Here is a 57671-nt window from a genome sequence, read left to right as displayed (position 1 = left end):
ACTGCAGCACGGTTTCTGGAACAGACCCTCGAGGGAAGGTAGAAATAACCGCTTTACGACCAGTCGCCGCCTTGAAACGAGCAAATGCCGTTTTGGCATCGCCGTTTTTAAAATAAGGCGCCAACTTGCCCAAGGCGACCATACTGATCTGTTCAACAATATCAGAAGCAACTACTTTGATATCCGCCCCTTTGGCACGTGCGACCATCGCTGGCCCAATACCAAGATACGCAACGTCCAACTGTCCAGCCAAAAGTGCTTGTACAATCGCGGGGCCATTTTGAAATTGATACAACTTAGGGTCACTAACACCAGCCTTCTTTAAGGCATCACTTTCCAAAACGACAAACGCTTGGGAGACCGGAATAATCGGCATATAGCCAATTTCGAGGGACTTGACAGCGGCGGACACCAAACTACTCCAGCCACACAACACCAAAGCAATCAGAGTCACTAATCGACACATGGACGCTCTCCAGATAATTAAGATTTGGCTGTGGATTATATATAAACTAAAAGAATATTAAAAATGAAATAAAGATCATTTTGAACTAAAGAGCATTAAAAGCAGCTAAGACAGGCCAAAATGCAAACAATATATATAAATATCAATTAGATAGAATTTTTTAGGCATCTGCTCACACTCAGCAAGAAATGACTACAGTCGATATCCCTGAGGGTTTTGTCACAATAAAAATTAAGCATACTGACCAGCACAAAATCCGCTGGCCCACGCCCACTGGAAATTATAGCCACCGAGCCATCCTGTAACATCGAGCACTTCCCCTATAAAATACAGCCCTTTTTGTTTTTGTGACTCAAAGGTTTTGGATGACACCTCATTAGTGTTCACACCACCCAACGTCACTTCGGCGGTGCGGTAGCCTTCGGTACCATTGGGTGCAATATCAAAATTCGACAGATACTGGAACAAACTGTCGATTTGATCATTGGAAGTTTGTGCACTGCGTTCATTCAACCAAGGGAACTCAGTTTTTATCAACTCCACCAACCGTTTTGGCAATAAGTTCGATAAAACACCTTCGTAGCTTTTCTTTGGTGTGTTTTGGCGGACAGCAAGTAAACCATCTAACGATAAACTTGGGGCGATATTAATGCTTAGCGCCTCGCCGGGTTGCCAGAAGTTGGTAATTTGCAGAATCGATGGGCCACTCACGCCGCGATGTGTGAATAGCATAGGTTCTTGAAAAGTGATGCCGTTGGCGGTGGCCGTAATATCACAGGCGATGCCGGACAATTCGGCAAATTGTGCTTTGCGTTCTGGCTGTACAGTAATTGGTACTAAACTCGCCCTAGTAGGCAGAATATCATGGCCTACTTGTTTGGCAATCTCATAACCAAATCCCGTCGCCCCCATAGTGGGAATGGACAAGCCCCCTGTCGCAATTACCAAAGAATCACACGTGATATCACCTTGATTGGTTTTAAGTACCGTATATCCGTCTTGGAAATCGATATGATGGATTTTAGTATTGAGCTTAAGCTCTGCGCCAGACCACTCTAGTTCGGTCAGTAAGATCGCTAGCAAGTCTTTTGCAGAATGTTCACAAAATAACTGCCCTGGAGTCTTTTCCACATAATCCAGACCATGACGGTCAACTAGATCGACAAAATCTTGTGACGAAAAACGACGTAACGCCGAAATACAAAAATGTGGGTTGTCAGATAAGAAATGCTTGGGGGCGGCATCCATATTGGTAAAGTTACAACGACCACCGCCTGACATAAGGATTTTTTTTCCTGCTTTATTGGCGTGATCTAGGAGCAAAACACGTTTACCACGATACGCTGCCGTCGCGGCACACATTAACCCTGACGCCCCTGCTCCAATGATCACTACATCTCGTTTATCCACACTCAGCCTCACTCATTTTTATTGGCCTGCATTATAAAGATTGGCCTTAATATTGCCATTAAATCTGCATTTCGTGGAAAAATTGCTCTTTTCCTGACCACGTAATCAAAAACGAATCAGCCTATTTTTATTGTCCACAGAATCCGTGAAGAAGGCTGTGGGAATCATCAATAATTATTTGTTATTCAACAACTTACTCAAAATCAAACATTATTTTAAGAAATTTTATTTCTTTTGATTTATCAAGGGTGTTGCATTAATTCGGATAATTTTTGAACGAAATATCACTTAATAGTATACATCTTTACTGTTTTTATATACAGTACTGTATAAACAAACAGTAATTTGACTTATTGAGGTTGTGGATATGATTGGCATCGCAAAACCAAGACGCTACTTTAATCAACTCATCATTGGCACTTTAGCCCTACTCGCACTCTATGCACCGACAAAGGATCTAGTCTCTTATATTAATGGACTGTTTCAACACCAAAATATCGAGATAGTCGAAGCCTCATTTGGTGCGAACATGCCCTGGCAAACCCAAGGGATGAGCTATGTAAAAGTCTCCCAAGAGATCAGACCTAGCTTTTCCAAATCTCAGATTATTTATACTCGATTGCGTTTAGATAACCCGACCTCGCAACCACAAACCTATCGCAAGATTTGGCTCAACTTTAATCATAACAATGGCTCTCGGGAATACACGACGGATTACACCTTATATAATGCAGAAACCCGTCAACGACTCATCGGCCAAAGTGTACAAGTAGGACCACACTCCAGTGTTGATGTCATCGCAGCATATCGCTTTATTCCAAGTTATCGTCAGCAAGTTCCTTCTTCCATGAGTGTCTCTTGGGAAGGAAAAGACCTTATACGCGAAAATGCCTGCTCTTATGATTTAAAAAACTTAATGACGAACAATTTTCATACCCAGTGTAGTCAGTAGAGGCTTTTCTGACTGTTTAGACCTTTAACAAGAGAGGACTTTCCAAGCTCTCTCTTATGATCCTTCCCTAGTCATATAGATTCTGAGGCATACTGACGATAGCCAGTAGTAAAAACAAATATTGGCAAAGCACTAATCGCTTGGTTTTCAATGTCAATCACACAAAGCTCTTCCCCTAAAGCCCTCATCATAGGGAAATACCATTCATTACAGGCATAGTTTCTAAAAAATACAGTTATAAACAAAAAACATGATAGTCATTAGACTCTTTTTTCGGTAGCCTCTAATCTTATTTAGTAAATCCTTCCATCTGTGTATGAAGTTAATCGATGTTAATTGACTTTTTGAAAGCTTTTTTTTTAATTGAACCCGAAAAACAGCACCAGCATAGCAAGATAACGTTTCAGCAGAGTGCCCTTAAAATCCTGATCGTTGTGACACTACTAGTGTTCTTGTTTGTTGAAATAAACAGTCTGCTTATTCCGGAGTTTGAAGGAAAAGCGTTTTTTCTTACCATCAATAGCAGCTATTTAGCCATTTTAATTGGGCTTTTAGTATATTGTCGTCGCTATACTTTCACTGTTTCAGTACTTTTTTTAATCATTATGATGACCACTGGCATCTTGCTTATAACGACGACCACTAACAATAATGCCGTTAAGTTCGGACTGCTTTCACTGTACTCCTTGCCCCTAATAACTCGTTTATTCTTTAATTTTCGTACGACATTAGCTATCAGCATTGCCAATATTGCTTCTTTTTACCTTGTTGTACACGCGTCACGCTCTTTAGAACAAACGAGCGATGCCATGCTACCCGAATTTACTTCGTTTTATTTTCAACTGCTTACCTTTGTAACACTAAATTTTGGCTTACCCTTTGCTGTGTCGCGAATGGTGTATACGCTTGAAAGTAATACCACGCATTTAGAATCCTTGTATCGCAAACTCAATCGTAACAACACACTATATGAAGAGATTTTCGAGCATACAGGAACACCAACAATGCTCTGCAATAAGGCTGGAAAAATTTTAAAAGTGAACGAACTGGCAAGACAGCTACTTTGCAGCTCAGAAAGCCAGCAAAACAAAATTGAAAACAGTCAGGTACAACACTGGCTGACGCCCACCGAAGACCGATCGGAACGCTACTTTTGGCAATCGAACACGCGGGAATGTTCGCTAAAAGCAAATCCTAGTACGCTGATTGAAATGCATAGAGTCAGCCTGACGAATCATGGTCACTATATCTTGCATTTACAAGATATTTCACAGATCAAAGCCTTAAAACAACAACTGGAAAGCTCCCAACAAACCAACTCCCGATTAACGAATTTTGATACACTCACCCTGCTACCCAATGTGAAGTACTTTTGTCAGCAGGTGAATAACAAACTAACTGCGGAAAGGGCTCATTATTCTGGTGCTATGATCATTATACGCATTAGTCAGTTTAAGTTGCTTAATAAGCAATATGGTAAAGACAATGCCAACCGTCTCATCTTAAGTTTCGCCAAAATCCTCAAAAACAAGCTCTCTGATCAAACCTTTATCTGTCGTCTTCGAGGCGTGAAGTTCGCCTGTTTTGTCCCCCTTGGGCAAACCTATTTAATCAAACGCAATCTATCCGCCCTGATTAAGTCCACCCTACCCGATCAAATAAAAATGGATGGCAATCTATTAAATATGGATTATCAAGTAGGTGTTTCTTATTACCAAACAGATGGAAAAAGTGCGGAAGAATTGCTTGATCGCTGTGAAATGGCTTTGGAATACTCATCCAGTGCTGAGCGTATTTCTTATTACAACAACCAGCTTGAAGACAAATTAGTAGAAGAACATCAGCTTGGGCTTGAATTAAGCAACGCCATAAAATGCAACAACATTGTTTTATGGTTACAACCTCAAGTTGGACAGGACGGTTATATCTGCTCATTTGAAGCACTTGCTCGTTGGCAGAAAGCAGATGGTTCCTTTGTTTCCCCTATGGCATTTATCTATTTAGCAGAAAAGCTGGGGCTTTTACCCACGCTTGCAGAAAACTTACTTCGCTCTCTCATCCCGATTTTATCGGAATGGCACAAAGAAAAGATCTATACGCCTGTTGCCTTCAATTTAGCGGGTCAAGAGTTGATGAACGATGTATTTTTTGCCCATTTAATGTCCTTATCTGCAGACCATCCTTGGCTAGGCAAAATGCTTGAATTAGAAATTACGGAAACCAGCTCTGTTATGACCCACCCGATTGTTCACAAGCGTCTCAAAGCCCTATCGCAATATGGCTTTATCATTGCTATTGATGATTTTGGTACGGGTCTCGCTTCATTAGGACAATTAATTGATATCCCCGCAAAAATCTTGAAAATAGACCGACGCTTTGTATCACCTTTGCCTGACGACCAACGCCACCTAGATATTGTTAAGTCAACCATTCAACTTGCTCAATCGCTTAACATGAAAGTCATCGCAGAGGGAATAGAAAGCAAAGAGCAAGCGGACACACTCATCAGCTTAGGCTGCCATATTATGCAAGGCTACTATTTTGGCAAGCCAGCTCCCATGACAGAATGGACAGAAAACAATCACGCCAAAGCAAAGCACTTACGACTAGTTCGCTAACCTAACTGATAAGGGTCACCGCTTCCAAAATCTTTATCAGACATAGCTATCTTACTTTTCAAGAGAAAAAAGACAAAAAAGCCTGAGCATTATTAATACTCAGGCTTTGATCAACTTATTTCTCAACCTATCATCATTAAGGGTAAAACTCGTAAAAAGCTGAAAACAGCAAGCTTTGAACGATTATCTAAAACCTAAAACGCTTTCGTGTAAGCCAAGGAAACTACATTCGCAGAAGAGTCATAATCGGCGCTATAAGACCCTCTTGACCTATCCTCTGGCAAAGTACCATCACGATTCACACTCACATTTTCTATAGCAACATAGGTATAAGCAAAAGAAGCGGAACTGGACTCATCAATGTGGTAAGTCGCGCCCACGGAGTACCACTTACGATTACCATCTGGCGTTCTTGCTGAACGGTATTTATCTGTCACAGGTGTGTTATCCATAGCAATACCAGTGCGCAATGTCCAAGCTTCGGAATAATCGTAAGTTAAACCTGCTGAATACATCCACTCATCATCAAAGCCAAAAGTAAGGACAGAGTTCGGCTGATTACTACCAAACTTAATATTTAAACCATCCTTCATTGAACTCCAACCTGTGTGTATTGCACTTAAGCCAAGACGCAGCTTATTCGTTAAGGTTTGATCCAAACTGATGGTTAGCACATCAGGAAATTTAAGGCTATCTTCAGCGCTTGTATTTACCAACTGATAGCCCGCTCCCAGTTTAGCAAGACCTTGGTTTACCCCAGCAACATTGTCGTACTTAACCCCACCTTTGAAATCAAATTTCACTTTGCTTCGATAACCAATACCGATACGGGTTCCTTTAATGGGCTCCATTAACACCCCCAAACTGAACCCATATCCGGTGGCCGCAGCTTTAATCTTACCCAGCCCTTCACCTCCCGCATTAGGATTAGCCGTTCCCACGGCAGAGGCTAACACAACATGAGCACGATGGACTTGCACACTGGCACCAGCAGAAAACCAATCATTTACTTTATGAGCAACTGAAAAGGCTAAAGCAATGTCTTTTAAAGACGTTTCAGTCGCATGAAAACGACCAGGCCAAGTATTACCATAGTCCCCAGACAAACCAAAGGGCGCATTTAAAGAGACCCCAGCCACCGTGTCCTCAGACAAAGGCATTGCATAGTAGAAAGCAGGAATAAGGGCATTATCGACAGAATTACTGTTTGACGCTGAAGAGGTCGCTAAATTTGTTGGACCACCTACTAGAGCAGGAGCCGCATCCTTTGCCTGAATATTCGTTACGTCCATTTTTGGCATAACATACGCACCGGATACATAAAAGGTATTTTTCTTGGCATTCAGAAAAAGGGCGGGGTTCCAGTAACTAAAAGAGATATCTTCACCAGAAGCTGCAGCACCAGCTAAAGCGGTTCCTGATGCCGTCGTACTATGATCATTTAAAGCAAAGCCCGCTGAGTAAGCGCTAGAAGCCGACGCTACCGCCAAAGCGACCACACTTGCTTTAAATAAAACGCAAGAACGAGTTGATAAGGTTGTCATATTAAGCTCCATTTTTTATTTTTATTGGTGAATCTTTAGGGAAATTTGACAAATCCCCCTATACGGTCTGAGTATAGTACTCCTCGACATGATATTACCAGTAGACATCACAACTTTATTTGAATATTTACAAAAAACATTTCATAAAAATGTGTCTACCTCACGAGACGCACCAAGTTTGTTGCAGCAGATGACAATCGATATGTCATTGAGGTCAAAAAATTCAAAAAACTATTAGAGTGGTTTATTTTATAGAATTTAATAAAAACAAAGAGGATCAATGACGCTAAACTGAATTATCGAAAACAGTGAAAAAACAGAAAGACTGAATAATGATATAGCTAGAGAAAGGAGATATTTGCTTATCTAAGAGGCTATTGACAGATATTGATTTTAACTAGATGAAAATGGCGGAACGGACGGGACTCGAACCCGCGACCCCCTGCGTGACAGGCAGGTATTCTAACCAACTGAACTACCGCTCCATTTATTCTCTTTAGATAATCACTATCTTAAGGGAGATTATAGGTATTTAGCCACTTTCCTCTAAGTGGTGGGTGTGGAGAGGTTCGAACTCCCGACATTCGCCTTGTAAGGGCGACGCTCTCCCAACTGAGCTACACACCCAATAACATTTTACATCTGTTCGATGTGGAGTTCTTAACTCCCACTGAATATGCGCCTTGTAAGGAAATATTTTCCCAACTGAGCTACACACCCAATAACATTTTACATCTGTTCGATGTGGAGTTCGTGAACTCCCACTGATATGCGCCTTGTTAAGATCAATTTCCCAACTGAGCTACACACCCGACTCGTAGTTTTACATCTTGTCGAAAGATGGCGGAATGGACGGGACTCGAACCCGCGACCCCCTGCGTGACAGGCAGGTATTCTAACCAACTGAACTACCACTCCGTTGTCATAAGCTGTTTAGCCACTGTCTTATAAGTGGTGGGTGTGGAGAGGTTCGAACTCCCGACATTCGCCTTGTAAGGGCGACGCTCTCCCAACTGAGCTACACACCCAATCAACATTTTACATCTGTTCGATGTGGAGTTTGTTAACTCCTTCTGTTCTTAGCTTTGCCACACTTAATTAGCTAAGTAATGGCGGAATGGACGGGACTCGAACCCGCGACCCCCTGCGTGACAGGCAGGTATTCTAACCAACTGAACTACCACTCCGTTGTCATAAGCTGTTTAGCCACTGTCTTATAAGTGGTGGGTGTGGAGAGGTTCGAACTCCCGACATTCGCCTTGTAAGGGCGACGCTCTCCCAACTGAGCTACACACCCAATCAACATTTTACATCTGTTTGATGTGGAGTTTGTTAACTCCTTCTGTTCTTAGCTTTGCCACACTTAATTAGCTAAGTAATGGCGGAATGGACGGGACTCGAACCCGCGACCCCCTGCGTGACAGGCAGGTATTCTAACCAACTGAACTACCACTCCGTTGTCATAAGCTGTTTAGCCACTGTCTTATAAGTGGTGGGTGTGGAGAGGTTCGAACTCCCGACATTCGCCTTGTAAGGGCGACGCTCTCCCAACTGAGCTACACACCCAATCAACATTTTACATCTGTTCGATGTGGAGCTCGTGAACTCCCGCTGATATGCGCCTTGTCAAGATCAATTTCCTAACTGAGCTACACACCCGACTCCTAGTTTTACATCTTGTCGAAAGATGGCGGAATGGACGGGACTCGAACCCGCGACCCCCTGCGTGACAGGCAGGTATTCTAACCAACTGAACTACCACTCCGTTGTTATAAGCTGTTTAGCCACTGTCTTATAAGTGGTGGGTGTGGAGAGGTTCGAACTCCCGACATTCGCCTTGTAAGGGCGACGCTCTCCCAACTGAGCTACACACCCAATCAACATTTTACATCTGTTAGATGTGGAGTTCTTAACTCCCACTGATATGCGCCTTGTTAAGACCAATCTCCCAACTGAGCTACACATCCAATCAACATTTTACATCTGTTAGATGTGGAGTTCTTAACTCCCACTGATATGCGCCTTGTTAAGATCAATCTCCTAACTGAGCTACATAACCATTTTTAACATTTCCATCCGAATTATTAATGGATGGTGCCGCCACCAAGAGTCGAACTCGGGACCCTCTGATTACAAGTCAGATGCTCTACCAACTGAGCTATAGCGGCTTAACGCCAAAACATTTTCTAATTTACTAGCCAAAGCAAGTAAATGGTGCCGCCACCAAGAGTCGAACTCGGGACCCTCTGATTACAAGTCAGATGCTCTACCAACTGAGCTATAGCGGCATAATAAATACGCGCAGTTTACTTTTAAACACTTCTAAAAATGAGAAGTGGTGCCGCCACCAAGAGTCGAACTCGGGACCCTCTGATTACAAGTCAGATGCTCTACCAACTGAGCTATAGCGGCCTTAATAAAAGCAAATTGTATTTCACTCTCATAGAGAGTTTTGACCAAAACTGGTGCCGCCACCAAGAGTCGAACTCGGGACCCTCTGATTACAAGTCAGATGCTCTACCAACTGAGCTATAGCGGCAAACTCAAATTTTGGTCGGGACGGCAGGATTTGAACCTGCGACCACTAGCACCCCATGCTAGTGCGCTACCAGGCTGCGCTACGCCCCGAAACTGACAATTTAAAAGTTAAACTCTGTCCGTGTCAGCGGGTGCGTATATTACTATAACGAATTGAAAAGGGAAGAGTTTTATTCAGTTTTTTTTAAAATTAATCACGACCCGCTCTTTTACAACAAAATTGCTTAGCTATTGATCTAGATATACTTATAGCCGAACGCTCAACCGCACTCCAGCCAACGATCACCCCCCAACAGAAACAGTTCTTTAAAATCTCACTTTCTCACCTAGAAGAGGCTGAGCATAAAAAAAGCCATCCCTAGAAGGAATGGCTTTCTATCAAAACAAATTAGACATGTATCGACAGTATAGTCGCCCTACTCAGCAACCAAACAGTGTCACCTATCAATAACAGGTGGCGGGCTACGAGATAATAGGGACTATTAATACATCACCTAAGCAAAATTACTCTTGCATGTAATCTTCTACTTTTGACTTAAGTTTTTGTCCTGGACGAAAAGTCACAACAGTGCGTGCAGTAATTGGTATTTCCTCACCCGTCTTTGGATTACGGCCGGGACGCTGACTCTTCTCGCGCACCTCGAAGTTACCAAACCCAGACAGCTTCACCTGTTGTCTTTCAACAAGCGACTCACGAATGACATCAAAAAACCCTTCTACAAGGTCTTTTGCATCTTTCTTAGACAAACCGATAGAGTCTACCAAGTTCTCAGCAAGATCCGCTTTAGTCAACGATCCCATAACACTACCCCCTTACAACAGCACTAAGCTCTTCTGATAATGCAGCAACAACCTTTTCGACAGAATTGTTCACTTCTTCATCACTAAGAGTGTGTGAAGGATGCTGCCACGTCAAGCCCAAAGCGACACTTTTTTTCGTTTCATCAATGCCTTGGCCCTGATAAACATCAAAAACTAAGACATTTTTGAAGCCATCTCCAGCCGATGAGCAAATCACCCTCTCTAAGTCACTAACAGGTACGGTGCGATCAACCAATAAAGCCAGATCACGACGTACTTCCGGAAACTTAGAAATCGCTTCATATTCAGGCAAACGTGCATTAAGCACTGCCTCTAAAGCGATATCAAACAAATAGATAGGTTGATTAGCTCCAAGTGATTTCGAGAGCTGCGGATGAAGCTCACCCATCAAGCCAACGAAACACCCATCAACAAAAATATCCGCCGAACGACCAGGGTGCAAAAATTCACACGCAGAACGTTCATAGGTAGGTTTCACACCACCATTCAAAGCAAAGATCATTTCCACATGGGCTTTAAGGTCGTAAAAATCTACCTTCTCCCCATTATGATACCAAGCCTCGCCATCACGAGAACCAGCCAACAACCCTGCAATCTGTAACTGTTGATCCAGTTCTTCAAGCGCATCGACCGATCCAATAAAGCGACGTCCAGTTTCAAACAAGCGAACACGAGATTGCTGACGGTTTTGGTTATACAGATACGCCTTAACCAACCCAGGCACCAAACTTGGACGCATAACCCCCATATCGGCAGAAATTGGATTAGCCAATGGCACAGGCTCAATATTTGGCAAAAATTGCTTACTTAACACAGGATCAATAAAACTATACGTAACAGCTTCTTGATAACCCTGTGCAACCAAAACAGAACGTAAAACTTGAATCTTCGTTTTTGACTCAGATAAAGGCGTGAAATTCACCGCCGCCTGAGGCATGGAAGAAGGAAGATTATCATATCCGTAGATACGGGCAATTTCCTCAATCAAATCAGCCTCAATGGAAATATCAAAACGATGGGACGGCACTTTAGTCGTCCACGCATCATCCGTAACATCTACCATTTCCAAACCAAGACGAGTCAAAATATCCGTCACCTGCGCTTTGTCGATAGACATCGCCAAATATTGATCTAGCTTCTTACGACGCAAAATCACCGTCGCAGCTTCTGGCAAAGACGCTTCATTAACAGCATGAACAATCGGCCCTACTTGACCGCCTGCAATTTGCAACACTAGCGCCGTCGCACGTTCAATCGCCTTCTCTTGCAATGTTGCATCAACACCACGCTCAAAACGATGAGAAGACTCTGTATGTAAGCCATAAGAACGCGCCTTACCCGCCAAAGCAAGTGGCGCAAAGAATGCACTTTCCAAGAAGATATCTTTTGTCTCTGAGTTGACGCCAGAGCCTTCGCCTCCCATCACACCAGCAATGGCCAACGGCGCCTTCTCATCAGCAATCACCATGGTGTCGTCACGCAACGCCACTTCCTGACCATCAAGCAAGACGATTTTTTCGTCTTTATTTGCCATACGCACCACAATCGAACCAGACAAATTGGCCAGATCAAAAGCATGCATTGGTTGCCCCAATTCCAACATGACATAATTCGTAATGTCGACAATCGGGTCAATCGAACGAATACCACTGCGACGCAACTTTTCTACCATCCATAGAGGTGTAGTCGCTGAAACGTCAACACTGCGAATAACCCGCCCCAGATAACGAGGACAAGCGTCCGTGACGTCGATACGAACGGGAAACACATCATCAATGGCGACTACTGCTGGAGCAATCTCAACGGGCGATAAATCTATTTTATTCAAGACGCCAACTTCACGAGCCAAACCAGCAATACTTAAGCAATCACTGCGGTTAGGCGTTAAATCGACGTCAATGATCTGATCATCCAACCCCAAGAAGGAACGGAAATCCTCCCCAGCCACGGCAACAGCTGGCAGCTCCATAATGCCATCATGGTCATCACTCAACCCTAGCTCAGAGGCAGAACATAACATGCCGAACGATTCAACTTGGCGCAGTTTGGCTTTCTTGATTTTAAAATCGGCACCAAGCACAGCACCAATTTTAGCGAATGGAATTTTAATGCCAGGACGTGCGTTGGGCGCACCACACACCACCTGAAATTGCTCTACTCCATCAGACACCTGACAAACCTGCAGTTTATCCGCATTCGGATGAGGTTCGGCACTAATAATTTCCCCCACCACCACACCAGAAAATGCAGCAGAGGCAGACAATACTTCATCCACTTCAAGGCCAGCCAAAGTAATCTGAGCCACCAAATCATCGCTACTGATATTTGGATTGACCCACTCTCTTAGCCAATTCTCACTAAATTTCATATAAACATCCTAGGTCGACTGGTTACTTGAACTGTTTAAGAAAGCGTAAATCGTTCTCAAAAAACATACGAAGATCATCTACTTTGTAGCGCAACATAGCAAAGCGCTCAACGCCCATTCCAAAGGCAAACCCTGTGTATTTTTCAGAATCGATGCCCGACATTTCAAGCACTTTTGGATGCACCATGCCGCAACCCAATACTTCCAACCAAGACTCTTCACCTTTGCTATTCGTGCGCATAATATCCACTTCGATAGAGGGCTCAGTGAATGGGAAGTAACTAGGACGAAAGCGTACCTTAAGATCATCTTCGAAAAAGACATTCAAAAACTGTTGCAATATGCCTTTTAAATCTGCGAACGAAATATTTTCATCGATCAACAAACCTTCCACCTGATGAAACATAGGCGTATGCGTTTGATCCGAATCACAACGATAAACACGGCCAGGACAAATAATACGGATTGGCGGCTGGGTGTTTTCCATGGTACGCACTTGAACAGGTGATGTATGTGTTCTAAGCACCGTAGTAGGATTAAAGTAGAAGGTATCCTGCATTGCTCGAGCAGGATGGTGCGCCGGAATGTTCAACGCTTCAAAGTTGTGGTAATCGTCTTCGATTTCTGGGCCAGCAGCCACATCGAAACCAATACCACGAAAAAAGGTTTCAATTCGCTCCATAGTACGTGTCACTGGGTGCAACCCACCCACTTCTTGACCCTTACCAGATAACGAAATATCAATTGTTTCAGTCGCAAGCTTAGCATCAAGTGCTGCTTTGGCTAACGAACTCTTACGCTCAGTAATTTTTTCCTGAACTTGGCTTTTTGCCTCATTGACCATTTGGCCAAACTTCGGTCTATCCTCTGCAGAAACATGACCAAGCTGTTTCAACAAAGCCGTAAGAGCGCCCTTCTTACCCAAATAATGCACACGTACATCATCTAGCGCGGACTCACTCTCAGATGCAGCCACTGCGCTTAGCGCATCAGCAAGAATCTGCTTTAGGTTCTCCATTTATACACTCCAAAAAATAAAATAGGGGAAGAACCATTGGCTCTTCCCCTATCAAAGACTGCATTGAGTAACTCGCTCTATTAAGACAGAATCTTTCAAGATTGAATCACCCTAGGGCTACGTCAGAATTAAGCCAAGCTTGCTTTCGCTTTAGTAACGATAGCAGCAAAAACTTCTTTCTCGTACACAGCAAGATCAGCCAATACTTTACGATCAATTTCAATGGCCGCTTTTTTCAAGCCGGCAATGAAACGGCTGTAAGACAAACCGTTGATACGTGCAGCAGCGTTAATACGAGCAATCCACAAAGCGCGGAATTGACGTTTACGTTGACGACGGTCACGGTACTGATACTGACCTGCTTTGATGACAGCTTGTTTCGCTACACGAAATACACGGCTACGTGCACCGTAGTAACCTTTAGCTTGCTTTAAAATCTTCTTGTGACGGCGACGAGCCTGAACACCACGTTTTACGCGAGGCATAATATAAACCCTTTACTAGTGAAATAAATGAACTAAAAAATAAATCTAAACTTAGATGTAAGGCAACATGCGTACAATTAACGCTTTGTCGCTCTGCGCGATCTGGTTCATAGAACGAAGATGACGCTTACGCTTAGTCGATTTCTTAGTCAAAATGTGACTAGTATGAGACTGTTTATGTTTAAAACCATTCGCGGTACGTTTGAAGCGCTTAGACGCGCCACTGTGTGACTTAATTTTGGACATGATAAAACCACTCTCGCATTCGTTAATGTTAATGTAATTTCTTAATAATATGGTCTTTTAAAAAGCCTGAGCTTTCCTTAAAACATTATTTAAAATCACTTCTTCTTTTTGGGGCCTAGCACCATCGTCAATTGACGACCTTCCATTTTCGCGGCTTGTTCAACTACACCATATTCCTCTAAGTCTTGAGCGACTCGATTCATAAGCTGCATGCCAAGCTCTTGATGGGCCATTTCACGGCCGCGATATCGTAGTGATACCTTGGCCTTATCCCCGCCTTCAAGGAAACGTATCAGGTTGCGGAGTTTTACCTGATAATCCCCTTCCTCCGTCCCTGGACGGAATTTCATTTCTTTAACTTGGATCTGCTTAGCATTTTTCTTTTGGGCAGCTTTCGCTTTTTTTGCCTCAAAAATATGCTTGCCGTAGTCCATGATTTTGCAAACAATTGGATCTGAATCAGCAATTTGCACTAGATCTAGAGAAGCGTCCTGCGCTGCTTTTAGTGCCTCGTCTAGCGAGACAACGCCAACTTGTTCACCATCAGCGGCGATTAAACGCACTTCGTTAGCTCGGATGTTTTCGTTGATTAAAGGACGCTGCTTACTGGCACTACGTCCACGATTCATATTACCTTTTATAGCTATATCTCCATTTATTGTTTACGGCTACGGCGAGCAACTTCGTTTTCAAGCAATGCTTCAAAATCGGAAACACTCATCACCCCAAGATCTTCGCCGGTACGAGTACGAACAGCAACCTGCTGCTGTTCTACTTCTTTATCTCCAACGACGATCATATAGGGTACGCGTTGAATTGTGTGCTCGCGGATTTTAAACCCGATCTTCTCGTTTCTCAAGTCAAGTTTTGATCTAAAGCCGTTTGAATTTAATCTTTTTTCCAAATCAGAGCAGTAATCTGCCTGACGATCTGTAATGTTCATGATAACAACTTGTTCAGGCGCTAGCCAGAGCGGAAACGCACCTTCGCTCTCTTCAATCAAAATACCGATAAAACGCTCCAGCGAACCAACGATGGCCCGATGCAACATGACAGGTGTTTGACGAGAGCCATCTTCAGCCACATATTGCGCCCCAAGACGAGTCGGCATAGAGAAATCTACCTGAATTGTGCCACATTGCCAAATACGGCCAATGGCATCCTTCAATGAAAATTCTATTTTAGGACCATAAAACGCCCCTTCACCTGGCAATTCCTCCCAATCTAAATGAGCAGAGTTCAGTGCATCGGCCAGCGCTTTTTCCGCTTTATCCCAAACCTCATCCGATCCAACACGCTGTTCAGGACGAGTCGATAGGCGGTAGATAATATTATCAAAGCCAAAATCGGCATACACTTCATGCAACAAGTCGATAAACTCAGACACCTCTTGCTGGATCTGACCTTCTGTCACAAAGATATGACCATCATCTTGCACAAAGTTACGCACACGCATAATGCCATGCAACGCACCAGACGGCTCATTGCGGTGACAAGAACCAAACTCTGCCATACGAAATGGCAAGTCTCGGTAGCTCTTAAGGCCTTGATTGTACACTTGAATATGACAAGGACAATTCATTGGTTTAACGGCATAATCACGATTTTCTGAATGGGTAGTAAACATATTTTCATGATACTTACCCCAGTGACCAGACTTTTCCCATAAAACGCGATCCACGATTTGTGGGGTTTTCACCTCTTGATAGCCATTCTCACGCTGTTTATTACGCATGTATTGCTCAACAGCCTGATACAAACTCCAGCCTTTAGGGTGCCAGAACACCATACCCGGTGCTTCTTCTTGAACATGAAACAAATCCAGCTTCTTACCTAACTTACGGTGGTCACGCTTTTCAGCTTCTTCAATACGCGTCAGATACGCTTTCAATTCTTTCTTGTCGTTCCAAGCCGTACCATAAATACGCTGTAACATTTCATTATCGGAGTCGCCACGCCAATATGCGCCAGCCAACTTCATCAATTTGAAATGACGCAACACACGAGTATTTGGCACATGTGGGCCACGACACATATCCACATATTCTTCGTGATGATACAAGCCGACACGCTCAACAGAATCATCCATGTCATCAATCAAAGCGACTTTATAGGTTTCACCTCGATCCACAAACAGCTGACGAGCCTCTGCTATAGGGGTCATGTGTTTCACGACATCGTAATCGGTTTTTACCAGTTCACCCACGCGTTTTTCAATCGCCGCCAGATCTTCTGGAGTAAAGGGACGCTCATAAGCAATGTCGTAATAGAAGCCATCACTAATGACAGGCCCAATAGCCATTTGTGCCGTTGGATACAATTGCTTAACTGCGTGCCCAACAAGGTGAGCGAAAGAGTGGCGAATAATTTCTACACCTTCAGGGTCTTTACCCGTAATGATGTTCAATTCCGCGTCATCAGAGATCAGTTCACAAGCATCGACTAGCGCGCCGTTAATACGCCCTGCCACGGTGGCCTTGGCAAGACCTGGACCGATATCTTCAGCCACTTGCATGACAGTAACTGGGCTAGAAAAAGTACGTTGGCTGCCATCTGGCAGAGTAATTACAGGCATTTTATTCCCCTATTGGAGTCAGTGGTGCTCCATACCAAAGAGCACATGTCAATTTCAGGCCGATAAACTACCATTTTTCGCCCCATCTTGCGAATCCTTATTTGGCAGAAAAAAAGACAAACAGACCAATGAAAAAGGAATCATAAAAAATCAAGGTATTTTTCTTCCCTTTTACCATAGACATTCTTGGGAGGCAGAGTAAAATTGGCATCCGTTTCGCAACACACTTAATATCTGAAAGGCCTTATGGATCTTAATACTCTTGACAACTACTGCATTGAGACAACTCAATCAGAACCGGACCTATTAATTGAGTTGGTTGAGAAAACCTACTCAGATATGGGCTATCCAAACAAGTTGTCAGGTAAAATCGTTGGTCGTACTTTGAAACTTCTTAGCACGATCAAACAACCTAAGCGCGCATTAGAAATCGGTATGTTTACTGGTTACTCTGCTTTATCCATTGCCGAAGGTATGCCCGAAGATGGCAAACTAATCTGTTGTGAAACCAACCCAAGAGCAATCGAATTTGCTCAGTCCTTTTTTAATCGTAGCCCAAATGGACACAAGATCACGCCGATTTTTGGTCCCGCACTGGATACGATTCAAGACCTTGAGGGTCCCTTCGACTTCGTATTTATAGACGCCGACAAACGCAACTACTTGAACTATTATGAAGCAGTACTTCCTTTAGTTGCTCCTGGCGGGCTTATTATCATTGACAACTCTATTTGGCAAGGACGTGTCCTTGATCCAGTAGAAGCGAGTGACATTGCAGTCAATGATCTTAACCGTCTGATTGCGCACGATAATCGAGTCGAAAATGTCCATCTCAACGTCCGCGACGGTTTGAACCTCGTCGTAAAACGTTAATTCCTATTTTTTAGAAGCTTGGCTCGCTTGAGAACTTCCAAGGCGAGTCGAGTTTATGTGCTATTTAAAAGACATTAAGTTAAGAGGCAGCGATTTTGGTCGTTTTTAAAATCACAAATACTATTACCGGTAAACATTATATAGGCACCTCGTTCAATAGTGGCTTTCAACGCTTTGAACAGTATGTTGAGGCCGCCAATGAAGGGTTAGACTTCCCTCTATATGATGACATTCGAGAGCACGATCTAAGTGCCTTCTCTGTTGAAGAATTGTTTGAAACCGATGACAAAGAAGAGCTTTACGAACTTGAGAAAGACTATGTCTCAATTTACAACGGTGAAAGCCTTCGCGGTTACAAAATAGGTCAAACAACCACCAAAGCAGCCACGCTGAGCTTTGGCAAAAAAGCCTTGTTTGACTCTAATGGTGTGTCCACTGCAGAACAACCTAAAAAAACCAGAAAGGCCGCAACAAAAAAGTCAGTTGAGCTCCCCATCAAAAAAGAGGTAGAGCCAAAACCGACGACTCGTTCCTTTTTTGGCGAGCTCATTGGTGAAGATCGCTTGGACTCTCCTGCATCGGCCGCAAAAGCAGCAGATCCGAAAAAACCGTCTGAGGTGTCTAAAGTGGAGCGTCCTAAAAGCAAAGCCAGCATTCAACGCATGCTGCGTGAAGCGGAAAAGGCAGCCAAAAAAGAACGTGAAGACAAATTAAAAGCTCAACAACAAGCTGAAGCGGAAGAAATGGCACTGATTATGGCAAAAATTGATATTACATCAAAATCCGCCATGTCAGCCTTTCGCCGCCGTAAAGGGTAATATGGACGACAGAGCCCGTTAGCTCGACGTCTGAAACACCAATAAAAAATCCCAATCAAGATTGCTTGATTGGGATTTTTTTTAACAAAAGAGATAAAAACCCGTGTCGAGAATCAAACGCCCTAACAATTACGCTCGCGCTTTTTTCAAGGTTTCAGATATCATAAAGGCCAACTCAAGAGACTGATCCGCATTCAAACGTGGATCACAATGAGTATGGTAGCGATCACCAAGATCGGATTCCGACACTTGGAACGCACCGCCCACACACTCTGTCACATTTTGCCCCGTCATTTCAAAATGCACACCACCAGCATAACTGCCTTCTGCTTTGTGCACTTGGAAGAATTGCTGAACCTCTCGCAACACATGATCCACATGACGAGTTTTGTAACCAGAGCTGGCTTTAACGGTATTGCCATGCATTGGATCACTACTCCAAACAACCTGCTTACCCTCACGCTGAATCGCTTGAATTAATTTAGGCATACCCGCTTCGACCTTATCGGCCCCCATACGGACAATAATATTCAAGCGTCCCGCTTCGTTTTTAGGATTCAGAGTATCGCACAAACGCAATAGATCTTCAGGATCCATTGTCGGACCAGCTTTCACACCAATAGGGTTTTGTACACCTCGCAAAAACTCCACATGAGCACCGTCCAGTTGGCGAGTACGATCTCCAATCCACAACATATGCGCAGAACAATCGTACCAGTCACCAGACAAGCTATCTTGACGTGTCAAAGCTTGCTCATAAGGTAGCAACAAAGCTTCATGGGAGGTATAAAACTCGGTTTCATGCAATTGACTCACATTACCGATGCCACACGCTTCCATAAACTGCAGCGCGTCGTCGATTTTATCGGCAATACCTTGGTATTTTTCACCGGCAGGACTGGCTTGCAAAAAGTCATTATTCCATTTGTGCACCTGATGCAGATCAGCATAGCCTCCCTGAGCAAAGGCACGCAACAGGTTCATTGTCGAGGCACTTTGATTATACACTTTGATCAAGCGCTCCGGGTCTGGTATGCGTGCAGATGAATCAAACTCGATACCATTAATAATATCACCGCGATAACTGGGCAGTTCAACGCCATCAACCGTTTCCGTCGCAGCAGATCGAGGCTTCGCAAACTGACCCGCCATGCGACCCACTTTTACCACAGGACATTTACCTGCATAGGTCAATACCACGGCCATTTGCAGCATGACTTTGAAAGTATCGCGAATGTTATTAGCATGAAACTCGGCAAAACTTTCCGCGCAATCTCCCCCTTGCAACAAAAAGGACTCGCCTTTAGCGACTTTGGATAACGCTTTTTTTAACTGGCGAGCTTCACCAGCAAACACTAAAGGCGGCATTTTCCCCAGTGTATTTTCAACTTGTGCCAAATGCTCCGCATTTGGGTAAACAGGCTGCTGCAAGGCTGTCTTCGTCCTCCAACTATCTAAACTCCAGTTACTCATATTGTTTTGACCTTATAATATTTAAATTCACTCTTTTTCTATGACTGGTTATACAAGCAATAAAAACCAACATTCTTTTAAAGTCGACTATCTTTCCTTTAGCGAGCGACCACCCAAAGGATTAGCGCATCTTTACTAGAGGTAGAGACAACCACATGCCCCATAGTGGCATCATAATACACACTGTCCCCTTCTTTTAATTCAATTGGCTCATAGAACTCAGAGAAAAAATTAATTTTCCCTTCCAGCACCAATAGGAACTCTTCCCCATCATGGCGAACCCACTCCTTAAACTCGCCGAAGGAACGTGCCCGTACCGTCGTTTTAAACGGCACCATTTTTTTACGACTAATGGAATAATTCAATAACTCATGCTCATAGGTCGCCGTTGGATGAGGTTCCCCCCGACCTTTACGAGTAATGTCTCGGCGGCCAGCAATAGAGTGTTCACTTGCTTCAACAAACAATTGAGGCAAATCCATTCCCAACCCTTGAATTAACTTTTGCACGATTGTGAAACTTGGTGATACCTGATCATTCTCAATTTTCGACAATGTCGATCGGGCAATCCCTGTACGTTTACTGACTTCCTCAAGCGTCCACCCTTTTGTCAATCGAATCTCTTTTACTCGTTTACCTAATTCTAAAGGTTCAACGAATCGATCGGGGTCTGACGCGGTAGCCGTTTCTAAAGATGGTCGACTTACCATAATTCACCTATCACACTGATGTACCGAAAGTTTACTAAAAGACTCCACGTTAACCTATCCAATATTTGCACATATCATGCTTATGCATTAAAAAAACCTGCTACCGCAGGTTTTTTGTTGATATCAAAACACCATTCAACGAGCTCACTTATTGTGAGCGACTAGCGGCTGCATTACGGCTTCGCAACGAGCAAGATCAAACCCTTTAGCCGACACATAGTCAACCAAAGTCTGATACTCCTTACCCTGAGCATTATTTACTAACACCCACGCAACAGAAGAGCGAGTGCCAGTACGACAAAACGCAAAAGTTTTTTTACTCTCTTCAAGAGAGGCCATCTGTTGAGACACCTGCTCCTGCCCTAGCTCACTCAAATTAACTGGATTATAAATATATTCTAACCCTTGCGCCCGTGCCTCTGCCTCAAGATCGGCAGAAGCTGGCTGTTCCTCGGCTTCGCCATCAGGTCGATTGTTAATCACTCGCTCAAAACCCATGGCTTTTAATTTTGCAAAATCCTCAACCAAAACCTGAGGACCAACAAAATACATATCATCTAGTGCAATCGGATTATTCATAACTCTCTCCTCCAAACATCTTTCAATTAGGATCGGTACAACACTTTAATCAAATGGTAACCGAATTGCGTCTTAATCGGGCCTTGAATTTTCAACAACGGGCCAGAAAATACCGCCTTATCAAACGCAGGCACCATATCCCCCTTGTGAAACTCCCCCAAATCCCCCCCTTTTTTCCCTGACGGGCAAGTGGAGTATTGCTTGGCCAACTTATGGAAATCCTCTCCCTTATCCAGTCTCACTTTAATCGACTCCGCTTCTGCTTTCGTTTTTACTAAAATATGACAGGCGCTGGCTATTGCCATAATAATACTCTCCACCAAATAACCATGACTAAATAGCTCATTTTAACCTAACTGATGTGCTAGGATTGTATAAGATGACTAAAAAATAGGGTAACTCAACGATGATAGGCTTCACCGCAATAAAAGATCTTTCGCTACTCCTTGTCGAACCGTCCGATATGCAAAAAAAAATTATCGGTAAAGCCCTGAAAGATGCTGGCGTAAAGCAAATCGATTACACCAACAATATTAAAGAAACACTGGAAAATCTCGCCAATTTTCCACCGGATTTAATCATTTCTTCCATGTATTTGCCCGATGGCACAGCCAATGACCTAATCGACACCATTCGCAATAACCCCGAGACAGAAAATCAGTGCTTCATGCTGATCTCAAGTGAAAAAAACCGCGATCATCTAGAACACCTTCGACAATCCGGCGTACTCGCCATCCTTCCCAAACCCTTTTCAAAACGAGATTTACAACGGGCTATTTATTCAGCCGTTGATTTGATTGCCGAAGAAGAAATCGATTTAGAATTGTTCGACCCCAGAACTCTGCGCGTCCTCGTAGTAGATGACAGCAAGATGGCTCGCAAGCATGTTAGTCGCACACTGAATACGATGGGAATAGAACAAATTCAATTGGCTGAAAACGGCCGACAAGCCATTGAGAAACTCAACACAGAAGAGTTTGACTTGATTGTTACAGATTACAATATGCCAGAAATGGACGGCAAAGAACTAACCGACGCTGTCCGCCAAAACCCAGCCATTGCACACATCCCCATTCTTATGGTCAGCTCCAACTCTGAGGACAGCCAACTTTCAAACATTGCTCAAGAAGGCGTCGATGCCATTTGCGGCAAGCCTTTCGAACCAGGCACAGTAAGACAGCTACTCGCCCAAATACTAAACTAGCCTCTTTTCTGCATTCGTTTATCGGCCTGCATTTGCTTACAAGGGTTTCGAAACACTTGTAAGCATTAAACCTCACATCTATCACATACGCAGAAGATTAAAAACGCAACTAATCAAACTCTATTCTATCGCGTCCATTACTCTTAGCCTGATAAAGTTTTTTATCGGCAACTCTCACGGCGTCATCAAGACTGTCTTGATTTTTGCGACACACACCAATACTGCACGTCACTTTTATCTTAGCCCCAGTAAACTCCTTTTCACGCAAAGATACCTGAAAGCCAATGAGCTTTTGCTCAAAAATATCATCCTCTTCATTTGATACAATACAGAACTCTTCTCCACCAAATCGACAAATCAATGATTCCGGGAAAGCGAGGCCGATTTCTTTACCAACCAGCTCCAACAAAGTATCACCCACCATATGACCATAGGTATCGTTAACGCATTTGAAATGATCCAAATCCAGCATTGCAAACCCAGCCCCATTGCCTTGGGAAATTGCCTGCTTATAGAAAGACTCTCCCTCATCAAAAAGATAACGCCGATTTTTCAACTTAGTCAGCACATCAATATTAGCCAAATCCCGAATGGTTTCGAGCATTTCTTGTGATTCCAAGTTATGAGTAATACGACAATGAAACTCTTCGTGATAAAACGGCTTTTTCAAAAAATCGTTGGCCCCAGCTTTGATAAACTTTGCAGACAACGCACTATCATTACCCGTTGACAACCCAATCACCACTAAATTTTTAAAGCGGTTATTATGACGCAGCATACGCACCAGATCATGACCATTAATTATGGGCATATCATGATCGGTAATAAAAAGACGAATTTCAGGATCTTCTTCCAATTTTGCCAATGCTTGCTGACCATCTTCAGCCTCAACCACATTAAAACGGTATTGCTCTAGTAGGCTTTTCACAAATAGACGGCTGGTTGACGAATCATCTGCGACCAACGCTTTAATATGTTGATTTTTTCTTAGGCGCTCTATCACTTTTATAACATGATCAAAAGAGTAACGACTGTCTTTCGTTATATAATCCAACACACCTTTATTAAGCAATTCTAAACGAAGGTCATCATTGAAATTCCCTGTTAACACAATACAAGAAACACCTGACCCCAATACTAAATCCACTATTTCACCGTTAGGAGCATCAGGCAGATTCAAATCCACTATGGCGGTAAAAAACTCTCCTCCCTTTTGAGATGCTAAGGTTGTTTCGGCTTCCTTATAGCAGGAACAGACAGTTGGCACATAAATAGTTAACTGACTCAACAAATGCTTTAACACGTTTTGCACAACTGGACTGTCTTCAACAACTAATATTTTATATACCATGAAAAAAACGACACCTTATCAAATCACACGCTTATTTAGATTATCCTCTATGACCAACGGCCTCGATACTCTAAAATACCCATGAAATATGAAAATCTAAATAACCTTGGTCAAATGCATATTGAATGCGTCCCATCTTATTTATTAAAGAAGGTAATTTGCTTTTATGCAATGTCGTCCTCATTGTGGTGCTTGTTGTATAGCACCTTCTATATCTTCCCCTATTCCTGGAATGCCAAATGGGAAAGCCGCAGGAGAAAGATGTATACACTTACTTGAAGATTTCCGCTGTGGCATCTTTAATAGCCCTAATCGGCCAACTGTTTGCCAAGCATTCGCCGCTGAAGAAATGATTTGTGGTCACTCAAGAGAAGAAGCCTTACTCATCATATCAGACTTAGAAAACGCTACGTTATCAACGGACTAAATCAACATCAGGAGCAACCAATGACCAATGCGTTAACGAGACTTGTGACCCTAGTCTTTTTTACATTCCTTTTGAACGCCTGCGCAAGCCAGCAAACAGAACAAGGATTGGTAGCCAAGCCTCCCAGTGAATCGCAAATAGAAAGCAGCGTAAAAGACCAAGTCGCCTTAATGCTACATGCTTTTACCCCAGTGGCTGGACAAGCTATCCCGAACAATACGGTTCTAGATGTTTATAAACATCGTGACTACCGCCCTATGTGGATCAAAGACAAACGGATCAACTTATCCATCTATAAATTGGTCGATATCCTTGAGAAAGCCAATACCCATGGTCTCAATCCGATCCACTATCATGTAGGTATCATTAAACATTACCTGTCTCTAAAAAACCCAACGCCTCAACAATTGGCAGAAATGGATGTCATCACCACCATCGCATTGGCAAGTTACGCCCACGATTTAAGTAATGGACGCTATGAGCCACAGCTTATTGACCCCAACTGGCAACTGGATGCACCCAGCAATGACTGGAAAAAGCTGCTACAAATGGCATCCGTCAACAACATGGTCAATTCATTACATTTGCTAGCACCAAGAAGCCCACAATATCAAATTTTACAGAAATGGCTGGTCTACTATCAGGAGTTATCTAAAAAAGAGAAAGACATTCTGGTCACACCCGGCAAACCTCTCGCTATTGGTGATCAAGGCCCACGGGTTGCACAGTTACGTGCTCGCCTTGTACAACTGGGCGATATTCGCTTTTCCACTCGAAAAGTAGATGAGGATCGCTTTGACAAGCAACTCAAGCAAGCATTAGAACGTTTTCAGAATCGCCACCACCTTATTGCCGATGGAGCAGCGGGCCCAAACACCATTAAAACCCTCAATGTCCCACTTAAACGTCGTGCAGAACAGATTGCCTACAACCTAGAAAGATGGCGCTGGCTACCAAGCCAACTAGAAGCCAATCGTATATGGGTCGATTTAACCAATTATTCTGTCGATATGTATTTAAATGGTAATCACACCACCATGAAAGCCATCATTGGCACACCGGATAGAAAGACGCCTGTCTTTAAAGCTATCATGACTTACATGGTGGTAAACCCAACCTGGCGAGTACCGGATCGTATCGCTCGCGAAAACCTGCTACCTAAGCTGCAAGCCGACCCAAACTACTTAAGCAAACACGGCTATAAAGTATTTGCCAATTGGGGAATTGGGGCCAAAGAACTGGATCCAACGCAAATCAACTGGAAAGCCATTTCTCAAGAGAACCTAGCGTTTCGCTTTGAACAAACACCAGATAAAAACAACGCGCTTGGCTCTTATAAATTTATGTTTCCAAATAGAAACGAAATCTATCTGCACGACACTCCCGCCAAACGCTTATTTAGGGCGAGAAACCGTGCTTTTAGCTCAGGCTGCATCCGCCTTGAACGACCCGCTCTTTTCGCAAAAAGCCTGATGACCGATGGTAAAGACCTCAGAGAATTGGCTGACGCAATAAAAAGCAAACAAACCAAAGTGCTCACTCTGCCTCATTATATTCCAGTGTATTTGGTTTACTTTACGGTGGTAGCCAATGCTAACGGTATGCCAGAGTTTCGTAATGACATCTACGGTCGTGACAAGCTGATGGAAGAAGCCATGGGCTATAAAGCCTTCAGCCCAAGCGACTCTATCTAGCACCATAGTTAATGAAAAGCCAGCTAATGAAAAGCCCCACTATGATCCATAGTGGGGCTTTTCATATTTATGCGGTGCCTTAGATCACATCATCAAACAAGATTCAGACAGCATTTAATAATGCCTAGCTCAAGTTCACGGTAATTAGCTCGCAATAATGCACAGAGTAACTTCTTCCCTATCGTGATAAAGGTGTTTTATTTGGTATTGAAAACCCACACCCGCTTTATGGAGCCTTTCTTCAATAAGCTCAATGCACAACATCACTTCTTGATAACGTTTTTTCATAGGCAACTTCAAATTAAAGATCGCGCGACGCGTCCAACGCTTAGCAAACCAATCCGCCATCAATTCAGCTACTTTAATTGGACGCTCTACCATGTCACATACTAGCCAATCAACCGTATAGGGCGGCTCATACTTAAACCCGTCCGCTTTTTCATGCTGAACCAAGCCACTCGACATCAGTGCTTTTTGCATTGGTCCATTATCGACCGCAAACACATGAATGCCTCTTTTCACAAACTGATAAGTCCAACCACCAGGCGCAGCACCTAAATCAACAGCCGTCATCCCCTCCGTTAAATCTTTTGCCAGTTTTTTCTCTGGAACAAACTGCAAAAAAGCTTCCTCTAACTTAAGCGTAGAACGACTCGGCCCAGCAGCAGGAAAACGTAGGCGACGAATACCCATGGGAAACTCACTACGACAAGCCGCATAGGACACGCCTAAATAGGCAGACTCACCATCCAGCAAGAACACATGATGACGAACACCAATGGCTTTATTTCGTAGTACGCCAGACTTTTTCCAGCCTTGCTTTAACGGCTTGTCTAATTTTTTAATCAAACCAGACAAGGCTTTGGCATCATTCGTATCGGCTGTCTCTATCCACACCTCTTCCGCAAGAGGCAACTGACGCGCAGCACTTAACAAAGACTCTACCCGTGAACCGGACTCAAAATGAATCACTTCGTTGACAGCGATAATTTGACGAGCAAAAATCAAACGATTAAAAGTCCATTGTTCAATCAAGGTTTCCGCAGGCTCCGAATGATCAAAGTGATACACTACAAAGCCTGAGTCCGGCACCACTTTCGCGTAACCATAAAATCCTTTTTCCGATGACATTTGTGCCAGCTCAGCTGCACAATCTTTCTCAAAACCAGGTCGGCAATATGCCAAAATATTCTTCATTCATCATCCCGCCCTAAGTCGCTCTCATAACAAGCGAGACGCTTAGGTTTTATTTGCCAGAAGGCCATTTTAAAAATTTTTCAGCAAAGTGCGCACGAACAAAATCACAAAATTTTGCATTAAAGTGTTCGCCGCTTGATGGCATGACACAATAGCTTTTCAACTCCCCTGCCCATTCAAATGACACAGAGTAAGCATGTAAGTAACCACGATCTGCTGGTGTTCCACTGTACCGATCATCACCAAAAATGGGAGAACCAAGGCTTTTTAAGGCCACACGAATTTGGTGCGTTTTGCCCGTTAATGGCCGCACAATGAAAGCCCGAAAACCATCAAAAGAAGTCGAAAAGAATTGCGTCACGGCCAAGTTGTCATTTTCGGTTGTTAAACGCCATTGCCCACGGCGACTGGGCACCATGCCTCCTTTTATAGACCCTTGCTTTTTTTTAGGCTTACGGTCCGACAGCGCAATATAGCGTTTTTCTATTTGATGTCGCTCAAATAACTCCCCAAACTTTGCGGCCGCTTCTTTGTTCAACGCCACCAGCAAAATTCCCGAAGTCATTTTATCAAGGCGATGAACAGGATAAAACGTCATACTGGGGTAATCTTGCTTTAATGTTTTCATCACCCCACTCTCATCAGATTCAGCGTGGAAACTCATACCAACAGGTTTATTTAGCACCCAAAAATCATCACAACGAAAAATAACGTTAAGCAAAGCAACCTCATACATAAGGATAAAAAAGGCATATAAACAACAGTGTCCCCTCAGGCTATCAGAGAAAGGTCACAACACATAAAAAACATCAAGGTAAACTAATACACTTTATTACGACCCGCTTTCTTCGCCTTGTATAACGCTTTATCAGCCAGCGCCAACACATCCTCAAAAATAACGGTTTCCTGAGACCTAGACGCGACACCAATACTGACCGTAACAGGAATACGAATACCGTGACTCGACACAATATTCAAAGACTCAATCGACGCCCTTAAGAACTCCATTTTCGATATAGCCTCTGAAGCATCCGTATCAGGCATAATAATAACAAACTCTTCACCGCCATAGCGGCCTATTTTATCTTGTTTCCGCAAGCAAAGGGACATCGCACTCGCCCCTTTCTGCAAAACAAGATCACCAGCTTCATGCCCATAAGAGTCATTAATCCTCTTAAAATGATCAAAATCGATAATAGCAAATGAACACACGCCTGAAGATTCCAGCGCTTCGTTAAAAATAGCCAGAGCCTCATTTAATACCTTACGACGATTCGGCAACCCCGTTAATACGTCTCTCTCAGCCAGCTCTCTTAATCTCATATTGACACGAAACAAGCGTCCAACCAGCGCCTGAACAGCCAGTCCAAATGAAAACAAAGAATAAATAAAGACTAAAATAATCGAAACCGTCTGCTCGGATTGATCTAGCAAGAGACCACTACGTGGGGCATATAACTGACATAAGATAAACGCTAAAAATGAACTAACAATAGTGATGACTTGCCAAAATCGCTCACTTTTTTGAAAACTTAAAAAAGAATAGGATGAAAACATGACCAACAGCCACTGTAGGCCACTTCCAGAACCCAATACAAAAAAACAAGAAAAGACGATTTGGGCAATGGCCAAAAAAGGAGCAACAACCCGCATCCAGCTAAGCCATTTGCTTCGATTAATAGAGAAAAGCCAAACAGAAAAGGCAAAACAAAAAAAATAGAGCAAGCTTGCGAATAGATCAGGCTGCCCTAGTGAAAAAACTACCATTAAAAAACAGTCCACTAACGCTATTAATAGCAGGACTAAATTAACAATGTATTTATCACCAAAATCGACATCCGTCTCCAATTCCCCTTGATTTAGTAGCTTTTCAAGCAAATTATATGAGCACAATACCGCTATATTCCTAAAACAAGAGAAAGACTATTCAGCCCTTGACTCAGGGAGAATAATCAATTGGAAACTTTGTGTAAAATAGAAGCATTATTGTACCATTTTATAGCGCACAGTGTATAGAAAATTACATAAGGTAAGACACTAAATCCCCCAAGATAGGCACACTTACCTTGGGGGAGGATGCTATTTCTCAGCTAAACGAAAGCGAGCAATTTGGTGAACCTGTCGCATGGCCATTTTGAACTCTTCCTGTGAAGAATGATGAATCCTCTGCTCAAAAGCCGACAAAATGGCCTCTTTGGTCGCGCCTTTTACCGCCATAATAAAAGGAAAACCGAAGCGCGATTTGTAACGATCATTGTAATCGGTAAAACGCATAAGCTCTTCGGGCGTACATTGATCTAAACCAGCGCCAGCTTGCTCACTACTAGAGTCTTGAGTCACTTCCCCAGCCAATGCCGCCTTACCCGCCAAATCTGGATGAGCTCGCAATAAAGCCAGTTTTGTATCATTCGTACTTTGTTCGACCACATCAAACAACAAACGCGCTAAATGCTCTTTCTTATCATAGTCAGTCAGGCTGTTTTTGTGGCTCATTGCCTGCCATGCCTGTTCAGCAACCCAAGCAGAGTGCTCATACACTGAACCAAACACCGCAATAAACATCTCTTTCGTCATGGTACTTGGTTTAGCGTCAAACACTCCCTCCAATGTCTGAAATTCCATCGGAACGGACAGCTGGTCTGTCATGCTTTTCTCCATATAATTCATTGTTTGTATAATTAAGCTTTTGTTTGATAAGGAAAATGTTCATGCCAGTGTTTGGCAATATCGACGCGTCGTGCACACCAAACATCATCAAACTGACTCACATAACTGAGGAAGCGTCTTAGCCCTGCGATGCGAGCAGGACGACCGATCAGACGACAATGCAGCCCTATAGACAACATTTTTGGTTGCGTTTTTCCTTCTTCATACAAGGTATCAAACGCGTCTTTTAAGTATTGAAAAAAATGCTCGCCTGTATTGAAACCCTGCATCGCCGCAAAACGCATATCATTGGTATCAAGGGTATAAGGTACCATTAATTGAGGTTTCCCCCCTTCCAAACGCCAGAACGGTAAATCATCACTGTAGTCGTCTGCGTTGTATAGAAATCCCCCTTCCTCCGCGACCAAACGACGAGTATTCGGTCCTGTTCGCCCTGTGTACCAGCCTAAAGGACGTTGGCCTGTCAGCTTGGTAATAACATCAATGGCTTTTTTCATATCAGCACGCTCGGTTTCTTCATCCACGTACTGATAGTCAATCCATCGATAGCCATGACTACAAACTTCATGCCCTTCCTCAACAAAAACCTTAGCAATCTCTGGATGACGCTCAAGGGCCATACCAACGGCAAAGATGGTCAACGGAATTCCCATCTCTTTAAACAACGACAGAACACGCCATACCCCAGCACGACTACCATATTCATAAAGGGACTCCATACTCATGTGACGAACACCTTCTCTGGCATCCGTCCCGATCATCTCGGATAAAAACGCCTCCGAGGCCTTATCGCCATGCAGAATGCAATTTTCACCCCCTTCTTCATAATTCAAGACAAACTGCAACGCCACCTTGGCATTCTTAGGCCAATGCGGATGGACTGGTTTTCCTGCATAGCCAACTAAATCACGATCATAAGACATCACATCACCCCATAAAAAAGACAATTCCATGGCAACTTCACCATACACAGTAGATTGCCACAAAATAACATAAAAAAATTGGCACAAATATTGATTAAAAGAAACAAACATTTCATATAAACAAAATGAGCTAAGTGAACCAATCAGTCAACTATTTTATAAGCCCTATAAGAGGGCAAACAAAAAAACCAAAGCACAAAAAAAGTGCGACTTTTTTGGTTAAACGCGCTAATAAGAGACATAAAGTGGCGTGGCTTGTGCAGCATGCAGTTTATATACCGAGTCACTCTATTGTTAATAACACGGCCGGACCTTTTTAAGATGGGAAATTTTTGTGAATAACACCAAAACCGCACAGCATATTTCACCTAGACTGGAACTGATCAATATCAGCAAGCAGTATCCTGGCTGTCTTGCCAATGACAATATTAGCCTGAGCCTCATGCCTGGAGAAATTCATGCTTTGCTGGGAGAAAATGGTGCTGGAAAAAGCACTCTCGTCAAAACCATTTATGGTGTCGTCGCGCCAGACACAGGTCAACTTATCTGGGATGGCAAAGAAATAGAAATCAAATCACCCTCCACGGCGAGAGAGCTTGGGATAGGCATGGTCTTTCAGCATTTTTCTCTGTTCGAAACGCTAACGGTCAGCCAAAATATCGAACTCTGTTTGAGCAAACCTCAACTGGCCTCTATTGGCAATCTTGCTGAGAAAATCCGTCAATTATCCCAAGAGTATGGTTTGAATATCGATCCCCATCGTTACGTACACTCACTCTCAATTGGAGAACGACAACGGGTAGAAATAATGCGTTGTTTAGTCCAATCAGTAAAACTCTTGATTTTGGACGAACCGACCTCAGTGTTGACCCCTCAAGAAGTGTCTGGTCTTTTTAGCGTACTGCGAACACTCGCCGCAGAGGGGTGCAGTATTCTATTCATTAGCCACAAACTGCACGAAGTCACCGAAATTTGTGAAAAAGCCACCATTTTACGAGGTGGCAAAGTCATCAATACTTGCTCTCCTGCAGAAGAAACGTCCCATTCCATTGCTAAAATGATGGTGGGCGACTTAGCAGAACAAGAGGCTGGTTACTCCAAAAAAGAGGGAACGGAGGTACGCTTTCAGATTCATGATCTCTCCCTTAGCACACAACATCCCTTTGGCACTTCACTAAAACACATCAACCTTGAGCTAAAAGCAGGTGAAATTCTCGGTATTGCAGGTGTCGCCGGCAATGGACAAGACGAATTGATGGCCATTATCAGCGGCGAAGACAGCCGTCCCGTCAACGCTCACCTAACCATGAAGAGCCAACCAATTGGCAATTTAAAAACCGCTATACGACGACAGCTTGGCATGGCTTATGTCCCCGAAGAGCGCTTAGGCCGAGGCGCGGTTCCCGATATGAGCTTAACGGAAAATACCCTCCTCACCCACAGTCAAGGCTTTATCAAATACGGCTTAGTCCAATGGAAGCAACTAAAAGACTATGCCAAACAACTGATCAGTGATTACAGCGTCAAATGCCACGGCGAATTTTCTGAAGCAAAAAGCTTAAGTGGCGGGAACTTACAAAAATTCATTATGGGACGCGAAATCGGCCAACGACCTGATGTATTGATTTGCGCACACCCGACATGGGGAGTAGATGTCGGTGCAGCATTAGCGATTCACCAAGCGTTATTAGAACTACGCGACCAAGGGGCTGCCATTTTATTGATATCAGAAGACATTGATGAACTATTCTTACTAGCAGACCGAATGGCAGCCGTATGCGATGGTTATTTGTCTCCTATTGTCCGTACCCAAAACACCAACATAGACCAAATTGGCCAATGGATGGCAGGGACCTTTATTAACAACCAACAGCATGATGCTGACATGTTACAGGAGACCACAGCATGATGCGTATTCAAGCGCGAACGCAACCTAGCCAATTAATGACACTTGTCTCGCCCCTGCTGGCGATTGCTCTCACCCTTATTTTTGGCTGTATTCTTTTTTCGGCGCTCGACAAAAACCCGATTGAGGCGTTGCATGTATTACTCATCGCCCCTTTGTCTGATGGCTATAATGTGGGAGAAATGCTGGTAAAAATGTGCCCCCTGCTACTTTGTGCTGTGGGCTTATCACTTTGTTATCGGGCCAATATGTGGAATATTGGTGCAGAAGGCCAATTACTTGCTGGAGCATTAGGGGGGTCGGCGGTCGCACTAGCCTTTGGCGATTCTACCAGCGCCTTAGCCTTACCTTTAACCCTTTTGGCCGGCGTTGCCTCGGGTATTGCCTGGTCTGCTGTTCCCACCTATTTAAAACTACGCTTCAACTCGAACCTTATTCTCACCACTATTATGTTTAACTACATTGCCTTTTATCTACTGGTGTGGGCAGTCAATGGGCCACTACGAGACCCTGATGGCTACGGTTTTCCTGAATCTGCTATGTTTTCGGATCAAACCATGCTGCCGATTCTCGTTGCGGGAACTCGAATTCATTTGGGCATTTTGCTGTCTCTACTGTCTGCTGTTGTGGCTTGGTTTATCTTGTCTAAAACCCACTTAGGCTTTCAAGTGCGTGTCTTTGGCTCTGACGAACCAGCGGCAACCTACGCAGGCTTTAGCAGCAAAAAGCTCAGTTGGTTTGTTATGCTCCTTGCTGGTGCGCTGGCAGGTCTAGCGGGTGTATGTGAAGTGACTGGCCCCATAGGCCAATTGGTGCCTAACGTTTCCCCTGGATACGGTTACTCCGCCATCATCGTCGCCTATCTGGGTCGCTTACACCCTCTGGGTGCGATTATTGCGGCCATCTTTTTGGCCGTACTCTATATGGGTGGCGATCTGGCACAGATTCAAATGAATATTCCCACTGCGGTGGTCGGTATGTTTCAAGGCGTTTTGCTTTTCTTCTTATTGGCGTGCGATTTCTTTATTCGCAACCGCCTTGTTTTCACTCATCAAGCCACGGCTTAGGAGCCTATTTTGGACGCAGATTTCATAGCACAAATATTATTCTCCGCAATAAAAACAGGTACTCCCTTATTATTTATTGCTCTTGGCGAAGTCATATGTGAAAAGTCTGGGGTACTGAACTTAGGCCAGGAAGGGATGATGCTCATGGGAGCCGTCGTTGGTTTTTTAGCAGCCTACTCAACTGGCAACATGGCATTTGGCGTGCTTGCGGCAATGGCTATGGGTTGTGTCATGAGCCTCATCTTTGGTGTTTTAGTGTTGCACCTTGGCGCCAACCAAGTGGCCACGGGGCTCGCATTAACCATCTTTGGCACAGGATTAAGCGCCTTTGTCGGATCGGATTTTGTCGGTAAAACCATTCAAGGCTTTAATCCCATCCCCATCCCGTACCTATCCTCCATTCCGTACCTTGGCAAAATTCTCTTCGAGCACGATCTGTTGGTCTACCTTTCTTTCATCATGACCGTGCTCATTATGTATGTTGCTAACAAAACTCGCTTGGGACTAACACTCAAAGCCGTCGGTGAAAACCCCAATGCCGCCAATGCCATTGGCATCAAGGTACTTCGGGTCCGCTATTTGGCCATTATGTTTGGTGGTGCCATGACGGGGATCGCTGGGGCTTATATGTCCTTAGTCTATACCCCTATGTGGGCGGAAAACATGACAGCTGGCCGTGGCTGGATTGCCCTTGCGCTGGTGGTCTTTGCTTCTTGGCGGGTTGGACGCATTATGCTGGGAGCCTATTTGTTTGGCTTGGCCAGCATTATGCATTTGGTTCTCCAAGGATTCGGCTGGACCATTTCGACCAACTTATTAGCCATGTTGCCTTATGTGGCGACAGTATTCGTCATGGTCATCATCAGTGCGGATAAATTTAAAGAAAAACTGTTGGCGCCTCGATCACTCGGAAAACCGTTTGATCCAAGACATATGGCCTAACCATGACGCCAATTTAAGCCATAAAAGGCCACATACCAATAACAATAGAATAAAGCGTTCCATTAACAACGACAAAACCGCCGAAGGGCACAAGGAGTTTCATCATGAAGTTAAAGAGTTTATTACTTGGCGTAGGCCTCATGCTTGGCGTCACCATGGCTCAAGCAGAAGAGCCTTTTAAAGTAGGCTTCGTATACGTTGGCCCAGTGGGAGATCTGGGCTGGAGTTACGAGCACGACCAAGGCCGTAAAGAAATGGAGAAATATTTCAAAGGGAAAGTAAAAACGACGTATGTTGAAAACGTGGCAGAAGGCGCCGACGCAGAACGTGTCATTACCCAACTTGTCAAAGCGGGCAACAAAGTCATCTTTACGACATCATTTGGCTTCATGAATGCAACCGTTAAAGCCGCTAAACGCTTCCCTAATGTGGTGTTCGAACACGCCACAGGGTATAAGCGGGCGAAAAATTTAGGCACTTATGTTCTCCGTACCTACGAAGGCCGTTATATTTCTGGTGTTGCCGCTGGATTGCTTACTAAAACCAATACCATTGGTTACATCGGAGCCTTCCCTATTCCGGAAGTTATCCGTGATATCGATGCGACCTACATGGGAGCAAAAAGTGTTAACCCCAATATCAAGCTAAAAATTGTTTGGGCAAACACTTGGTATGACCCAGGTAAAGAAACCGACGCAGCCAATGCTCTAATGGATCAGGGAGCGGACGTACTGATTCAACATACCGACAGCCCTGCGCCACTGATTGCCGCACAAAAACGTGGTGCTCGCGCCATTGGTCAAGCATCGGATCAGAGTAAATTTGCTCCTCAAGCACATATTTTCTCAGTACGTGATCACTGGGCACCCTACTATATAAAAACCGTACAACAAGTGATGGACGGTACTTGGAAGTCGCAGGATTTCTGGGGTGGGTTCCACGACAACATGTTGCAACTGGCTTCCATCAATCCCAACCTGCCAAAAGACGTACGCGCTAAAATTGATGAAACATTGGCTGCCATCAAATCAGGCAAACTCAAACCGTTCACTGGACCTATTAAAGACAATACCGGGAAAATCGTTGTGCCTGCTGGCCATTCGTTGACAGACCAAGAACTAGCAAGAGTAAATTGGTATGTTCAAGGCATTACCGATAAAATCCCCCAATAACAGTCGTTTAATGTAAATGGGTTATCGATTCTCTATAGGCGGAGAATCGATAGCTTTTCATCTATCATTTTAAAAACCGGATCGAAAACAGCGAAAGCACTATTGATAAAAAAGCGAAAGCACTTTATAAAACACCCTACCCCCTTGGCAGAACACCTGTAATGTAACACCTTAAACAGTGTCGCTTTAAGTAGTGGATCAATCGGCATAAGAAAAGCGATCACAGGAGAGAAAACCATATGGGATACCTAACGACGCACATTCTGGACACAACACACGGCACCCCAGCGGCGGGCGTTGCCATCACGCTCTATGAGCTGATCGATGGTGATAAAGTCAAAATTAACACCAGCATTACAAACAGTGATGGTCGCTGTGACCAGCCTATCCTGTCCGAGAAGGACTTTCATCAAGGCGTGTATGAACTAGAGTTTGCCATCGGGGATTATTATCGCCGCTTAGACAAACAGCTTGCGGAGCCACTGTTTTTGGATGAGGTGGTAATTCGCTTTGGTATCAATGATGCAACCAGCCACTACCATGTTCCTGTTTTAGTTTCTCCCTATGGCTACAGTACATATCGAGGTAGCTAAATCATGGATACGAAATGGGTTCAAGAAGCCGCTAAATTGGAAAAATCAGGTATCGATTTTGTGATGGTATCTGTGTTTGCCATAAAAGGTTCTACACCAAGGGAAATCGGCGCTCGCATGCTTGTTACACAGCATGCCATTTATGGTACAGTCGGCGGCGGTCATTTAGAGTGGAAAGCCATTGCGAAAGCAAGGGAAAAACTCAGCGAAAAAGACAGTCAAACGAGCACCGAAGATTATCCCCTTGGGGCGACATTAGGACAATGTTGTGGTGGCTTTGTGACATTACTGTTTGAAAGTGTCCTGCAATCTCCGTTAACCATTGCGATTTTTGGTGCGGGACATGTGGGGCGAGCTATTGTGCATTGTTTAGAAAATATCCCTTGCCATTTAATCTGGGTAGATAGTCGTCAAGATGAGTTCCCGACACAGGTATCGGACAAGGTGACCACTAAAATAAGCGATTACCCCGTTGATGAAGTTGCCGACATGCCTGCCAATACTTTTTATTTGGTACTCACGCACAACCATCAACTGGATTTAGAGCTGACCGAAGCCGTAATAAAACGTAACGATGCGGCCTTTATCGGGGTTATTGGATCGCAAACCAAAAGTGCTCGGTTCCGCCATAAGTTAGCCAATAAAGGCTTCACTCAAGCTCAAATAGACCAAATGCATTGCCCAATGGGTGAACACAATTTGCGCTCAAAGCAGCCTGGGGAAATCGCCATATCCGTCCTTTCCCAGCTGTTAAAGATACGCGCATCACAACACACAAAAGCATCCGCAGCGATGCCCGTTAAATGAAAAAGAGGTATCCCATGAGTGTGGAAACACTGATGACACTGGCCGAAAAAATGCCAAAAACCGAACTACACCTTCACATTGAGGGAACCTTTGAACCCGAACAGATGTTTGCACTGGCTGAACGCAACCAGATCCCGCTAAAATACTCGAATGTTGAAGACCTGAAAGCCGCCTATCAATTCACCAATCTTCAGGACTTCTTGGACCTGTACTATCAAGGCATGTCCGTCCTGTTAAAAGAAGCGGACTTTTATGATTTGACGATGGCCTACCTGACCAAAGTACATCAAGAAAATGTCGTGCATGTGGAGATATTTTTTGACCCTCAAGGGCATCTGTCCCGTGGGGTGGACTTCGAGCCACAAATCAGCGGCATTTATAAAGCGTTAAAAGAAGCAGAAGAACAGTGGGGAATGACGTCTAAACTCATTATGTCTTTTCTGCGCCACTTAAGCGAAGACAGTGCATTTGAAACTCTAGAACTTGCCAAACCCTATCTTGATTGGATTGATGGCGTAGGATTAGACAGCTCGGAAATAGGCCATCCCCCAGAAAAATTTGCTCGCGTTTTCAAAGCCTGCCAAGAGTTGGGACTGAAAGTGACCGCCCATGCTGGTGAAGAAGGCCCTGCAGACTACGTATGGCAAGCCATTGACCTTATACAAGTGGATCGTATTGACCATGGCAACAGAGCACTTGAGGATGAACAGCTCGTTAAGCAAATCAAAGCGCGCAACTTAACCCTCACCGTTTGTCCCTTGTCTAACCTAAAACTGTGTGTGGTCGATGATTTAACAAATCACCCCATTAAGCACATGCTAAAGCTCGGCCTCAACGCTACCGTCAATTCAGACGACCCTGCCTACTTTGGCGGTTATATGGTGGACAACTATCATGCTTTGATAAAAGAGTCCGATCTGAGCAAAGCAGAACTGCACCAATTGGCGAAAAACAGCATTGTCGGTAGCTGGATGTCAGCGGATGCAAAGCAACAGCATCTGGCGACACTTGATCAACTGTTTAGCACGTATTAAAAGTCACCTAGGGAAAAGCAAAACATACTGGGCATCGCCTTCTGTTTTGCTTTTTTATCGCCTGCTGTACGATTTTATCTAAAGTATTCCCCCACTAGGCCGCCCCATTAAGATTTCTTATGGTAAAATGCCTTCTTTTTTCATTAGAGCAAATCCTATGACTGAGACTTCTTCTCTTAACGAGACATTTTTCCGCTTACCGAGTCGCCAACGTTACGACGAAGTCATCGCACTCATTAAGAAAAAGAACAGCATTTGGACCCTATCCGATGCACAAGGCTGCTTAATCCTCCCTCTTGGCCAAGATAAAATATTGCCCATTTGGCCAACACTAGAATTAGCACTTTCATGGGGACAAAAAGACTATCCCGATTTTACCCCTTTAGAGATTTCTAGTATGGATTGGACTGACAAATGGTTACCAGGCATGGAAAAAGATGGTTTTGATGTAGGCGTCGCACCTAACCTTGCTGGGGAATGTATTGTTTCAAGCGCGCAAGAACATGCTGGTGATATTCAAGGCTAACGGCCTTGATATTCGTTTCTCCATAAGGGTTATGTGATGACATGGTCAATGATTCAACCAAATAAGCAAGCAAGACGTTTTCCCGTCTTGCTTAGCCTGTTTGCGGTCATTGCCATTTATGTCGTTCCTCTCATATCACAATTAAACATGCAAGCTCATGGAATGAGCCACATGGATATGAATCCGACGATGCATCAGCATCACAACCTCCCCCATTCACCGACAAAACAGCTAATAACGCTGCCAGCATCATCAATGGTTCACATGGGTGAACATGGTGGTGGGGAAAAAATGACGGACTCGGGCTTCATGGACTTCCATGACCCTGATCATTCCGCTAAGTCAATGGACGATAATGATACCTTAGGGCTTAGGGCAGCTTGTGGCTTTTGTACACTCCTCTTCCACCTTGCCTGCTTAGCGGTACTTACCTTTATCCTGCCAATCTTAGTGGCGATTTCCTATCCCGCTATATCTTATACCATTAGCACTCACCTCTTACCCTCACGCTATTCAAGATTACAGCCAAGAGCCCCACCAAAAACTTCCCACGCTACGTTTATATCATCATACAGCGATCTATTGGCATGACATCCTGATGACGGCACATGACAACCTGTCACGTCATATCATCAAGTTAAGCCGTTACCTAATAGAAAACTGAGACCTTTGAACGATCGTGAAAAGGCTAAGTAGAGGCTTTTCTAACAGTCTTTGCGCCTCTCTTTTACATCGTATCGGCCAAGCACGTCATCGCGCAAAGGGCACCTATCGCTTACTTTATTGTTAGATAAGTTTCGCTCTTTTTAGACGTGGCTTATCCCGTTAGACAGATGAGATTTATGTCCAATTTACCAAACACGAAGAAGCCAGACGCTTCGAAAAATGCCATGTTATTATTGATCACCCGTTTACACTTTTATATTGGCATGTTTGTCGCCCCGTTTATTTTCATCGCGGCGCTGACAGGCACCGCTTATGTATTAACCCCGCAACTTGAGGCTTACGTCTATAAACACGAACTCAAGACTGATAGCACAGGGCCAAATAAACCTTTAACAGAGCAAATAGCCGCTGCTCGCCAATCCTTGTCGAAAGATCTCACCCTATTTGCTGTGCGACCCGCACCGCTACCAGGGGACACCACACGCGTCATGTTTCTCGATCCTAGTACCCTATCGGGTGTTCGCGCTGTCTTTATTGACCCTCATAACTTAGCGGTTCGCGGCAGTTTAGGGGTCTATGGTACCAGCGGTGTCCTGCCCCTTCGTACCACTATAGACTACCTACATCGAACCCTGTTACTCGGTGATTTGGGACGAAACTACAGTGAACTGGCCGCTTCTTGGTTGTGGATTGCCGCGCTAGGTGGCGTATATCTTTGGTATAAGGGAGGTAAAAAAAACCAAGCCGAGCTTGCCACTCGCACACCCTATTTGAGAAAACGTAGAAGTCACTATCAACTTGGTTTAGTGATTTTTCTTGGACTGGTGTTCTTTTCAATTACTGGTCTGACTTGGTCTAAATGGGCCGGTGGTAACATCAGCACAGTCCGCCAATACATTGGTTGGGTCACACCCTCCGTCTCTCTAGATATTAAAAAGACAGCGCACAGCACAGGCATGGGTGAGCATGCAAATCACCTTGGTCATTCAAACAGCACTAATATGGCCATGGCTCAAGCGGCGCCATCAGCAACAGAAACCGACCAGCTTTTCGACAAAGTATTAAATACCGCACGAGCAGCGGGGATCCATTCCACTAAGGTTGAGATCAAACCACCAAGAAAAGCCAATACGGCTTGGTTTGTTCGTGAAATCCATCGGGAATGGCCCACTCAAGTCGACTCTGTCGCCATCGATGGCAGCACCTTAGCGGTATTAGATCATGCGCAATTTGCTCACTTCCCATTGATTGCCAAATTAATCCGTTGGGGAATTGATGCTCACATGGGCTTATTATTTGGTTTAGCCAATCAACTCATATTAGCCGCTTTTGGTTTGTCTTTGTGTGTCATGATTGTTTGGGGATACACCATGTGGTGGCGTCGACGTCCAACCGCTGGGGCCACCTCCAAACCACTGCTAGATGCTTGGAGCAAACTATCACCTACCTGGAAAGCCATTAGCCTTGTAGTAAGCCTCTTTGTTGCGATCAGTCTCCCCGTAATGGGCATCAGCTTAGTCGTGTTTTTACTTATCGACGCGATTCGTTGGCAAAAACGGCTTCGTAGTAAGACCGCAATTCTCCAATAAAGAATCAAACACCCTATTCTGGCAAGAATAGGGTGTTTTTATGGGTAGCCTGTTTTACCGCTTTATGCAGCATATCTTCCTATTAGGCTGTCACATTAGCGCTATTTTTTTGAAATATTTATGAAACATATTTTCATATTTTATACTATACTCAAGCGTTTTCACCCTTCAGTTTGGTTTCTAATATGGCAAATGCGTTAAGTCGATACCGCTCTCCGCTCAAACCCTTTCTTACTTTTTTACTCATTACATTATGCACCTTAACCCTAAGCCGGCTCGCTCTGATCATCTGGCAACATGAGCGCGTCGATTCGTTTAAAGACTGGCTCACCATACTAGGGTTTGGTTTGCGTATTGACTTAGCCTCTTTGGCCTATCTAGCCGCCTTACCCGCACTCTTTGCTGTACTAGTCTCCGGCATTCCTTATATTAATCGTGTCTGGGATATTGTATGCCGCATTTGGCTCTCGGCAGCCTTTGTTTTTTGTGTCTTTATGGAAGCGTCAACACCCGCCTTCATCAACGAGTACAATTTACGCCCAAACCGACTGTTCGTTGAATATTTAATCTACCCCAAAGAAGTGTTTTCCATGCTTATGGCGGGGCATAAACTCACCCTTGCCTTATCGTTACTGGTCACGATTGCCGCTTTTGTGGGCATTTATTATTTAATGCGCAAACAGCACATCACCAACAAGCCACAACCAAAATGGTTTGAACGACCGGTTCTCGCCGTTCTCATTTTACTTCTTGGCGTATTAGCCGCGCGCTCTAGCTTGCAACATCGAGCCATTAATCCAAGCTATACAGCCTTTACCAATGATCCTTTGGTCAATAGCCTAACCCTCAATTCAGCTTACTCCATGCTCTATGCGGTCAGTCAGATGCAAGATGAGGTCAGCTCGTTTCAACTTTATCCGCAAATGAGCAAAGCAGACATTCTCTCCAACATACATAAATCCATGGGACTAAAAGAAGCGGACTTTGTGTCGAAAGACTTCCCCACTTTGCACAAGCAAACCGCGACCCATCAATACAAACACCCCAAAAACCTCGTGATTATTTTGCAAGAAAGCCAAGGGGCACAATTTATTGGCAGCCTAGGAGGCCTACCGCTATCTCCTGAATACGACAAATTAGCCAAAGAGGGCTGGGCTTTTAACCAACTTTACGCAACAGGCACACGCTCTGTGCGAGGAATCGAGGCCGTCGTGACCGGGTTCGTCCCAACACCAGCACGTAGTACGGTTAAACTACCCAACTCTCAAACGGGCTTTTTCACTCTTGCGAAATTACTGGGGCAGAAGGGATACGACACCAGCTTTATCTACGGAGGTGGTGCGCATTTTGATAACATGAAAGCCTTTTTCTTAGGCAATGGTTTCGACAGCATTATTGAAGAAAAGGACTTTGTAAACCCTGAGTTTGTTGCCTCTTGGGGCGTCAGCGACGAAGACCTGTTCAAAAAAGCCAACGAGACATTTATTGAAAAAGCTCAGCATAACAGACCCTTCTTTAGTCTTGTGTTTAGTTCCTCCAATCACGACCCTTTTGATTTTCCTGATGGCAAAATTGAAGATTACAACACACCGAAAAACTCTCGTGAGAATGCGGTAAAATACGCGGATTACGCAGTAGGCAAATTTTTTGATATGGCGAAAAAGTCTAACTATTGGAAAAATACGGTGTTTCTTATTGTCGCCGATCACGATGCCCGCTCTAGCCGACCAGAATTGGTTCCCATTACCAACTTCCATATTCCTGGATTAATCTTAGGCGCAGATGTTCAGCCGCAGGAAGATCATCGTCTTATTAGCCAAATTGATCTAGCACCAACCCTGCTGTCTTTAATCGGTATCAACTCGTCGCACCCGATGATAGGACAAGACCTAACCAAACGAGATGCCAGCTATGTGGGCCGAGCCATTATGCAATTCAATCAAAACCAAGCCTTTATGCGTGGTAATCAAGTGGTCATATTACAGCCCAAATTGCCGCCAAAGACCTTTATTTATCGAAACCATCGTTTAGAAGCCTCTAAAGATGTCAGCCCAGAGCTCATCAGCGAAGCCATTGCCCATCCATTACTCGGCACTTGGCTCTATGAAGACAAAAAATACAACATACCAAGAGAAAGCGAGGAATAAACAAACAGAAGCCGAGCGATGCTCGGCTTCACATTCGACCGGTTAGCGAATTCAGGCTCTTAATGTAAAGCCTTTTTGCCGGATAACGACGATCACAAACCCTGCCATCAAATTTTAGAACGATGATAGCTAAGGATCTGCCCCTTAAAAGGTTTCAGCAAATAACTCGTTTCTAACGGTTTACTTTGACTATGTTGATACCCTAATGACACCATTTTCTTACTAAACACAGCATGATGGCCTCGACCAGGATCAACCAAAATCACTTCACAATCTGGCGCCGCATGACAGTCAATAAAATCCGCTAGCATGTCCACATGGGAGCGCTCATACAACAAATCACTACCAATAATGCAATCATACTGACCTAATGAAGTCTCGCCATCTTGCCAACCAGTTCGTACAAATGGAATGGGGCGATCCCCATTAAGCAATACATTTGCACTCAAAAAACGCCCTGCTTCTGGATGATAATCCGTCGCGGTAATATTGGCATGACGATGATTCAATACCAAGCTGGCCAAACCAATACCGCAGCCCACTTCTAAAATACGTAACCCATCGATGTTATGGGTATACATCAGATGCGCTAACACCTCACCTGAAGGCCAAATAATGCCGAATAGCGGCCAAGTAGCAGAGGAAATACCTAGATTTAGAGCTTCATTCTCATCATCGGAAAATTGTTGATTATCGCGAAGAGTACGTACGTGAATATCGGAAAGATCAAACTCTAATGTTTGATAACGCACACGAAAAGTTGACATAGTTAGCCTAATTAACGCTCAATACCATTGAGCTAAGGGCGTCATACTAACCGTATCGCTGCCATTTACCTACTCAATAACACAAATTAAATGTTGCGTTATGTGCATAAAGCCTGTTCTACCTACACTAGACATACGATAGTTAAAGCCTCTCTAACCCTCTGCTAAGACATACCTAACCATTCGTTAAGAAACAAACCTCCCACATAAATAAACAATCTAAACGCCAACAATAAGGAAAAAATGCGAATAAGTTGTCAGGATACTAACACCTGAACTGAACATACATATAATAAAACAATATTGATATTCATTATCATTAGTATTTATAAAACACATTACATTTCGATATTTTTTAGCTTTTATCACTCACAGGCAAGGTGTCACCTATGTTTTTTGTTCCCTTTCTAATCATGCTCCGAGAAGGACTTGAAGCGGCGTTAATCGTCAGCCTTATCGCAGGTTACCTTAAACGCACTCAACGCGGACATTGGATGCCAGCCGTTTGGGGTGGTGTTTTCAGTGCCGCACTACTCTGCTTGGCTATTGGTTATGGCATTAATGAAACCACTGGCGAGTTTCCTCAAAAACAGCAGGAATTATTCGAAGCCATCGTTGCCGCCATCGCAGTGGGTATGTTGACCTACATGGTGTTTTGGATGCGTAAAGCAGCGGCCTCAGTCAAAACAGATCTACACAGTTCCATCGATAAGGCACTGGGCAAACACCAAGGTTCTCGTCAAGGTTGGGCCTTGGTTGGCATGGTGTTTCTAGCAGTCGCCCGTGAAGGATTAGAATCCGTCTTCTTTCTTCTCTCTGCCTTCCAACAAGGCGCTGGTACTTCTGCACCACTAGGGGCGGTGACAGGCTTAGCTTTGGCCGTCTTATTGGGCTTTGCCATTTATTTAGGTGGTCTCAAATTACCACTGGGCGCCTTCTTCCGTTGGACCAGCTTATTTATTTTATTTGTGGCAGCGGGCCTTGCTGCAGGCGCCATTCGATCGCTGCACGAAGCGGGTGTTTGGAACTACTTCCAAGGCATCGCCTTTAATGCCAGTGACCTTCTGTCGACACATAGTGTGTTTGGCACCTTATTAGAAGGTTTATTGGGTTACCAAGAAACCCCCACGGTCAGCGAAGTCGCCATCTACTTTATTTATCTTCTTCCCGCGCTGTATTGGTTCTTCAAGAAGGATGATCTCACTTCTAACCCCACCAGTCGTACGGCGAATAGTGGGACGTCTTAGATCAACCGGAATAACAAGTAAAACAATCTATTACAAACGCTCTACTCTTAAACAACAACGATACGGAGTCACTAATGAAAACTACTCTCTCAACGCTTGCTCTTGCGGTGTCTATCGCCGCTTGTTCAACCATGGCTCAAGCCAAAACACAGGCTTCTGATTTGGTTGCTCCCATTACCGACTACAAGTTCTATGTTATTGAACAAGTCGATGGTTTGGTGAAAGATACAAAAGCCTTTACAGATGCGGTTATCGCAGGGGACGTGCAAAAAGCCAAACAACTCTACTCTCCTGCTCGCGTGCATTATGAGCGAATTGAACCGGTTGCCGAATTGTTCTCCGACCTTGATGGCAGTATGGATGCCCGAGAAGATGATTATGCCAAAGGCGCAGAAGACCCCAATTTCACAGGCTTCCATCGTATCGAAAAAGCACTGTGGGCAGACAACACCACCAAAGGTATGAAGCCTTATGCAGAGAAACTTTATCAAGATACACTTGAACTGCATAAACGACTCACCAACTTGGCTTTCCCCCCTAGCGCAGTAGTGGGCGGTGCCGCTGGCTTAATTGAAGAAGTGGCCTCCAGTAAAATTAGTGGTGAAGAAGACCGTTACGCCCGTACCGACCTTGACGACTTTCAAGCAAATGTCGATGGGGCGCAAAAAATCGTTTCCTTACTAAAACCACTTCTCATTGAGAAGAATCCAACCTTAGTCAGAAAAATCGACAACAACTTCAAGCGCGTTGATAGTATTTTAGCGAAATACCGTACTCCAACAGGCTTTGAATCCTACGATAAATTGACCGATAAAGATCGTCTAGCATTAAAAGGTCCAATTACGGTATTGGCAGAAGACTTGTCTCTGCTTCGTGGCGAACTCAACCTTAATTAATCCATCATACGATCACATCAAACACCACGGTTTGATTGGTTTCAAACCGGGTGTTGCTTATGGAGAGAAACATGTCGGCCTCATCTAGTTTATTCAAAAATGTCTGGCGAAAACCTGCTCTGTTGGCAGTGACGACAGGGAGTTTTCTGGCATCTTGTAGTGCATTCGCCAGCGATGTCCCGCAATACCATGTCGAGGTCAACGATAAAAAGTGTCAGCCTATGGAACTTACCGTTCCTGCGGGCAAAGTACAATTTATTATTCGCAACCAAAGTATGCGAGCACTGGAATGGGAAATTCTTGATGGTGTTATGGTCGTTGCCGAACGGGAAAACATCATCCCAGGCTTTCAGCAAAAAATGACCGTTACCCTAGAACCTGGCACCTATGAGATGACCTGTGGCTTATTAACCAATCCTCACGGAAAACTTACCGTGCAAAGCGACGGTCAGAACAAACCTTATAAAATCACCAGTAACGATTTTATTGGGCCTATTGCCGAGTACAAATTCTATGTAATGAATGAAACCCGTCAATTGACTAAGGCGACCCAAGCCTTTACTGATGCCATTCGTGCCAACGAGATGGACAAAGCCAAGGCACTTTACAGCCAAGCGCGTGTGCATTATGAGCGGATTGAACCCATTGCCGAATTATTTTCTGATCTAGACAACCGTATTGATGCCCGTGAAGATGCCTTTGCCATGGGAGCAAAAGATCCACACTTCACAGGTTTCCATCGTCTTGAATACGACCTCTGGAAAGCCAACAACTTGTCTGATAGTAAAGCGTTAGCCGATCAGCTTGATAAAGATGTGCTGGAGTTACAGGGCCGCATTCGTAATCTGCCCTTCCCTCCTTCTACCGTCGTCGGTGGTGCAGCTGGCCTCATTGAAGAAGTGGCGTCTAGTAAACTCAGTGGCGAAGAAGATCGTTACGCCCACACCGATCTGGACGATTTCAACGCTAATGTGGAGGGGGCTCAAAAAATCGTCTTCTTATTCAAGCCGATGATGGACAAGATTAATCCCCCATTACAAAACCGCATTGAAAACAACTTCAAACAGGTCAATGAGATTTTGGCACGTTACAAAACCGACACTGGCTTCGAGCCTTATAACCAGCTATCAGAGCAGGACAGAAAGCGTTTAAAAGGGCCGATTACCGAACTGGCGGAAGACTTAGCAAAACTGCGCGGCAACCTTGGTCTGAACTAAGCAAGCGTGCATAACTCATGAGACAAGCACACAAAAAAACACTGGGCGAAGATATTCGGCCAGTTCATCAACAAACCGTTACGCGATCCGCTGGAGCAGAGCGAAAGCGTAGCAAGTGACCATATTTGAGGGGAATAACATGAATTGCCCGTTTCATTCTCTATTACAATCCAGACAGACAAAAAAAACTAATCAAACAGAAAAAACCGTACAAAATCATGACTCAATCATCCAAGAGCGCCGTAATTTACTTAAAGGTCTTGGTGCCTTTGGCGGGGCTGTCGCTCTCGGTAGCGCCGTCTCTACTCAGGCACTGGCCGGATCAGCGGGTATGATGGAGGAAAACATGAAAGCGGACGAAGGCTCGTTCGACGCTGAATTTTATACCAGCCGTCAAATGAAACAGCCTTTTTACGGCGCATACCAAAGCGGAATTTTAAACCCTCCTCCAGCGTCGGCTTGCGTCGTTGCTTTTGACGTGATCGCTTATAACAACGACGATTTAAAAGGCCTCTTCAAAACCCTCACCGAACGGGCAGCGTTTCTAACCCAAGGCGGCAAGCCACCTAGTACAGGGGATAAGTTTCCCCCGTTAGACTCTGGTATTGTAGGCACTTATATCAACCCAGATAATCTAACCCTCACTGTTGCACTCGGCGCCAGTTTGTTTGACGAGCGCTTTGGCTTAGCAAATAAAAAACCCAAGCATCTCGTCAACATGACGCGTTTTCCAAACGATGCCTTACAAGCTGAAAACTGCCATGGAGACTTATTAATCCAGTTCTGCGCGAATTCTCCCGAAACCGTGATTCACGCGATGCGCGACATCATTAAACACACGCCAGCCACACTGAGCGTGCGCTGGCGTCGCGACGGTTTTATCTCCAACCACGTGGCGGCAACCGCAGGCAAAGAAACCCCAATCAATCTACTTGGCTTCAAAGACGGAACGGTCAACCCCAATACAAAAGATCCAAAAGTGGCCGACGAAGTCATTCTCGTCACCCCAGAAAACCAAGAACCCAAATGGGCTACTGGCGGCAGTTATTTGGCCGTACGAACCATTCGCTTTTTCGTCGAACAGTGGGACAGAACACCGCTACAAGAACAAGAAGCCATTTTTGGTCGGGAGCGAGGTACGGGGGCGCCTTTAGGCATGAAACACGAACACGACATACCTGATTACTCCAAAGATCCAAAAGGCAAAATCATTCCGCTGGATGCCCATATGCGCTTAGCGAACCCCAGAACGCCAGGCTTTAACCAACACCAGCTTTTACGCCGCGCTTATAACTACTCAGATGGTGTGACCAATGCTGGCCAACTGGAAATGGGACTGCTCTTCCTAGCCTATCAAGCAGACTTAAAGGCGGGCTTTATCACAGTGCAGGAACGCTTAAACGGCGAGCCATTAGAAGAATACATCAAGCCATTTGGGGGAGGTTATTTCTTTGCCTTACCAGGCGTGAAAAAACCAGGAGATTATTTTGCCCAAGGTCTGCTAGAAAGCTAAACACACAAAACACGAAAACGTAAAAACCAGGTAAAGAATAAGGCAATCCTAGAGACCCTTATTCTTTACCTGGTACTCAAGGCAGCCATTCTTGTTTACCTAAGTAAAAAACGCTAGTATTTTTTAGCCACAAAAAATTACCTGAGTCTCGTATTCTCTTATCGCTATATCCATAAGTAGACATAAGACATTTAAGAGGGTGTCGCAAAAGGTAACGATCGAAGATAAGGCAAGACAAAAAACGCCGAATAAAGCGGAGTTTATAACTATAAATGAGCATTTTGAGGCGATTTTTAACGCTGAATTATCCAAGCGCAGTAGTTTTGCGACAGCCTCTTTAATTGAGCAGTAAAAAGGACTTTTTATGACAACATTAGATTTAACAACAGCCGTTCCTCCCGTTAGCCCATTGTATAAACCTGTCATCTATACCATTAAGAGCGGCGATACTCTAGGCCAGATCATTGCGAATTTCTATCATGCCAACTATGGTAGTGACCGATACATCGCCGCTAAAGCGCTTGTATTGTATTACAACAAACACATTACCAACCCAGACGCTCTGCTACCTGGACAACTGCTTCGCTTGATGCCTATGACCCCCGATTCAGTGGGCATGTGTTTAGCCTCGGATAATCAGTCCAGCCAGTCTGAGACGCACCTGATGATGAGTCCACTAAAAAGAGAGAATTTAGATCAATATAAACTCTACATGCCAACCAATCCAAAAGAACGAGAAGCATTTTGGGCAATGGCTTGGCTGGATGATAACTATAACTGGTTATCAGGAGGTTTGGGGGCAGGATTAACCACCTTAGGTGTGCTAACCCATGAGCAAAATACCACCTTAATTAAAACCGTAGAAACTCTGTATAAACAGTATCAAATGGGCCTTATTTCTAAAGGCCAGTATGACTATGGCAGAAGAAAAGCATTGTCTCTCTTTTCACAACGTCTTGGCCCTCTAGAAAAACTATTACTAAAAGGGCAAACAGCGCAGCAAGCTATACAAATTGCCCGCTCTGGAGCAGTGCCTGCAACTGAAAAAATTGCCAAAAATCTAAGCCGACTAAACAAATTTTCTAAACTAGCGAGTGTGGGCGGCGTAGTACTGACAGGCGCAAGCCTTGGAATGGCCTGCTACGATATAGCTCACACCCAAAGTCGACAAAAAAAGAATGAGATTCTTGTGGAAACAGTGGCGGGGAATGTAGCTGGAACTGTTTTAGGTCTAGCAGTATCTGCGTTTTTAATATCAACCCCCGTAGGTTGGGGTGTGGCGCTGGCAATTGGTGCTGGCTCGGCTTTGGCTAGCTATGGAGCAGGAGAAGGAGCAGAGTATGTATATGACAAATATCTTAATAAAATAGACTTTGCATCTATGACAAGGGTCGATCAAATATGCCAATAACAAAAGAAACAGGCGAGTTCCTAGGTTTAGTTATGATGTTTACCGCTATGGGCGGCTTTTTATGGCTACCTACCATCTGGTCTCTATTGACATTTTTGACACCCAAAAAATTATTAGATACCTACTTTAAAGAGCCCCATTTTACTCAGGGAGAACTTATTTTTATGAGTCGCTTCCCCCTGTCTTTATTAAGAACAGGGATGTTTTGCTGGGTTATACTGTTTCCTTGTCTAGATAGAAAAAGAAATATACGCAACTGCTATGAAGTCATGCCCACTTGGTATCGTTTATCCTTAAATATTTTAGGGATAAGTGCTATTCTTATTGCCGCTGTCGTTTTTGGTATTATGCTTTTTTTACTGACCTCCCATATCGCGAAATAGGGAATATTGTCGGGTAATGCCTTAGAAAAGGGAGCGCGTATGACATGTTTGCTTCTATGCCAGGGGTCGATCAGATATGCAAATAAGTCAAGGATTGTTTGACCAGCTATTTTTAGTGATGATGTTCACCGCTATGGGAGGGTTATTATGGCAACCTCCTCTTTGGATTCTTCTAACTTTTTTTACCCCTAAAAAGCTTCTAAATACCTACTTTAAAGAGCCTCATTTTAGTCAGGGAGAGCTTATTTTTATGAGCAGATTTCCTTGGTCACTATTTAGAACATCTATTTTTGGTTGGATACTATTTCTACCTTTTTTAGATAAAAAAAGAAATATACGCAACTGCTATGAGGTTATGCCAACATGGTATCGTATAGGACTAATACTCTTAACAATAAGTACTATGTTAATTATGTTCATATTTTTTGGCATCATGTTTTTTTTACTGACCTCCCATATCACGAAATAGGAAGTGCTGTCGGTTAATGCCCTGAAAAGAGGGCATGAATATGACACATTTTGTAATAAAGTGGATCTCGCTTCTATATCTGGAGTTGATAAAGTATGTCGATAACAAAAGAAACGGGGGGATTTCTATTTTTAGCGATGATGTTCATTATTATGGGGAGTTTCATTTAGACTCCTACCTTTTGGTCCCTATTGACATTTTTTACACCTAAAAAACTATTAGATACCTATGTTAAAGAGCATCACTTTAGTCAAGATGAACTCATTTTTATGAACCGATTCCCTGTCTCTTTATTTAGAACTGTTATATTTGGCTGGGTTTTAGTGTTACCTTCTCTAGACAAAAACTAAAAATACTCAACTGCCATGAGGTTAAGCCAACATGGTATGGTATCGTATAGGACTAATACTCTTAACAATAAGTACTATGTTAATTATGTTCATATTTTTTGGTATTATGATTTTTTTATTGACCTCCCATATTACAGACACCTAAGCACCGTCTTTATAGAATATAATCATAAGTGTAAATACTTATGACTCCTCGTTGGCATACTGGTTAATCGCGGTTTGAATCAAATCAATGACAGACTGGGCGGCAAATTTTCGTGGCACCGTGATCGCGTAGAAGTTCTCAAACGCCTGTGGAATGCTTTCATAATCCTGCAGCAACTTAGCTTGAATCTCGTCTTTGACGACTACTGGTGGTAAAACGGATAAATAGCCACTGTCACGGGCTAACAATCGCAACATGGCCATATCGTCCACTTCCGCCTTTATCTCTGGCTGATATTGATGGGCAGCACAAAAAGATTCAAACGAGGAACGAATATCGGTATTTTTTCCCGGCACAACCCATTTTTTATCCCGATAGCCCTCTGGAAAGGCCGTGTTCGGCTTGTCACCATAAGGCCCGATAATGGCCACCGCTTGACGGGCAACCAACTGGTTTTGCCAAGTGGTCTCTTGGCTTTCGCTTAAAATCGCTCGATTGGTTAAGGCTAAATCCAACTCATGGTTCACCAAACCATTAAGTAAATCTGTCATCCCACGAGAAGACAAAGAAAAACTCACATGCTCACTTTCCAGTAACGGCTCAATAAAGCTCTCGATAAAGTTTCTTGATAGATTACTCTGTATGCCCAAAGTAATGTGCTGCACTTGTGTGGCCCTGCCCTTTTGTAAAAAGTTTTCAAGCTCCTCACCGGTATTAAAAATGTCTTGCGCATAAGCCAACACGCGTCGCCCCACATCCGTCAAAATCAATTTTCGACCCTGGCGCACAAATAAAGTCACATTCAAGCTATGCTCTAACTGCTTAATTTGTGCCGACAGAGCCGACTGGGAAATATGCAGAACGTCAGCCGCCTCCGTTAAGCTTGGGCTTTTCGCAACCTGCCAAAAATAATACAAATGATGGTAATTTAATCGCGCCATAGGTCAGTCCGCCCGTTCAGATAATTCAGACTCATTCTATTTAAACACATACAAAAAACAGAACGATTGGTTTTAATATATGTATTTTTATTAACAAAATAAAGAATTCATAATACCTACATCCGATGTAAGTTCTTGTTTAGAGGTAATACATGTCTCTCATTGCTTTGAGTTTTTTGCCTATCTGCATCCCATTCGCCTACCTTCTTGGCGGCTGGTATGTTGGACGCGCTACGACTACTGGTGTGCCAACCAAAGCCACTTTGTTGAGCCGCGGTCTATTGGTCGTTTTTTTTATGACCTTTCCTGTTAGCTATTTCTTCGCCGATGCGTGGCAATCTTCTGACTTAATCCGTCACACCTCATTAAGTCAGGTCATGTTAGGATTAGTGACCATTATGGGCTGGGTACTGATAACCTTCTCCCGTAACTACATGGCTGGTCAGTCCAATAGCAATCGATACTACCGCTGGATGATGTTTACTTTGGCATCTGTTGCTATCACAGTGACAAGTAACCACTTAATCATTTTCTGGCTGGGGTGGCTGGGCATTAGCTTGTCTCTACATAATTTGCTGACCTTCTATCCAGATCGGCCTCGTGCCATCCTAGCGGCCCATAAAAAATTCATCTTAGCACGTATTGCAGAGTTGTCCTTGTTGGTGGCCTTTGTATTGCTTGGCCTACAACATGGTAGCCTCTATATCAGTAATATTTTGAGCAGCTTAACCATCGATTCCTACGCGGGATACCACCTCACGACACCAGATCAAATCGCGGCGATACTCATTGCTTTTGCCGCCTTAATCAAATGCGCTCAGCTTCCTTTTCATGGTTGGCTCATACAAGTGGTCGAATCACCAACTCCAGTCAGTGCTTTGCTTCACGCCGGCGTCATTAACCTAGGGGGTTACATGGTGCTGTTATTTACGCCACTGGTCGCGCAAAGTACCACGGCTCTTTGGTTACTACTGTTAGTAGCAGGGTTTTCGACCTTAGCCAGTGCCTTGGTCATGACCACTCGTATCAGTGTCAAAGTTCGTCTTGCTTGGTCCACCAGCGCACAAATGGGACTAATGTTGCTCGAATTCGCTTTAGGGATGTATGAGCTGGTGTTATTGCACTTATTGGCTCACTCTTTCTATAAAGCCTATTCATTCTTAAATTCCGGTAATGCGGTTAACGATCACCTTCGTCTACTGCTGTCTAAGCCTTTTGTTAAAGGTATGCCCAAAAAAGAAGTACCAAGCGGACAAGAGTGGTTTTCGACCATCGCCATCACCACCGCCTGTGTCGTCGTCGTAAAAGCCTTATTTGATTTTGAAGGCGCCTTTAGTACTTGGTGGTTATTTTCTCTGGCACTGACCGTCTTGATTATCCAGTGGCGAACATCCGAACATGCTCCCTCAAGTGTCTACACCATGATAGTGGGCCTCTCACTGTGTGTGGTTTACGCCACATTGAAGAAACTCATCGACCTGACGATTCCTATTTCAAACATTGGTCACATTAACGCCTTTTCTTTGGCCGACGTCTGGGCAATGCTGCTCTTTACCAGCCTCTTTGTACTGAATGCACTACTGTATTACCAAGTACACTGGCCGGCAGTGCGCAGGCTATCTATTGCCTTGTTCGCTGGCCTGTATCTAGACGAATGGCTCACTCGTGTTGCCCTTAAAATCTGGCCTGTCACCTTACCTGCCAGAGCAAAGGAACAACATATTTCTCCAGTTACCATTAATTCACCCGCTAAACCATAGGAAAATTGCATTATGGTTATGACTCACACACAAGATCTGTCACCATCTGAGCCAATACTCAGTTCATGCCAGCAGGCGATCTTGACGCATGCGGCAAGTAACATCGCCCCCAGTTGGCCACTAGACAAACTAATTGCGGTTAACCCTCTGTGGTCAATGGTAAACCAACCCTATGATCAGGTCGCCACTGAGCTATCGGCCCTAGCAAATATTAGGGTTCATCTGCCTCTGGAGACTTACATAGCCTGGTATGAAGAAGGTCGAATTCAGCTCGATAAGTTGGAAAAAGCCGCCAAACAGTATGGCCTTACGTTATGCTCTACAGAACTGCTAAACCATTTAAGCAAACCGCGCTTTCAACCGACGTCATGGCAGTCCATTGCTGACCTAGCGGACCAACAGCGCCCCGCGACCAAAATGTCCTGGCATGATGAAATCACCCATCAAGTGAGTCAGTTCTGTGCGGCCCATTATCAAAAACAAAGTCCGACCTTAAGACAGAAAGACAGCCACCATGAGATTGGGTTATATCCTCATTGGTTAGAAATCACCACCGAAGACCGAGGCCTAAGCATTATCATGGGAGAAGCTAATCTCAGTCGTTTTTTCCACGAATTGCCTAAAGACCAAAACGAACTATTTGCATTGGCCATACGAGAGCTTGGCATAAATGACGAAGCCTTAGCCGTCTACGCGTATGCCTTACTGCTCGATATTAACGGTTGGAGTAGCTATCTTGCTTATTTAAACTGGCCCAGCAATACAGAAGGTGATCAACAAGAACAGCATGTTATGGCGTTGCTTGCCATCAAAATGGCGTGGGAACTTGTTATTTGGCGTTACTTAAATCACGCCAAACCAGCCTCATTGAGTAGAATAACCAAGAAATGGACATTGCAAAAAAAGAACATTGAATCTTTGTACAATGCCCATCGCGATGCTCTAGTAATACCTAAGATTTGGGCATTAGCGTTGGAATACAGCGAACAAGCCGATTTTCACCTCACATTACAAGAACCAGCACCATCACAGGAGGCATTCGACAGTCCACAACTGCGGGCAATTTTTTGCATCGATGTTCGCTCCGAAGTGTATCGTCGTGCCTTAGAAAAACAATCCAATCACATTCAAACATTGGGGTTTGCAGGCTTTTTTGGATTGCCCATTGAATACCAAGCAAAAGATACGCAGTTCACCAGACCACAGTTACCAGGCTTGCTTAGCCCTGCGATTACCGTGAGCGAAACCAAGTCGAATACCAAGCACGTCCATCACCAACAAAATGAAGCCCGTTGGCATCGTTGGGGACACGCAGCACCTGCTGCCTTCTCCATGGTTGAATCTATGGGATGGTGGTATGCCTTTAAAATGTTTAAACAGACCCTCTTTCCAAAACGCCAAGTTCATCCGGTTAACCGTCTCGCTCCTAACACCCAATGGCAACTCACTCAACAGGGCATGACATTAACGGACCAAGACAAGGCGAACCTAGCCAAAGGCATATTGGATACCATGGGGCTGAAACACTATGCCCCTATCGTCATGCTAGTCGGCCATGGTAGCCACACCAGCAACAACCTCCATGCTGCTGGACTAGAATGTGGAGCCTGTGGCGGACAAAGTGGCGAAGTGAACGTCAAAGTTTTAGTCACGTTATTAAACGACACAAAAGTACGGACGCTTTTGAAGCAAATGGGTGCCAATATTCCCGACACCACACAATTTATCGCTGCACTACATAACACCACCACAGACCAATTGACTTGTTTTGAATCCGTCGATAGAAAAATTTCAGACTGGTTAGAACAAGCCACTTATCTCGCACAAAAAGAGCGTGCCAAAAAGCTCGATGCGTCACTTGTCGACTTATCCAACCTAGAGCGCTTTCATGCTTTTATCCAACGGGCAAATGATTGGTCACAAGTCAGTCCAGAATGGGGGTTGGCAAACAACCACTCCTTTATCATTGCACCGCGCCATAAAACCCGCCATATGGACCTCAAAGGGAGAAGCTTCTTACACGATTACGATGCGAACCATGACCCAGATTTCAGCATTCTAGAACGTTTGCTAACGGCCCCTATGCTGGTAGCCCACTGGATCAATATGCAATACAACCTTTCCGTCACAGACAACTATAAGTTCGGTAGTGGTAACAAAGTGCTGCACAACGCTGTAGGCGGTAATATCGGTGTATTTGAAGGCAATGGTGGGGATCTGCGAATTGGTTTACCGATGCAATCCATCAGCGATGGCACTAACTGGATGCATACCCCTGTTCGACTCGCTGTCTACATCAACGCCCCTAAGCATGCCATTGAACAAATTACCGCTAAGCACGATATCGTCAGACAACTGATCGACAACGATTGGCTTTATTTATTCCAGTGGGATAACGGTAACAACATTGAACGCTTTTATAAAAAGGAATGGTTAAACACATCAACAGATAGGTAAACTTATTGTTAAAAGGTTACAAGATCTTTGCACTGCAACCTCGTGTAGAGATCTCTATAATCAGTTTACAACAATGAACAAATACGTTGAGATAGCATGATTAAGTAAAACACTTTCTCCCAGTTAGTTTGGGCACTCAAGCCCAAACTAACCCTTACTCAAATTCTCTATTTGAAACTTATCAGCTCCTACAATGCACCGCTATGTGACATTTTTTATAACAAACAAGCAAGCTGACAATAAAACTTCATCACTTCCTTTTTTTATGCAACAAAAAAGCAAAATACTGAACATAAAAATCAACAAAACAATGTAGCATTTTGTAACAGAAACAAGGATGCTTTTATATAAAAAAAATGTAACACACAACAAATACAACTATAAGATCTGGAGTGCTCCATGAAAAAAAGATACCTAAGCCTATCTTTAACCACCGCCCTTGCAACTACTGCTTTTCTTGGCCTAGCCTCTACACAGGCATCCGCATCCGATTTAACCGTGCGATTTGCATGGTATATGCCACCGCATACAGCTACAGCGAATCAAGCAGAGACCATTGCAAAAAACATCAAAGAAATGAGCCATGGTAGCATTAAAGTGCTTACCTACCCTTCCGGTTCTCTCCTCAATGCCTCTAATATTGCCAATGGTTTGGCCAACAACACGGCTAATATGGGCGTTAATGCTATGCACTGGTGGTCTAAATAT

The 57671-nt window shown here is 44.1% G+C and carries 49 protein-coding genes and 15 tRNA genes (1 of these 64 running past the window's edge); 27 read left to right on the top strand and 37 right to left on the bottom strand.

Annotation, left to right across the window (positions count from 1 at the left end):
• Both JHD45_RS16655 and JHD45_RS16650 read right to left on the bottom strand, forming a co-directional pair.
• Positions 1 to 466, bottom strand: partial view of an ABC transporter substrate-binding protein gene (locus tag JHD45_RS16655; RefSeq protein WP_199477628.1) — the beginning only. It extends 554 nt beyond the left edge of the window; 466 of the gene's 1020 nt are visible here — the first part of the coding sequence; its start codon is at positions 464 to 466; its stop codon lies off the left edge, out of view.
• 231 nt (positions 467 to 697) lie between these two features.
• Entirely contained in the window at positions 698 to 1876 is a 1179-nt protein-coding gene (locus JHD45_RS16650) for an NAD(P)/FAD-dependent oxidoreductase (protein ID WP_199477627.1), read from the bottom strand.
• Between the two features lie 367 nt (positions 1877 to 2243).
• Between JHD45_RS16650 and JHD45_RS16645 the strand changes: the two genes are divergently transcribed.
• Both JHD45_RS16645 and JHD45_RS16640 read left to right on the top strand, forming a co-directional pair.
• Positions 2244 to 2828 (top strand): hypothetical protein, encoded by a 585-nt coding sequence (locus JHD45_RS16645; RefSeq protein WP_199477626.1) that lies wholly within the window; start codon positions 2244 to 2246, stop codon positions 2826 to 2828.
• A gap of 329 nt (positions 2829 to 3157) precedes the next feature.
• Complete coding sequence (locus tag JHD45_RS16640) at positions 3158 to 5446, top strand: GGDEF domain-containing phosphodiesterase (RefSeq protein ID WP_199477625.1); 2289 nt, start codon at positions 3158 to 3160, stop codon at positions 5444 to 5446.
• Between the two features lie 194 nt (positions 5447 to 5640).
• Here JHD45_RS16640 and JHD45_RS16635 read toward each other — a convergent pair whose 3' ends face one another.
• From JHD45_RS16635 to thrS, 23 genes are all read right to left on the bottom strand, one after another.
• Positions 5641 to 6990 (bottom strand): OmpP1/FadL family transporter, encoded by a 1350-nt coding sequence (locus JHD45_RS16635; protein ID WP_199477624.1) that lies wholly within the window; start codon positions 6988 to 6990, stop codon positions 5641 to 5643.
• 408 nt (positions 6991 to 7398) lie between these two features.
• Positions 7399 to 7475, bottom strand: a tRNA-Asp gene (locus JHD45_RS16630).
• A gap of 66 nt (positions 7476 to 7541) precedes the next feature.
• A tRNA-Val gene (locus tag JHD45_RS16625) sits at positions 7542 to 7617 on the bottom strand.
• 214 nt (positions 7618 to 7831) lie between these two features.
• Positions 7832 to 7908 (bottom strand) — tRNA-Asp (locus JHD45_RS16620).
• A gap of 34 nt (positions 7909 to 7942) precedes the next feature.
• A tRNA-Val gene (locus JHD45_RS16615) sits at positions 7943 to 8018 on the bottom strand.
• Positions 8019 to 8100: 82 nt separating this feature from the next.
• Positions 8101 to 8177 (bottom strand) — tRNA-Asp (locus JHD45_RS16610).
• A gap of 34 nt (positions 8178 to 8211) precedes the next feature.
• Positions 8212 to 8287: transfer RNA gene (locus JHD45_RS16605), tRNA-Val, on the bottom strand.
• Positions 8288 to 8369: 82 nt separating this feature from the next.
• Positions 8370 to 8446, bottom strand: a tRNA-Asp gene (locus JHD45_RS16600).
• Positions 8447 to 8480: 34 nt separating this feature from the next.
• Positions 8481 to 8556: transfer RNA gene (locus tag JHD45_RS16595), tRNA-Val, on the bottom strand.
• 122 nt (positions 8557 to 8678) lie between these two features.
• Positions 8679 to 8755, bottom strand: a tRNA-Asp gene (locus JHD45_RS16590).
• A 34-nt stretch (positions 8756 to 8789) separates the two neighbouring features.
• Positions 8790 to 8865 (bottom strand) — tRNA-Val (locus JHD45_RS16585).
• Positions 8866 to 9082: 217 nt separating this feature from the next.
• Positions 9083 to 9158 (bottom strand) — tRNA-Thr (locus JHD45_RS16580).
• Between the two features lie 44 nt (positions 9159 to 9202).
• Positions 9203 to 9278: transfer RNA gene (locus JHD45_RS16575), tRNA-Thr, on the bottom strand.
• A gap of 48 nt (positions 9279 to 9326) precedes the next feature.
• A tRNA-Thr gene (locus tag JHD45_RS16570) sits at positions 9327 to 9402 on the bottom strand.
• A gap of 51 nt (positions 9403 to 9453) precedes the next feature.
• Positions 9454 to 9529, bottom strand: a tRNA-Thr gene (locus JHD45_RS16565).
• Positions 9530 to 9541: 12 nt separating this feature from the next.
• Positions 9542 to 9618, bottom strand: a tRNA-Pro gene (locus tag JHD45_RS16560).
• Positions 9619 to 10032: 414 nt separating this feature from the next.
• On the bottom strand, positions 10033 to 10329 hold the full coding sequence (locus JHD45_RS16555; protein ID WP_199477623.1) for an integration host factor subunit alpha: 297 nt from the start codon (positions 10327 to 10329) through the stop codon (positions 10033 to 10035).
• Between the two features lie 4 nt (positions 10330 to 10333).
• A complete protein-coding gene (gene pheT / locus JHD45_RS16550; RefSeq protein ID WP_199477622.1) occupies positions 10334 to 12718 on the bottom strand; it encodes a phenylalanine--tRNA ligase subunit beta in 2385 nt (794 codons plus the stop codon).
• 22 nt (positions 12719 to 12740) lie between these two features.
• Positions 12741 to 13736, bottom strand: coding sequence for a phenylalanine--tRNA ligase subunit alpha (gene pheS / locus JHD45_RS16545; RefSeq protein WP_067016600.1), 996 nt, complete (start codon positions 13734 to 13736; stop codon positions 12741 to 12743).
• 128 nt (positions 13737 to 13864) lie between these two features.
• On the bottom strand, positions 13865 to 14221 hold the full coding sequence (gene rplT / locus JHD45_RS16540) for a 50S ribosomal protein L20 (protein ID WP_067016598.1): 357 nt from the start codon (positions 14219 to 14221) through the stop codon (positions 13865 to 13867).
• Between the two features lie 51 nt (positions 14222 to 14272).
• Complete coding sequence (gene rpmI, locus JHD45_RS16535; protein ID WP_067343164.1) at positions 14273 to 14467, bottom strand: 50S ribosomal protein L35; 195 nt, start codon at positions 14465 to 14467, stop codon at positions 14273 to 14275.
• Between the two features lie 95 nt (positions 14468 to 14562).
• Complete coding sequence (gene infC / locus JHD45_RS16530) at positions 14563 to 15096, bottom strand: translation initiation factor IF-3 (protein ID WP_067016596.1); 534 nt, start codon at positions 15094 to 15096, stop codon at positions 14563 to 14565.
• A 26-nt stretch (positions 15097 to 15122) separates the two neighbouring features.
• Positions 15123 to 17042: a threonine--tRNA ligase gene (gene thrS / locus JHD45_RS16525; protein WP_199477621.1), complete on the bottom strand. Its 1920-nt coding sequence runs from the start codon at positions 17040 to 17042 to the stop codon at positions 15123 to 15125.
• A gap of 246 nt (positions 17043 to 17288) precedes the next feature.
• Here thrS and JHD45_RS16520 point away from each other — a divergent pair, with 246 nt between their 5' ends.
• Positions 17289 to 17915 carry an O-methyltransferase gene (locus JHD45_RS16520; RefSeq protein ID WP_199477620.1) on the top strand — a complete coding sequence of 209 codons (627 nt, stop codon included), beginning with the start codon at positions 17289 to 17291 and terminating at the stop codon, positions 17913 to 17915.
• 95 nt (positions 17916 to 18010) lie between these two features.
• Positions 18011 to 18733: a GIY-YIG nuclease family protein gene (locus JHD45_RS16515; protein ID WP_199477619.1), complete on the top strand. Its 723-nt coding sequence runs from the start codon at positions 18011 to 18013 to the stop codon at positions 18731 to 18733.
• A 129-nt stretch (positions 18734 to 18862) separates the two neighbouring features.
• Here JHD45_RS16515 and JHD45_RS16510 read toward each other — a convergent pair whose 3' ends face one another.
• The 4 genes from JHD45_RS16510 to ppiC form a co-directional block, all read right to left on the bottom strand.
• Complete coding sequence (locus tag JHD45_RS16510; RefSeq protein WP_199477618.1) at positions 18863 to 20206, bottom strand: class II 3-deoxy-7-phosphoheptulonate synthase; 1344 nt, start codon at positions 20204 to 20206, stop codon at positions 18863 to 18865.
• Between the two features lie 98 nt (positions 20207 to 20304).
• Positions 20305 to 20916, bottom strand: coding sequence for a helix-turn-helix domain-containing protein (locus JHD45_RS16505; RefSeq protein WP_199477617.1), 612 nt, complete (start codon positions 20914 to 20916; stop codon positions 20305 to 20307).
• Positions 20917 to 21060: 144 nt separating this feature from the next.
• A complete protein-coding gene (locus tag JHD45_RS16500; protein WP_199477616.1) occupies positions 21061 to 21495 on the bottom strand; it encodes a TIGR01244 family sulfur transferase in 435 nt (144 codons plus the stop codon).
• Between the two features lie 26 nt (positions 21496 to 21521).
• Positions 21522 to 21800, bottom strand: a complete 279-nt coding sequence (gene ppiC, locus JHD45_RS16495; protein ID WP_233407886.1) for a peptidylprolyl isomerase PpiC — start codon at positions 21798 to 21800, stop codon at positions 21522 to 21524.
• A 101-nt stretch (positions 21801 to 21901) separates the two neighbouring features.
• Here ppiC and JHD45_RS16490 point away from each other — a divergent pair, with 101 nt between their 5' ends.
• Positions 21902 to 22699, top strand: a complete 798-nt coding sequence (locus tag JHD45_RS16490; RefSeq protein ID WP_199477615.1) for a response regulator — start codon at positions 21902 to 21904, stop codon at positions 22697 to 22699.
• Positions 22700 to 22808: 109 nt separating this feature from the next.
• On the opposite strand, the gene JHD45_RS16485 is transcribed toward JHD45_RS16490, so the two are convergent.
• A complete protein-coding gene (locus tag JHD45_RS16485) occupies positions 22809 to 24050 on the bottom strand; it encodes a diguanylate cyclase (RefSeq protein WP_199477614.1) in 1242 nt (413 codons plus the stop codon).
• Between the two features lie 166 nt (positions 24051 to 24216).
• On the opposite strand from JHD45_RS16485, the gene JHD45_RS16480 reads away from it, so the two are divergent.
• Positions 24217 to 24477: a YkgJ family cysteine cluster protein gene (locus JHD45_RS16480; protein ID WP_199477613.1), complete on the top strand. Its 261-nt coding sequence runs from the start codon at positions 24217 to 24219 to the stop codon at positions 24475 to 24477.
• A 20-nt stretch (positions 24478 to 24497) separates the two neighbouring features.
• A complete protein-coding gene (locus JHD45_RS16475) occupies positions 24498 to 26171 on the top strand; it encodes a L,D-transpeptidase family protein (RefSeq protein ID WP_199477612.1) in 1674 nt (557 codons plus the stop codon).
• 144 nt (positions 26172 to 26315) lie between these two features.
• On the opposite strand, the gene rlmM is transcribed toward JHD45_RS16475, so the two are convergent.
• From rlmM to puuE, 5 genes are all read right to left on the bottom strand, one after another.
• The gene (gene rlmM, locus JHD45_RS16470; protein WP_199477611.1) at positions 26316 to 27368 is read right to left on the bottom strand and encodes a 23S rRNA (cytidine(2498)-2'-O)-methyltransferase RlmM; all 1053 of its coding nucleotides are present in this window, start codon (positions 27366 to 27368) and stop codon (positions 26316 to 26318) included.
• 49 nt (positions 27369 to 27417) lie between these two features.
• Positions 27418 to 28089 carry a TIGR01621 family pseudouridine synthase gene (locus JHD45_RS16465; RefSeq protein WP_199477610.1) on the bottom strand — a complete coding sequence of 224 codons (672 nt, stop codon included), beginning with the start codon at positions 28087 to 28089 and terminating at the stop codon, positions 27418 to 27420.
• A gap of 98 nt (positions 28090 to 28187) precedes the next feature.
• Positions 28188 to 29261, bottom strand: coding sequence for a GGDEF domain-containing protein (locus JHD45_RS16460; RefSeq protein ID WP_233407885.1), 1074 nt, complete (start codon positions 29259 to 29261; stop codon positions 28188 to 28190).
• Between the two features lie 186 nt (positions 29262 to 29447).
• Positions 29448 to 30014 carry a 2-oxo-4-hydroxy-4-carboxy-5-ureidoimidazoline decarboxylase gene (gene uraD / locus JHD45_RS16455; protein WP_233407884.1) on the bottom strand — a complete coding sequence of 189 codons (567 nt, stop codon included), beginning with the start codon at positions 30012 to 30014 and terminating at the stop codon, positions 29448 to 29450.
• A gap of 32 nt (positions 30015 to 30046) precedes the next feature.
• Positions 30047 to 30988 (bottom strand): allantoinase PuuE, encoded by a 942-nt coding sequence (puuE, locus tag JHD45_RS16450; protein WP_418903783.1) that lies wholly within the window; start codon positions 30986 to 30988, stop codon positions 30047 to 30049.
• A gap of 304 nt (positions 30989 to 31292) precedes the next feature.
• Here puuE and JHD45_RS16445 point away from each other — a divergent pair, with 304 nt between their 5' ends.
• The 11 genes from JHD45_RS16445 to JHD45_RS16395 all read left to right on the top strand — a co-directional run bounded on the left by JHD45_RS16445 (position 31293) and on the right by JHD45_RS16395 (position 43407).
• Complete coding sequence (locus JHD45_RS16445) at positions 31293 to 32867, top strand: ABC transporter ATP-binding protein (RefSeq protein ID WP_325097329.1); 1575 nt, start codon at positions 31293 to 31295, stop codon at positions 32865 to 32867.
• Positions 32864 to 33931, top strand: coding sequence for an ABC transporter permease (locus JHD45_RS16440; protein ID WP_199477608.1), 1068 nt, complete (start codon positions 32864 to 32866; stop codon positions 33929 to 33931). The genes JHD45_RS16445 and JHD45_RS16440 overlap by 4 nt, the downstream gene beginning before the upstream one ends.
• 9 nt (positions 33932 to 33940) lie before the next feature.
• Positions 33941 to 34873: an ABC transporter permease gene (locus JHD45_RS16435; protein ID WP_199477607.1), complete on the top strand. Its 933-nt coding sequence runs from the start codon at positions 33941 to 33943 to the stop codon at positions 34871 to 34873.
• A gap of 104 nt (positions 34874 to 34977) precedes the next feature.
• Entirely contained in the window at positions 34978 to 36045 is a 1068-nt protein-coding gene (locus JHD45_RS16430) for a BMP family ABC transporter substrate-binding protein (RefSeq protein WP_199477606.1), read from the top strand.
• Between the two features lie 239 nt (positions 36046 to 36284).
• Positions 36285 to 36638 carry a hydroxyisourate hydrolase gene (gene uraH, locus JHD45_RS16425; RefSeq protein ID WP_199477605.1) on the top strand — a complete coding sequence of 118 codons (354 nt, stop codon included), beginning with the start codon at positions 36285 to 36287 and terminating at the stop codon, positions 36636 to 36638.
• Between the two features lie 3 nt (positions 36639 to 36641).
• On the top strand, positions 36642 to 37445 hold the full coding sequence (gene xdhC, locus JHD45_RS16420; RefSeq protein WP_199477604.1) for a xanthine dehydrogenase accessory protein XdhC: 804 nt from the start codon (positions 36642 to 36644) through the stop codon (positions 37443 to 37445).
• Positions 37446 to 37459: 14 nt separating this feature from the next.
• Positions 37460 to 38479 (top strand): adenosine deaminase, encoded by a 1020-nt coding sequence (locus JHD45_RS16415; protein ID WP_199477603.1) that lies wholly within the window; start codon positions 37460 to 37462, stop codon positions 38477 to 38479.
• Positions 38480 to 38636: 157 nt separating this feature from the next.
• The gene (locus JHD45_RS16410) at positions 38637 to 39005 is read left to right on the top strand and encodes a DUF2750 domain-containing protein (RefSeq protein WP_199477602.1); all 369 of its coding nucleotides are present in this window, start codon (positions 38637 to 38639) and stop codon (positions 39003 to 39005) included.
• Between the two features lie 36 nt (positions 39006 to 39041).
• Positions 39042 to 39596: a DUF2946 domain-containing protein gene (locus JHD45_RS16405; protein ID WP_199477601.1), complete on the top strand. Its 555-nt coding sequence runs from the start codon at positions 39042 to 39044 to the stop codon at positions 39594 to 39596.
• A gap of 251 nt (positions 39597 to 39847) precedes the next feature.
• Positions 39848 to 41260, top strand: coding sequence for a PepSY-associated TM helix domain-containing protein (locus JHD45_RS16400; protein ID WP_199477600.1), 1413 nt, complete (start codon positions 39848 to 39850; stop codon positions 41258 to 41260).
• Between the two features lie 185 nt (positions 41261 to 41445).
• Positions 41446 to 43407 (top strand): LTA synthase family protein, encoded by a 1962-nt coding sequence (locus tag JHD45_RS16395; protein WP_199477599.1) that lies wholly within the window; start codon positions 41446 to 41448, stop codon positions 43405 to 43407.
• A 107-nt stretch (positions 43408 to 43514) separates the two neighbouring features.
• On the opposite strand, the gene JHD45_RS16390 is transcribed toward JHD45_RS16395, so the two are convergent.
• Positions 43515 to 44174: a class I SAM-dependent methyltransferase gene (locus JHD45_RS16390; protein WP_199477598.1), complete on the bottom strand. Its 660-nt coding sequence runs from the start codon at positions 44172 to 44174 to the stop codon at positions 43515 to 43517.
• Between the two features lie 389 nt (positions 44175 to 44563).
• On the opposite strand from JHD45_RS16390, the gene efeU reads away from it, so the two are divergent.
• The 6 genes from efeU (at position 44564) to JHD45_RS16360 (ending at position 50841) form a co-directional block, all read left to right on the top strand.
• The gene (gene efeU, locus JHD45_RS16385; protein ID WP_199477597.1) at positions 44564 to 45421 is read left to right on the top strand and encodes an iron uptake transporter permease EfeU; all 858 of its coding nucleotides are present in this window, start codon (positions 44564 to 44566) and stop codon (positions 45419 to 45421) included.
• A gap of 74 nt (positions 45422 to 45495) precedes the next feature.
• Positions 45496 to 46317 (top strand): iron uptake system protein EfeO, encoded by an 822-nt coding sequence (efeO, locus tag JHD45_RS16380; protein WP_199477596.1) that lies wholly within the window; start codon positions 45496 to 45498, stop codon positions 46315 to 46317.
• Between the two features lie 71 nt (positions 46318 to 46388).
• Positions 46389 to 47534, top strand: coding sequence for an iron uptake system protein EfeO (gene efeO / locus JHD45_RS16375; protein ID WP_199477595.1), 1146 nt, complete (start codon positions 46389 to 46391; stop codon positions 47532 to 47534).
• Between the two features lie 139 nt (positions 47535 to 47673).
• Positions 47674 to 49047 (top strand): iron uptake transporter deferrochelatase/peroxidase subunit, encoded by a 1374-nt coding sequence (gene efeB / locus JHD45_RS16370; RefSeq protein ID WP_199477594.1) that lies wholly within the window; start codon positions 47674 to 47676, stop codon positions 49045 to 49047.
• Positions 49048 to 49411: 364 nt separating this feature from the next.
• Positions 49412 to 50458: a hypothetical protein gene (locus JHD45_RS16365; RefSeq protein ID WP_199477593.1), complete on the top strand. Its 1047-nt coding sequence runs from the start codon at positions 49412 to 49414 to the stop codon at positions 50456 to 50458.
• Positions 50449 to 50841, top strand: coding sequence for a hypothetical protein (locus JHD45_RS16360; RefSeq protein WP_199477592.1), 393 nt, complete (start codon positions 50449 to 50451; stop codon positions 50839 to 50841). The genes JHD45_RS16365 and JHD45_RS16360 overlap by 10 nt, the downstream gene beginning before the upstream one ends.
• A gap of 1002 nt (positions 50842 to 51843) precedes the next feature.
• On the opposite strand, the gene JHD45_RS16355 is transcribed toward JHD45_RS16360, so the two are convergent.
• Entirely contained in the window at positions 51844 to 52746 is a 903-nt protein-coding gene (locus JHD45_RS16355; RefSeq protein WP_199477591.1) for a LysR family transcriptional regulator, read from the bottom strand.
• A 152-nt stretch (positions 52747 to 52898) separates the two neighbouring features.
• Here JHD45_RS16355 and JHD45_RS16350 point away from each other — a divergent pair, with 152 nt between their 5' ends.
• From JHD45_RS16350 to JHD45_RS16340, 3 genes are all read left to right on the top strand, one after another.
• Positions 52899 to 54506 (top strand): NADH-quinone oxidoreductase subunit L, encoded by a 1608-nt coding sequence (locus JHD45_RS16350; RefSeq protein WP_199477590.1) that lies wholly within the window; start codon positions 52899 to 52901, stop codon positions 54504 to 54506.
• A gap of 12 nt (positions 54507 to 54518) precedes the next feature.
• Positions 54519 to 56963 (top strand): YbcC family protein, encoded by a 2445-nt coding sequence (locus JHD45_RS16345; RefSeq protein WP_233407883.1) that lies wholly within the window; start codon positions 54519 to 54521, stop codon positions 56961 to 56963.
• Between the two features lie 399 nt (positions 56964 to 57362).
• The coding region (locus JHD45_RS16340) for a hypothetical protein (protein ID WP_199477589.1) at positions 57363 to 57671 on the top strand (309 nt) is incomplete at its 3' end.

The sequence above is a fragment of the Marinomonas spartinae genome (assembly GCF_016461715.1).
Classification (GTDB): Bacteria; Pseudomonadota; Gammaproteobacteria; order Pseudomonadales; family Marinomonadaceae; genus Marinomonas; species Marinomonas spartinae_A.
This window is presented reverse-complemented; position numbering and strand designations above follow the sequence as displayed.

Excerpts from the sequence above, each read along its gene's own strand:
- JHD45_RS16645 (WP_199477626.1), top strand. The coding sequence starts at position 2,244 with ATGATTGGCATCGCAAAACCAAGACGCTACTTTAATCAACTCATCATT.
- JHD45_RS16640 (WP_199477625.1), top strand. The coding sequence starts at position 3,158 with ATGTTAATTGACTTTTTGAAAGCTTTTTTTTTAATTGAACCCGAAAAA.
- JHD45_RS16635 (WP_199477624.1), bottom strand. The coding sequence starts at position 6,990 with ATGACAACCTTATCAACTCGTTCTTGCGTTTTATTTAAAGCAAGTGTG.
- JHD45_RS16555 (WP_199477623.1), bottom strand. The coding sequence starts at position 10,329 with ATGGGATCGTTGACTAAAGCGGATCTTGCTGAGAACTTGGTAGACTCT.
- pheT (WP_199477622.1), bottom strand. The coding sequence starts at position 12,718 with ATGAAATTTAGTGAGAATTGGCTAAGAGAGTGGGTCAATCCAAATATC.
- pheS (WP_067016600.1), bottom strand. The coding sequence starts at position 13,736 with ATGGAGAACCTAAAGCAGATTCTTGCTGATGCGCTAAGCGCAGTGGCT.
- rplT (WP_067016598.1), bottom strand. The coding sequence starts at position 14,221 with ATGCCTCGCGTAAAACGTGGTGTTCAGGCTCGTCGCCGTCACAAGAAG.
- rpmI (WP_067343164.1), bottom strand. The coding sequence starts at position 14,467 with ATGTCCAAAATTAAGTCACACAGTGGCGCGTCTAAGCGCTTCAAACGT.
- infC (WP_067016596.1), bottom strand. The coding sequence starts at position 15,096 with ATGAATCGTGGACGTAGTGCCAGTAAGCAGCGTCCTTTAATCAACGAA.
- thrS (WP_199477621.1), bottom strand. The coding sequence starts at position 17,042 with ATGCCTGTAATTACTCTGCCAGATGGCAGCCAACGTACTTTTTCTAGC.
- JHD45_RS16520 (WP_199477620.1), top strand. The coding sequence starts at position 17,289 with ATGGATCTTAATACTCTTGACAACTACTGCATTGAGACAACTCAATCA.
- JHD45_RS16510 (WP_199477618.1), bottom strand. The coding sequence starts at position 20,206 with ATGAGTAACTGGAGTTTAGATAGTTGGAGGACGAAGACAGCCTTGCAG.
- JHD45_RS16505 (WP_199477617.1), bottom strand. The coding sequence starts at position 20,916 with ATGGTAAGTCGACCATCTTTAGAAACGGCTACCGCGTCAGACCCCGAT.
- JHD45_RS16500 (WP_199477616.1), bottom strand. The coding sequence starts at position 21,495 with ATGAATAATCCGATTGCACTAGATGATATGTATTTTGTTGGTCCTCAG.
- ppiC (WP_233407886.1), bottom strand. The coding sequence starts at position 21,800 with ATGGCAATAGCCAGCGCCTGTCATATTTTAGTAAAAACGAAAGCAGAA.
- JHD45_RS16490 (WP_199477615.1), top strand. The coding sequence starts at position 21,902 with ATGATAGGCTTCACCGCAATAAAAGATCTTTCGCTACTCCTTGTCGAA.
- JHD45_RS16485 (WP_199477614.1), bottom strand. The coding sequence starts at position 24,050 with ATGGTATATAAAATATTAGTTGTTGAAGACAGTCCAGTTGTGCAAAAC.
- JHD45_RS16480 (WP_199477613.1), top strand. The coding sequence starts at position 24,217 with ATGCAATGTCGTCCTCATTGTGGTGCTTGTTGTATAGCACCTTCTATA.
- JHD45_RS16475 (WP_199477612.1), top strand. The coding sequence starts at position 24,498 with ATGACCAATGCGTTAACGAGACTTGTGACCCTAGTCTTTTTTACATTC.
- rlmM (WP_199477611.1), bottom strand. The coding sequence starts at position 27,368 with ATGAAGAATATTTTGGCATATTGCCGACCTGGTTTTGAGAAAGATTGT.
- uraD (WP_233407884.1), bottom strand. The coding sequence starts at position 30,014 with ATGACAGACCAGCTGTCCGTTCCGATGGAATTTCAGACATTGGAGGGA.
- puuE (WP_418903783.1), bottom strand. The coding sequence starts at position 30,988 with ATGGAATTGTCTTTTTTATGGGGTGATGTGATGTCTTATGATCGTGAT.
- JHD45_RS16440 (WP_199477608.1), top strand. The coding sequence starts at position 32,864 with ATGATGCGTATTCAAGCGCGAACGCAACCTAGCCAATTAATGACACTT.
- JHD45_RS16430 (WP_199477606.1), top strand. The coding sequence starts at position 34,978 with ATGAAGTTAAAGAGTTTATTACTTGGCGTAGGCCTCATGCTTGGCGTC.
- uraH (WP_199477605.1), top strand. The coding sequence starts at position 36,285 with ATGGGATACCTAACGACGCACATTCTGGACACAACACACGGCACCCCA.
- xdhC (WP_199477604.1), top strand. The coding sequence starts at position 36,642 with ATGGATACGAAATGGGTTCAAGAAGCCGCTAAATTGGAAAAATCAGGT.
- JHD45_RS16415 (WP_199477603.1), top strand. The coding sequence starts at position 37,460 with ATGAGTGTGGAAACACTGATGACACTGGCCGAAAAAATGCCAAAAACC.
- JHD45_RS16410 (WP_199477602.1), top strand. The coding sequence starts at position 38,637 with ATGACTGAGACTTCTTCTCTTAACGAGACATTTTTCCGCTTACCGAGT.
- JHD45_RS16405 (WP_199477601.1), top strand. The coding sequence starts at position 39,042 with ATGACATGGTCAATGATTCAACCAAATAAGCAAGCAAGACGTTTTCCC.
- JHD45_RS16400 (WP_199477600.1), top strand. The coding sequence starts at position 39,848 with ATGTCCAATTTACCAAACACGAAGAAGCCAGACGCTTCGAAAAATGCC.
- JHD45_RS16395 (WP_199477599.1), top strand. The coding sequence starts at position 41,446 with ATGGCAAATGCGTTAAGTCGATACCGCTCTCCGCTCAAACCCTTTCTT.
- JHD45_RS16390 (WP_199477598.1), bottom strand. The coding sequence starts at position 44,174 with ATGTCAACTTTTCGTGTGCGTTATCAAACATTAGAGTTTGATCTTTCC.
- efeU (WP_199477597.1), top strand. The coding sequence starts at position 44,564 with ATGTTTTTTGTTCCCTTTCTAATCATGCTCCGAGAAGGACTTGAAGCG.
- efeO (WP_199477596.1), top strand. The coding sequence starts at position 45,496 with ATGAAAACTACTCTCTCAACGCTTGCTCTTGCGGTGTCTATCGCCGCT.
- efeO (WP_199477595.1), top strand. The coding sequence starts at position 46,389 with ATGTCGGCCTCATCTAGTTTATTCAAAAATGTCTGGCGAAAACCTGCT.
- efeB (WP_199477594.1), top strand. The coding sequence starts at position 47,674 with ATGAATTGCCCGTTTCATTCTCTATTACAATCCAGACAGACAAAAAAA.
- JHD45_RS16365 (WP_199477593.1), top strand. The coding sequence starts at position 49,412 with ATGACAACATTAGATTTAACAACAGCCGTTCCTCCCGTTAGCCCATTG.
- JHD45_RS16360 (WP_199477592.1), top strand. The coding sequence starts at position 50,449 with ATGCCAATAACAAAAGAAACAGGCGAGTTCCTAGGTTTAGTTATGATG.
- JHD45_RS16355 (WP_199477591.1), bottom strand. The coding sequence starts at position 52,746 with ATGGCGCGATTAAATTACCATCATTTGTATTATTTTTGGCAGGTTGCG.
- JHD45_RS16350 (WP_199477590.1), top strand. The coding sequence starts at position 52,899 with ATGTCTCTCATTGCTTTGAGTTTTTTGCCTATCTGCATCCCATTCGCC.
- JHD45_RS16345 (WP_233407883.1), top strand. The coding sequence starts at position 54,519 with ATGGTTATGACTCACACACAAGATCTGTCACCATCTGAGCCAATACTC.